Annotated in this window: 41 protein-coding genes, 1 tRNA gene and 2 pseudogenes; 27 read left to right on the top strand and 17 right to left on the bottom strand. The window is 38.1% G+C overall.

All coding sequences use genetic code 11. The features are described 5' to 3' along the window. Positions 1-361: pseudogene (locus LO761_RS10505) on the bottom strand (fimbrillin family protein); the annotation flags it as partial. Positions 362-390: 29 nt separating this feature from the next. Between LO761_RS10505 and LO761_RS10500 the strand changes: the two are divergent. After that, complete coding sequence (locus LO761_RS10500) at positions 391-654, top strand: hypothetical protein (RefSeq protein WP_272818241.1); 264 nt, start codon at positions 391-393, stop codon at positions 652-654. A gap of 1,048 nt (positions 655-1,702) precedes the next feature. Here LO761_RS10500 and LO761_RS10495 read toward each other — a convergent pair. From LO761_RS10495 to LO761_RS10475, 5 genes are all read right to left on the bottom strand, one after another. Next, entirely contained in the window at positions 1,703-3,061 is a 1,359-nt protein-coding gene (locus LO761_RS10495) for a sodium-dependent transporter (RefSeq protein WP_272818240.1), read from the bottom strand. Positions 3,062-3,280: 219 nt separating this feature from the next. Beyond that, positions 3,281-3,769, bottom strand: a complete 489-nt coding sequence (locus LO761_RS10490) for a CYTH domain-containing protein (protein WP_272818239.1) — start codon at positions 3,767-3,769, stop codon at positions 3,281-3,283. 65 nt (positions 3,770-3,834) lie between these two features. Beyond that, on the bottom strand, positions 3,835-4,041 hold the full coding sequence (locus LO761_RS10485) for a hypothetical protein (protein ID WP_272818238.1): 207 nt from the start codon (positions 4,039-4,041) through the stop codon (positions 3,835-3,837). A gap of 3 nt (positions 4,042-4,044) precedes the next feature. Next, positions 4,045-5,160 (bottom strand): peptide chain release factor 2, encoded by a 1,116-nt coding sequence (gene prfB / locus LO761_RS10480; RefSeq protein ID WP_272818237.1) that lies wholly within the window; start codon positions 5,158-5,160, stop codon positions 4,045-4,047. A 69-nt stretch (positions 5,161-5,229) separates the two neighbouring features. After that, positions 5,230-7,032, bottom strand: coding sequence for an AMP-dependent synthetase/ligase (locus tag LO761_RS10475; protein WP_272818236.1), 1,803 nt, complete (start codon positions 7,030-7,032; stop codon positions 5,230-5,232). Positions 7,033-7,152: 120 nt separating this feature from the next. Here LO761_RS10475 and LO761_RS10470 point away from each other — a divergent pair, with 120 nt between their 5' ends. Beyond that, positions 7,153-8,217, top strand: a complete 1,065-nt coding sequence (locus LO761_RS10470) for a M20 family metallo-hydrolase (protein ID WP_272818235.1) — start codon at positions 7,153-7,155, stop codon at positions 8,215-8,217. A gap of 366 nt (positions 8,218-8,583) precedes the next feature. Here the strand turns inward: LO761_RS10470 and LO761_RS10465 are convergent, their stop codons facing one another. Genes LO761_RS10465 through dut form a run of 4 tightly spaced genes read right to left on the bottom strand, consistent with a single transcriptional unit; the run spans position 8,584 to position 12,998 of the window. Further along, positions 8,584-9,924 (bottom strand): murein hydrolase activator EnvC family protein, encoded by a 1,341-nt coding sequence (locus LO761_RS10465; RefSeq protein WP_272818234.1) that lies wholly within the window; start codon positions 9,922-9,924, stop codon positions 8,584-8,586. Then, positions 9,924-10,748, bottom strand: coding sequence for a DUF4292 domain-containing protein (locus LO761_RS10460; RefSeq protein ID WP_272818233.1), 825 nt, complete (start codon positions 10,746-10,748; stop codon positions 9,924-9,926). The genes LO761_RS10465 and LO761_RS10460 overlap by 1 nt, the downstream gene beginning before the upstream one ends. After that, a complete protein-coding gene (locus tag LO761_RS10455; protein WP_456238525.1) occupies positions 10,745-12,556 on the bottom strand; it encodes a tetratricopeptide repeat protein in 1,812 nt (603 codons plus the stop codon). The genes LO761_RS10460 and LO761_RS10455 overlap by 4 nt, the downstream gene beginning before the upstream one ends. Before the next feature lie 7 nt (positions 12,557-12,563). After that, the gene (dut, locus tag LO761_RS10450) at positions 12,564-12,998 is read right to left on the bottom strand and encodes a dUTP diphosphatase (RefSeq protein WP_272818231.1); all 435 of its coding nucleotides are present in this window, start codon (positions 12,996-12,998) and stop codon (positions 12,564-12,566) included. A gap of 121 nt (positions 12,999-13,119) precedes the next feature. Between dut and LO761_RS10445 the strand changes: the two genes are divergently transcribed. The 3 genes from LO761_RS10445 to LO761_RS10435 all read left to right on the top strand — a co-directional run bounded on the left by LO761_RS10445 (position 13,120) and on the right by LO761_RS10435 (position 18,180). Continuing rightward, positions 13,120-14,451, top strand: a complete 1,332-nt coding sequence (locus tag LO761_RS10445) for a deoxyguanosinetriphosphate triphosphohydrolase (RefSeq protein WP_272818230.1) — start codon at positions 13,120-13,122, stop codon at positions 14,449-14,451. 553 nt (positions 14,452-15,004) lie between these two features. Then, a complete protein-coding gene (locus LO761_RS10440; RefSeq protein ID WP_272818229.1) occupies positions 15,005-17,620 on the top strand; it encodes an ATP-binding protein in 2,616 nt (871 codons plus the stop codon). A gap of 365 nt (positions 17,621-17,985) precedes the next feature. Next, positions 17,986-18,180 carry a hypothetical protein gene (locus LO761_RS10435; protein ID WP_272818228.1) on the top strand — a complete coding sequence of 65 codons (195 nt, stop codon included), beginning with the start codon at positions 17,986-17,988 and terminating at the stop codon, positions 18,178-18,180. A gap of 51 nt (positions 18,181-18,231) precedes the next feature. Here LO761_RS10435 and LO761_RS10430 read toward each other — a convergent pair whose 3' ends face one another. Further along, positions 18,232-19,209: a GNAT family N-acetyltransferase gene (locus LO761_RS10430; protein ID WP_272818227.1), complete on the bottom strand. Its 978-nt coding sequence runs from the start codon at positions 19,207-19,209 to the stop codon at positions 18,232-18,234. A gap of 15 nt (positions 19,210-19,224) precedes the next feature. Then, entirely contained in the window at positions 19,225-20,049 is an 825-nt protein-coding gene (locus tag LO761_RS10425) for a 1-acyl-sn-glycerol-3-phosphate acyltransferase (protein WP_272818242.1), read from the bottom strand. A gap of 1,041 nt (positions 20,050-21,090) precedes the next feature. Here LO761_RS10425 and mraZ point away from each other — a divergent pair. Genes mraZ through LO761_RS10355 form a run of 14 tightly spaced genes read left to right on the top strand, consistent with a single transcriptional unit; the run spans position 21,091 to position 37,199 of the window. Further along, positions 21,091-21,558 carry a division/cell wall cluster transcriptional repressor MraZ gene (mraZ, locus tag LO761_RS10420; protein ID WP_272818226.1) on the top strand — a complete coding sequence of 156 codons (468 nt, stop codon included), beginning with the start codon at positions 21,091-21,093 and terminating at the stop codon, positions 21,556-21,558. After that, complete coding sequence (rsmH, locus tag LO761_RS10415) at positions 21,558-22,469, top strand: 16S rRNA (cytosine(1402)-N(4))-methyltransferase RsmH (RefSeq protein ID WP_272818225.1); 912 nt, start codon at positions 21,558-21,560, stop codon at positions 22,467-22,469. Before mraZ ends, rsmH begins: the two co-directional genes overlap by 1 nt. Continuing rightward, positions 22,470-22,838, top strand: coding sequence for an FtsL-like putative cell division protein (locus tag LO761_RS10410; protein ID WP_272818224.1), 369 nt, complete (start codon positions 22,470-22,472; stop codon positions 22,836-22,838). A 5-nt stretch (positions 22,839-22,843) separates the two neighbouring features. Further along, positions 22,844-24,973 carry a penicillin-binding protein gene (locus LO761_RS10405; RefSeq protein WP_272818223.1) on the top strand — a complete coding sequence of 710 codons (2,130 nt, stop codon included), beginning with the start codon at positions 22,844-22,846 and terminating at the stop codon, positions 24,971-24,973. A 12-nt stretch (positions 24,974-24,985) separates the two neighbouring features. Next, positions 24,986-26,440, top strand: coding sequence for a UDP-N-acetylmuramoyl-L-alanyl-D-glutamate--2,6-diaminopimelate ligase (locus tag LO761_RS10400; protein WP_272818222.1), 1,455 nt, complete (start codon positions 24,986-24,988; stop codon positions 26,438-26,440). Positions 26,441-26,455: 15 nt separating this feature from the next. Next, positions 26,456-27,721, top strand: a complete 1,266-nt coding sequence (mraY, locus tag LO761_RS10395; protein WP_272818221.1) for a phospho-N-acetylmuramoyl-pentapeptide-transferase — start codon at positions 26,456-26,458, stop codon at positions 27,719-27,721. A gap of 2 nt (positions 27,722-27,723) precedes the next feature. After that, positions 27,724-29,064, top strand: coding sequence for a UDP-N-acetylmuramoyl-L-alanine--D-glutamate ligase (gene murD / locus LO761_RS10390; protein WP_272818220.1), 1,341 nt, complete (start codon positions 27,724-27,726; stop codon positions 29,062-29,064). A gap of 12 nt (positions 29,065-29,076) precedes the next feature. Further along, positions 29,077-30,444 (top strand): FtsW/RodA/SpoVE family cell cycle protein, encoded by a 1,368-nt coding sequence (locus tag LO761_RS10385; protein WP_272818219.1) that lies wholly within the window; start codon positions 29,077-29,079, stop codon positions 30,442-30,444. Between the two features lie 50 nt (positions 30,445-30,494). Beyond that, positions 30,495-31,625 (top strand): undecaprenyldiphospho-muramoylpentapeptide beta-N-acetylglucosaminyltransferase, encoded by a 1,131-nt coding sequence (murG, locus tag LO761_RS10380; RefSeq protein ID WP_272818218.1) that lies wholly within the window; start codon positions 30,495-30,497, stop codon positions 31,623-31,625. Continuing rightward, positions 31,622-32,998, top strand: a complete 1,377-nt coding sequence (murC, locus tag LO761_RS10375; RefSeq protein ID WP_272818217.1) for a UDP-N-acetylmuramate--L-alanine ligase — start codon at positions 31,622-31,624, stop codon at positions 32,996-32,998. The genes murG and murC overlap by 4 nt, the downstream gene beginning before the upstream one ends. Next, positions 32,995-33,726, top strand: coding sequence for a cell division protein FtsQ/DivIB (locus tag LO761_RS10370; RefSeq protein WP_272818216.1), 732 nt, complete (start codon positions 32,995-32,997; stop codon positions 33,724-33,726). The genes murC and LO761_RS10370 overlap by 4 nt, the downstream gene beginning before the upstream one ends. A gap of 9 nt (positions 33,727-33,735) precedes the next feature. After that, entirely contained in the window at positions 33,736-35,271 is a 1,536-nt protein-coding gene (ftsA, locus tag LO761_RS10365; RefSeq protein WP_272818215.1) for a cell division protein FtsA, read from the top strand. A 29-nt stretch (positions 35,272-35,300) separates the two neighbouring features. After that, on the top strand, positions 35,301-36,734 hold the full coding sequence (gene ftsZ, locus LO761_RS10360; protein ID WP_272818214.1) for a cell division protein FtsZ: 1,434 nt from the start codon (positions 35,301-35,303) through the stop codon (positions 36,732-36,734). 15 nt (positions 36,735-36,749) lie between these two features. Next, the gene (locus tag LO761_RS10355; protein WP_272818213.1) at positions 36,750-37,199 is read left to right on the top strand and encodes a GatB/YqeY domain-containing protein; all 450 of its coding nucleotides are present in this window, start codon (positions 36,750-36,752) and stop codon (positions 37,197-37,199) included. Between the two features lie 381 nt (positions 37,200-37,580). On the opposite strand, the gene LO761_RS10350 is transcribed toward LO761_RS10355, so the two are convergent. Then, positions 37,581-38,507, bottom strand: coding sequence for an IS982 family transposase (locus LO761_RS10350; RefSeq protein WP_272818212.1), 927 nt, complete (start codon positions 38,505-38,507; stop codon positions 37,581-37,583). Between the two features lie 136 nt (positions 38,508-38,643). Next, positions 38,644-39,369, bottom strand: coding sequence for a DNA repair protein RecO (gene recO, locus LO761_RS10345; protein ID WP_272818211.1), 726 nt, complete (start codon positions 39,367-39,369; stop codon positions 38,644-38,646). Between the two features lie 135 nt (positions 39,370-39,504). Here recO and LO761_RS10340 point away from each other — a divergent pair. The 8 genes and pseudogenes from LO761_RS10340 to LO761_RS10305 form a co-directional block, all read left to right on the top strand. After that, positions 39,505-39,576, top strand: a tRNA-Glu gene (locus LO761_RS10340). Between the two features lie 44 nt (positions 39,577-39,620). Continuing rightward, positions 39,621-39,872: a 30S ribosomal protein S20 gene (gene rpsT, locus LO761_RS10335; protein ID WP_272818210.1), complete on the top strand. Its 252-nt coding sequence runs from the start codon at positions 39,621-39,623 to the stop codon at positions 39,870-39,872. Positions 39,873-40,058: 186 nt separating this feature from the next. Further along, entirely contained in the window at positions 40,059-42,026 is a 1,968-nt protein-coding gene (gyrB, locus tag LO761_RS10330) for a DNA topoisomerase (ATP-hydrolyzing) subunit B (protein ID WP_272818209.1), read from the top strand. Between the two features lie 305 nt (positions 42,027-42,331). Continuing rightward, on the top strand, positions 42,332-45,013 hold the full coding sequence (locus tag LO761_RS10325) for a 4-alpha-glucanotransferase (RefSeq protein ID WP_272818208.1): 2,682 nt from the start codon (positions 42,332-42,334) through the stop codon (positions 45,011-45,013). Between the two features lie 5 nt (positions 45,014-45,018). Beyond that, positions 45,019-46,389, top strand: a complete 1,371-nt coding sequence (locus LO761_RS10320) for an SLC45 family MFS transporter (protein WP_272818207.1) — start codon at positions 45,019-45,021, stop codon at positions 46,387-46,389. Between the two features lie 281 nt (positions 46,390-46,670). After that, entirely contained in the window at positions 46,671-47,267 is a 597-nt protein-coding gene (locus LO761_RS10315; RefSeq protein WP_272818206.1) for an HU family DNA-binding protein, read from the top strand. 210 nt (positions 47,268-47,477) lie between these two features. Then, positions 47,478-49,328, top strand: coding sequence for a glycoside hydrolase family 13 protein (locus LO761_RS10310; RefSeq protein WP_272818205.1), 1,851 nt, complete (start codon positions 47,478-47,480; stop codon positions 49,326-49,328). 111 nt (positions 49,329-49,439) lie between these two features. Further along, positions 49,440-49,724: pseudogene (locus tag LO761_RS10305) on the top strand (transposase); the annotation flags it as partial. On the opposite strand, the gene LO761_RS10300 reads toward LO761_RS10305, so the two are convergent. The 3 genes from LO761_RS10300 to LO761_RS10290 are packed head-to-tail and all read right to left on the bottom strand — an operon-like array spanning position 49,702 to position 53,984. Further along, the gene (locus LO761_RS10300; protein ID WP_272818204.1) at positions 49,702-51,084 is read right to left on the bottom strand and encodes an alpha-L-fucosidase; all 1,383 of its coding nucleotides are present in this window, start codon (positions 51,082-51,084) and stop codon (positions 49,702-49,704) included. The pseudogene LO761_RS10305 and the gene LO761_RS10300 sit on opposite strands and share 23 nt — an antisense overlap. A gap of 1 nt (position 51,085) precedes the next feature. Continuing rightward, the gene (locus LO761_RS10295) at positions 51,086-52,714 is read right to left on the bottom strand and encodes a RagB/SusD family nutrient uptake outer membrane protein (protein ID WP_272818203.1); all 1,629 of its coding nucleotides are present in this window, start codon (positions 52,712-52,714) and stop codon (positions 51,086-51,088) included. A 13-nt stretch (positions 52,715-52,727) separates the two neighbouring features. Next, positions 52,728-53,984 (bottom strand): SusC/RagA family TonB-linked outer membrane protein, encoded by a 1,257-nt coding sequence (locus tag LO761_RS10290; RefSeq protein ID WP_272818202.1) that lies wholly within the window; start codon positions 53,982-53,984, stop codon positions 52,728-52,730. Positions 53,985-54,096 lie beyond the last annotated feature (112 nt).

Raw genomic sequence — 54,096 nt, 5'->3', positions numbered from 1 at the left:
GCACGGCGGTGAGGGCATGGCGGAACGTCAGGTTGGTAGTGGGAGCCGATCCCCACTCGGCATAGTGCACCTCGCCCGAGCAGGCAGTCATCAGGTCTTTCTGATTCTTCACGTCAGGCTCCACCTCGAAATCCACGTATGGCGTGCCCGAATGGTCGGCAGGCGAAAGCGTAATCTTACCGTAGCCGGCAGTCACTTGCGGTGCCACGGCGAAGAACTTACCGTAACGTTTTCCCCACGACCACAGCATAGGCGTAATGAGGTTGCCGTCGGGACCGGTTTCCTCATTGTAGAACCACGGTGTGGTTTCGAGGTTGCCCGAGGTTGTGCCACGGTAACCGATGGAGCTGAAATTTTCCAATGTGGCAGTGGTGGTGATGTTGGCACGGGATGGATGCCTGCCACGGTGGTTTCGATGAGGCAGGCATCGTCGGCTCCCACTACAGAGAGCTTCTGCGAGGTGAGGTCTTCGGGCGTGAGGGACTGCACGGCAAGTCTCTCGGCAAAGGCCGCACGGGTAACGGCACCGCCGAAGGAGGAGGCGACGTTTTGAGCTTCGGCCTGTGCGTCGCTCACATGGAAGGTTACGGCAGCGCCTTTGTCGCCACCGGTCTGACGACCATTAACGAGGTCGTCGTTGGTACACGAGGTTAGCATGCCCAATGAGATTAGCATGCCCGACAATAATAAAATTTTCGTTGTTTTCATTGTCTTGTTTCTTTTTAAATGGTCATAAAACTTAAAATTGATTAGCGGACTCTTTCCATCCGTTCCCGCAGGTTGAAGCGCTTGGCGCCACAGGGTTAATCGGGGTCTTCAGTAGGATCTTCCACAATGACACTGCCGCCGCCCCCTCCTCCGGGATACACGTTGGCACTGCCTGCCATCATGACTACCGTTTCCATGTCCATGGTCAGGACCTCACAAGAGGGTTTTACATAATTCATTTCTTTTTTCATTTCTTTTTCATTTAACTTGTTTGATAGAATGATTTTATATTCCTAAATGTTCTGTTTTAGCAACGTAAAAACGGTCTTATTTCGCTCTCCTGTATCAGGAAGAAAATACACCCCAAAAAACAAATCTCTCGGGATGCCTTTGTCTGTTATGGTCTCCGCACGCTGTCAAGCGCACGTATGCGAAAAGTTTGAAGTGTGGTTTAACGGCTGCACGCCGATGAAAGAGAAAAGTATCAAATTATTGGGAGGTTCCAAATAATTTTACTTTAGAAACACGCTATGTTCAAAAAGATTTCGCACTTTACACATTTTTATATAATAGGATGGAAATCACCACGTTGATGATTTCGGAGGCAAAGCTAAGTATTAAGTTTAATTTATGCAAGGGAAATGCAAAAAGTTTTCATTAAACCATGTTACGATGATGACGATGCTTATCATCAACGATATATTTTTCCAATTATATTGAATTCCGTTAATATTGAACAAAGAAGAAAGAGATAAGCATCACACAAAAAAGCGACGCGTATAAACCGAGAAAGTCATCCGCATAAAACGAAGAACTCATACGCATGAACCGGTCAACTCATCCGCATGAATTGACAAACTCATACGGATCACTTTTACAACTCATACGGATGACTTATTCATTCCATACGTAAGGCTGTCAGCATTCTTATTATTCATGTTGCCATGACGGTAATTGCTCCCGTTAACTTTCACATTAACTATACTTGAGCCTATCAGATAAAGCCCAACCCATTAGCAAAGACAAAGAGAATACCCAACGGCGCGATATATTTAATAACAAACATATACACCTTAAAGAAATGCTTCATAATGGTTCCTCCATTCGTAATCTCTTCATACGAATATTGCTTATTCCAATACCAACCGACAAAGATGGCAATGAAGAATCCGCCCAACGGAAGCATAATCTTTGCTGTAAGATAATCAAGGAACCCGAAAATTCCCATATTGAATATGGTCAAATTTTTTAATACTCCTAAAGACAAAGAAGCAATAATGCCCACCATTAAACTTCCCATTGTCATCATACTTGCAGAACGACCGCGGGTAAAATGGAATTGCTCGTGAATAAAGGCTGTTGACACTTCGTGCATTGATATAGTAGAAGTCAAAGCTGCCAACGCTAAAAGCACATAAAACATAACAGAGAACAGATACGCAATTATAGGAGCTCCGCTAAATGCTTGCTGAAACACGTTGGGCAATGTGATAAAAATAAGCGAAGGCCCCGCGTCCGGTTGGATGCCAACAGATATAGCCGCGGGGAAAATAATCACTCCCGCAAGAATAGCCACCATAGTATCAATGATGCCCACACTGAAAGCTGTCTTAACCAATTTCGTGTCTCTCGAAAAATAAGAAGCATAAGTAGATAAACATCCCATTCCCAAACTCAACGAGAAGAAAGTCTGTCCGCAAGCAGAAAGCATCGAAGCTCCGTCAATCTTGCTGAAATCGGGCATAAATAAAAACTTTAAGCCTTCTATACTGTTTGGTAATGAAATAGAACAAAAGCCCAAAACAATCAGCAATATAAACAGAATAGGCATCATAATCTTCGAGAATTTCTCTATACCTTTCTGCACTCCCTTTACAATAATAACATGAGTCATTATCATAAAAACAAACAGCCAAATAAGCGGACGGATAGGATTTTCAGAGAATGCCTGAAAGTCATGGATGAAATCCTGAGGAGTTTTGCCGATAAAGCCATTTAATCCGGCATCAAACAGATATTCCAACGTCCAACCGGCAACAACGGTATAGTAGCCGAAAATAAGAAAACCGGTAAGCACTCCCCAATAACCTAAATACTTCCAAGCTGTACCCGGAACGAGCACTTTATAAGAACTGCCGGTACTGGCTTTCGCATGACGACCGATGGAGAACTCGGCAATCATAACGGGAATGCCCAATAATAAGATACACAGTAAATAAATTAAAATAAAAGCTGCTCCGCCATGAGCACCTGTCTCATAAGGGAATCTCCATATATTTCCTAACCCTACGGCAGAACCGGCCGCTGCCAATATCGCGCCAATCTTACTCCCAAAGTTTGCTCTCTTTTCCATTCCTAACAACTGTCTGTTTCAGTTTCTAAATTTCAAAGATACAAAACTATAAAAAGAATCGTAAAAAGTCTATCTATTTATACAAATTCATCTTTTTAAACCCTAAAAAATACGATTTCATTATATTTATTACCATAATTTGTAACAAATAGAATAACTTAAATAAGAGTCTCGGTTATTCAGTTATACCGGCAAACGCAAAAAAAAGAAACATAAAGACTATAGATTGACTTCTCCACTCCAATACTTGAAAGGGAATTTAGTAAGATAAGAATTATAAAAACGATGGTCTCCGGTCACCTCCTTGCCAATGAAATTAGGTTTTTCATACCATTCATCCTCCGATTTCAGTTCCACTTCAGCCATAATAAGTCCTTCATTATCCCCATGGAACTCATCTACCTCGAAGATATGCTCCCCCGACCTCACAAGATAACGAAACTTATCTACCTGACCGGGTTCGCATAGTTTCATAAGATCCTGCGCATCTTGCAAAGAGATCTCTTTCTCCCATTCAAACCGACTCATTCCGGTCGCGTTCGACGGCCCTTTAATAGTAATATATCCTTTTTCATCACGAATCCGGATACGCACCGAACGGCCATGACCACTCGTCATGTATCCCTGTACAATATGCGTTCTGTTAAAGGCTTCTTTCTTATAATTATCGTTTATAACCAGAAACTTTCGTTCTATTTCCTGTGCCATATCATTTATATAAAAAAGTCCCGCTCGGTATTCACTTTGCAGGACTTATAATATCATTCTATTACTTAGTTTAGATATTTAACAGCGACAAACAAAAGAATAATTGCTAAAAGAATCAAAGTAAAACAAATACCTTTAATAACTTTACGTGCTTTCTGTTCCGCCTTTTTCGCTTTAAGAGCTTTCCTATTATTCTTTCCCATTGCATTAATATTTAAGATAATTTCTTTCCCAAATATAGAAAGTTTTATAAGAACTCCCAAACAATTCATCTTTTAATTTTCCTGATCGGAGAATTCCATCAGATAAGCCTTAATGAATCCTTCTATTTTGCCATCCATCACTCCGTTTACATCCGAAGTCTGATAACCGGTACGATGATCTTTCACCCGACGATCATCAAAGACGTAGCTACGGATTTGAGAACCCCATTCAATCTTTTTCTTCCCGGCTTCTACTTTTGCCTGTTCTTCCATACGATGTTGTAATTCCTTATTATATAGAATAGAGCGTAAATGACGTAAAGCATTCTCTCTGTTGTGAGGTTGATCCCGAGTTTCCGTATTCTCAATTAGGATTTCCTCTTCTTCCCCCGTATACGGATCTTTATACTGATAGCGCAAGCGAACTCCTGATTCTACCTTATTGACATTCTGACCACCGGCACCACCACTTCGGAAAGTATCCCAACTAATACGTGCATTATCAATATTGACTTCAATGCTATCGTCAACCAGTGGAGCAGCGAAAACCGACGCGAAAGAAGTCATCCGTTTCCCTTGTGCGTTATAAGGAGATACGCGTACTAAACGATGAACGCCATTTTCTCCTTTCAGATATCCGTATGCATAGGTTCCTTCTATATTCATGGTCACGCTCTTAATACCGGCCTCATCACCTTCCTGCAAATCGGTAATAGTAACTTTATATCCTTGAGTTTCGGCATAACGCATGTACATACGCATTAACATCGAAGCCCAGTCCTGACTTTCCGTTCCGCCTGCGCCTGAATTGATTTTCAGAATACAATCCATCTGATCGGAATCGGAACGAAGCATATTCTTCAGTTCAAGTTCCTCAATTGCATTCATAGCTTTCTGATAATCCGTGTCTATTTCTTCCTCAGTAACTAACTGATCTTTATAAAAATCGACAGCCAACTCCAACTCGTCTGTAAGTGTTTTGACTTCTTTGTATCCTTCAATCCATTTCTGGATATCCTTCACTTTTTTCATTTGAGCTTCAGCCTTCTTCGCGTCATCCCAGAAGCCGGGAGCCTGAGTACGAAGCTGTTCTTCCTCCAACTGGATTTGTTTGTTATCAATATCTAAATATCTTTCAAGCGCGGCTGCACGATCTTTTACATCCTTCAGTTGGTCTATAGTAATCATATATTGTTTTATTTATTAATCAATTGTTTCAATTCACACTAATCCCAAGTAATCAAAATCAGCTTTAAGTTATTCCACATACATAGCGGCAATCTCTTTCGCATAATTCTTTGCCACGACACTACGCCTAATCTTCAATGTATTAGTCAATTCTTCCCGTTCCATACTAAAGGGTTCCGGAAGTAAAGTAAATTTCTTAATTTGTTCATAATGCGCAAACTGTTGTTGAAGCGTTTCAATATGATCGGTAAACAAATCAATGATTTTCTGATTCTTCACCAGATCATTCATATCAGTATAAACAATACCATTACTCTTTGCAAAGCTTTTTATCAAATCGTAATTTGGGACGATAAGAGCAGATACAAACTTCCGCTGGTCGGCTATAATAGTAATTTGATCAATGTATCTGTCCACCACCAAACGAGACTCAATGCTCTGAGGAGCAATGTATTTTCCATTAGAGGTCTTAAACAAATCCTTCAAACGTTCGGTAAGGAACAGATGTCCATCCTTAAGGTAGCCGGCATCCCCTGTACGCAACCAGCCATCTTCCGTAAAGACAGCTTTAGTCAAGGCTTCTTTCTTATAGTATCCGGGGGTAATACCTGCTCCTTTCAATAATATCTCATTATTTTCTCCTATCTTCACTTGAACGTGAGGCATTATCGTTCCAACGCTACCAATGACATGATCATGATCCTGCTCACAAGAAACAGTCGCTAAAGACTCGGTTAAGCCATAACCGGTTATCATATTTATTCCAATACTAAGAATAAATTCCTGAACCTCCTTTGGTATAGCCGCGCCGGCCGTCGGAAAGAATCGACCATTCTCTAAACCAATTTGCTCGCGTACCTTATAAAACACCATTCTCTCATAGAACTTATACTTCACACGAAGCCAAAATGGAGCAGACTTATTTTTACTTACATAATTAATATTATAGTCTCTACCCACCTTTATGGCATCAAGAACAAGCGATTTCTTCATTCCTGTCATTTCGTTCATCACCTCTTTCACGCCATGATAAACCTTTTCAAAGAAACGAGGAACAGAACACATACAGGTAGGATGAACTTCACGAAGCGACTGCTGAATATCTTTGGGATACAAATTAACAGCCAACGTACAACCCTCGGAAATACACCAATATGTCCATCCTCGCTCGAAGACATGTGTATAAGGAAGGAAATTCATCACCACATCTTTCGGTCCTAAATCAGGGAAACGCTGATGATGAGCCGCTAAAACTGCCTCATAATTAGAGTGAAGCAACATAACACCTTTACTATCGCCTGTTGTTCCACTCGTATATAGGATATTCGCTATATCACTTGAAAGAGATTCCTTGGTCAGCTTATCAACTCTTTTCTGAAACTGACGAGCTTTACCGTACTGAAGAAACTCGTCAAAATAAATGGAATTAGTATCCTGAGGATATCTTTTAACATTCCTATCATATATAATAATCTTCTTCAAAGGGGTGCCCAAGGACATTACTCTACACGCAACTTCGTATTGCAACTGCTCCCCGACAAAAAGGAAACGAACAGAAGCATCGTTCAACATATAATGAATTTGTGCTTCAGAACTGGTTGCGTAAAAAGGAATAGTTACTGCACGAATACCATAAGCGCCATAATCGGTGTAAAGACATTCCGGCATATTCTGAGAAAAAACCGCGATATTCTCTTGAACACCAACACCAAGTTCAAGAAGAGCATTCGAAACAGTCGTAACCACCTCAGCAAACTTATTCCAAGAGATGGGAACCCATTTCCCTGTCTTTTGATTTTTGTATTTCAAAGCTGCATGATTACCAAATTTCTTTGCCTGATTCTGAATCAGGTGCGACATAAGAGTACTCATATTTGATTGTTTTTTTACTATTTTGTCACAAAGTTACCTCTTTAATTTGGAAATCACATCGTAATACAATACAAATTTGACAACAAATCCTTATCTTTGTCTGTCAAAAGGAGCGACAAAATGAGCAATATCGAAAATTTTACCTCAGAAGCAATCACACTGCTTAAATCATTAATCAACTTTCCCTCCATAAGCAAGGAAGAGGAAAAGGCTGCCGATTTTCTACAAAACTATATAGAAAGCTTAGGCATAATGACCGAACGTTCGGGCAATAACATCTGGTGCACAAGTACCAATCTTAATCCGCTGAAACCTACCATCTTACTGAATGCACACATTGATACGGTTAAACCGGTTGCCGGTTGGAAACATCAGCCCTTCACAGCAAAACTTGAAGATGATAAATTATATGGTCTGGGCAGTAATGATGACGGAGGCAGTTTGGTTTCACTCTTTGAAACATTCCGTTATCTGATTACAAAAGACCAAAACTATAATCTCATTTTTCTTGCATCGTGTGAAGAAGAAGTTTCCGGTAAGAACGGAATTGAAAGTATATTACCCCTTTTACCTCCTATTAGTGTCGCATTGGTAGGAGAACCGACAGGTATGCAACCTGCCATTGCCGAGAAAGGATTGATGGTGCTGGATTTGATTGCTCATGGTCAATCAGGGCATGCAGCTCGTAATGAAGGAGTGAATGCCATCTACAAAGTTTTGGATGATATTGAATGGTTCCGGAATTACCAATTTCCGAAGATATCCCCCTTACTTGGCACGGTAAAGATGACGGTAACCGTAATGAATGCCGGTACTCAACATAATGTTATTCCGGATACATGCACCTGTTTGGTAGATATTCGCAGCAACGAGTGCTATACAAATGAAGAATTGTTTAAAGAAATCAGCGCACATGTGAAGAACGAAGTAAAAGCACATTCATTCCGGCTGAATTCCTCAAAAATAGATCCGAATCACCCATTGGTACAAAGAGCTGTTGCATTAGGCAGAAAGCCCTTTGGCTCACCAACTCTATCCGACCAAGCTTTGATGAACTTCCCTTCTCTGAAGATGGGGCCGGGAGAATCTTCCCGATCACATACAGCCGATGAGTTTATAAAAACTTCAGAAATAGAGGAAGCTATTCGACTTTACATAGAGATGTTGGACGGACTGACCTTATAAATTAACGTGAGTTCGACGAATTTAAGATAATACAAACCATTTATCACTACTTTTTTTAAAGTGATACACGGCTCTTTTGGCAATCAGCCATAACAACTATTATCCTGATGCGTATGAACGTGAAAAGTGAACTACATAAGTTACCATATTCACCAGAAGATTTTTTCGTTTCACATAGGTGAGTCACTTGTTTCACTATTGTGAGACACTTGTTTCACAGAAGTGAAACTCTTGTTTCACCTATGTGAAACGAAAGATTCTTCCGTATGAGTTGAGCTATTCATACGGATCACTTTCCTTAATCTCCTTATGAAAAAAGAATTTGATCTAATCGTTAAATCAACAAATACTTATAGATCGTTGAACTCACCTTCCAATCCATGCTTCCGGATTAAGTTTACTCGTTTCTTTTCTTAATTGAAAATGTAAAACCGTATTGCCATTTGAATCAGTAGCAACCGTACCAAGTAGACCTCGCGTATTTACATGTTGCCCTTTCGAAACCATTACATTCTTCAAATTGCAATATACCGAAATGTATGCCCCATGACGAACCAACACATTATTGAGGCCGTTCAATTTAAAGACATAAGATACCTCACCATCAAAAATAGCACGAGCCTGAGCGCCCTGCTTACCTTTTATATCAATACCTTTATTATCAAGTTTAACATACTTCAGCCCATCCACACTATAGGTTCCAAAATGGCTGATGATAAGATACGGACCGGTAATAGGCACAGGAAGAATTCCCTTATTACGTTCAAAGTTTCCCGATAGACGGCGATCCTCCGTATTCAGATTATATTTCTCGATTGGAGCAGATTTAATTGTCGCACGAGGTGATGCTTTTCGTGCCGCATTTTCCGATGATTTTATAGCAGCGGGATCCTCTTTTGATTTTGCTGCCGCAGCCTCTTCCGCGGCTTTCTTCTTTGCCTCAGCCAACCGACGAGCTTCCTCTTCTGCACGCTTACGGGCTTTTTCAACTTCAATGGCTATCAAGCGATCAATTTCTTTATTCAATTGAGAAGCTGTTCGTCGTTTTTTAGTCAACTCCTGTTGAATACCTTTCTGCTTCTTTTTCAAATTGGCAATCAATGTCTGACGATCACGCTCCTGAATCTCCAGTTTTATTCGTTCGGTTTGACCTTGTTTTAACAAAGCTTCTTTAGCTCCTCGCGTTGCTTCCAACTCTTCTTTTTTCTGAGCCACCTGCAATTGTTTCCCTTCTATTTCTTTACCTTGAACACGTTGAAAGTCAGCATATTCGCGAACATAACGCATTCTTCTATACATCTGATTAAAGTTCTTGGCCGACAAAATAAACATCAACTTTTCTTGAACCGAACGGTTCTTATACATATATTGCACAGAAGCTGCGTATTTCTCTTTTTTATCATCCAGCTCTTTTTGAAGGTCTGCAAGTTCCAATTCAAGTTGCGTAATCTCAGAATTAAGGGAATTCACATCATTCTGAATAGCATCCACATATCTTTTACGCTCATCAATCTGTCCAGTAATGAGTGCTAAATTATCCAATTGACTCTTCACATCCTTCTTTGTTGACTTCAGCAGCGTTTCCGATTCCGCAATCTGCTGGCTGAGTTCTTTCCTACGATTCTCCAGTTCTTTTATCTTTGGCGTAGTTTGAGCCCACAAAGTAAAAGGAAAACAAATTAAAAGGAGTAAAAGAATTTGTTTCATTATTTCAGAAGTATTTTAAGGATATCGTCCAATTCTACTTCTTCATACTTATCGGACAATTGCGTATTAGAATCCCAGTCAGCATCAGTTGATAGTCTTGAAAAATCGAACATGGCGGTCAAAGACTTCTTTGAACCTTCCACAGCAACAAACATCTTTGTCGGGAACTGCTTATTCTCTAAATCCTTGAAGTTGCCATATTGCCATTTAATGCCGTATTCCGTTCCGGTCATTCCAATATAAGTTTGTTTCAATAAGCCTTGGGCAATGGTTGTAGTAAACTGATAAATAAAGCGTTTTGCATTTTTCACTGCCAATGTTGCCGCTGCCGTATCCTGACGAATAGTAAAAGCGTTCACATCTTTGACAGACACACTATTCTTTCCGGGCAAAAATATTTCATTCATGAATAACGATTGAAACGCATGAAAATCTAAATCTGCATTTGTCCGTCTTGTCAGCTCTTCAAATGGCACCTTAACGTAACGCTTATGAATCCTATCTACAACTAAAATACCCGCCGGAGTAATCTCAGCCCGGGCAACTTCGATACCCAGAACCGGAGCAATAGAAATCAGAATTACTTCATCACGCTTCATCTTTAGCGAACCGCTAACATTTATTTCCTTCACACTCTGCGTAAGAGTCAGATTCATTTTAGCTGTTATGGCTTTCCAATCAGGCGCACGACCAATTACTTCAGAGAAATATTGTTCTTCTGTCAGATTTCCGATAGTAGTTTTTGTCAACTTCTTAGTTGAAGAACATGCAGCCATAAACAGTCCTACCACGGCTACCAATATATAATAGGTATACTTCTTCATTTAGCAAAATATTTCTTATATGTTATCTTCTTTTTCAATACACGCAATTCATCTTTATCTCGTGAACTTTCACTGTTTTGAGTCTTTTCCTTTGAGAGTTCTTCTGCTTTCTTCCAATATTCCACAGCCTTCTCCTTCTCTCCGTTCATCCAATATATATCACCACAATGTTCTGTCTCAACTGAACTTTTATCCCCCCCGTTCTGCATTGCCTGATCAATATAAATCTTTGCCTCCACATATTTTCCCTTCTCAAAAAGAATCCATGCGTAGGTATCCAAATACGTTTCGTTCTGTGGTTCAGCCTGAACTGTTTTATAGCTCATCTCTTCCGCTTTATCCAGATTTTTATGTTCAAGAGAAAGATAATAAGCATAATTGTTCAGAGCGCCAATATTATCCGATTTATATACTAATGAAGAATCGTAAGCAGCATACGCTAACTCATTATCTTTTTTTTCATGATACATATCGCCCAATATAGCATACAAATCCGACGCCAACCTTTTATCCGTTGTACTGTCTACCTGAGCTACTCCCTTTTGGAACACATCAACGGCCTTATCTATATTCTTCTTCTCATGATACGCCATTCCAAGATAGTAATAGAATTCCAACGATTTAGGAGTATATTCCAACGCCGAAGTACAGATTGCGATGATAGAATCCATATTCTGTTTAGAAACTGCATATTGTAATAATTGCAAACGAGCAGGAGTATTCTCCGGATCAATATCAAGAACCTGATGTAGAACCGGCTTTGCATCACTATCCATCTTCTTTGTAACGAGATACTGAGCAGCCAGCATTGCCAAGTCCGCGTTCTCTTGTTTTTCTTTCAAAACGCGTTTAAAAAGCGAAGCTATCTTAATGCTATCCCGATCCGTCTGCTCCGAACGAATAATCAACTGACGCATCATATTCAGTTTGGTATCACTGCCCACATTATCATTCAACAACACTTTATTGATCTGTTTATTGTATAAACTGTCCTGTCCCTGATGCTGGTAGAAATTAGCTAAAGAAAGCTGTACCGGACCATAACCGGGTTCTTTCTCTAAAACTTCTTGATAAGTTTTCAAAGCCTCTTCCGGCTTGCCATTCTCTACATAAACATCCCCAAGCATCGTCAGATAACGCATATCATAAGGATATTCATCAGCCAATGATTTCATCTCACTGAAAGCCTTATCCATATTACCCATAGCCACATACATCCGGAATTTCTCCATACTGATAGCTTCCGATTTTCCATCTAAGTTCTCCAGTTTATCCAATACATTAATGACTTCTTGATATTGCTTTGTTTGGGTATACAGTTGAGTAAGCGCCATGAGAGGTTCAAGACGTGTAGGAAATTGCTGTGACATATTCTCGTAAACATAAATCGCTTTTGGATAATTACGCTTGGTCTGATAATATCCGGCTAATGTCTGATTATACCAAAAGTTCTTAGGATTTAGTTTTACGGCTTGCTTTAATGCATCCTCTCCTTTCGACTCTTGTGCCGTGTACATATAAAATTTAGATAGCTCGTACAATACGGCACCTACTTTAGGATTAATAGAAAGACAATGTTGATAAAGATCGTATGCGCTCGCGTAATCTCCTTTTTCTTTCAATCTAACAGCCTCCATAAAGAAATAGTCATACTTACGTCGTAACTCCGCAGGTAAGGTGTCTTGCTCTATATCCGTAGAAATAGAATCGTTCTTCCCTATTAGTTTCTGATTACCTGTTCCACAGGAAACAAAAGACAGCACAAAGAACAATAGAAGCGAAATTTTATATAAAATTTGTTTTAATATCATTATCTCAATCTTTACCCGTATGCCCAAAGCCACCGGCACCACGCTCAGTTTCATCTAATACCTTTACTTCCTCCCATTCTGCTTGTTCATGACGGGCAATTATCATCTGTGCTATACGCTCACCATCATTAATGGTAAACGATTCTCCAGAAAGATTAACCAAGATAACACATATTTCACCACGATAATCGGCATCAATTGTCCCCGGAGCATTCAGCACTCCGATGCCATGCTTAATAGCCAATCCACTACGAGGGCGAACCTGAGCCTCATACCCTTTTGGAAGCGCAATATACAATCCCGTCGGAATCAATATCCGTTCTAAAGGTTTTAATACTATTGGCTCATCAAGATTAGCTCGCAAATCCATACCGGCTGACTGCTCTGTAGCATATTGCGGCAATGAATGCTTTGATTTATTTATAACTCGAACTTTCATTTTTATCAATATAACGATATTCAAATGCAAAACTACACATTTCAAAGGATTTATCTAAGAGTTTACATTTTTTTAAGCAGAAGTTTTTATACTTTTGTATTAGAAAAGAGAATTTAATAATATGAATTGGAAACAATTAATCTCAAACAAAAGGCTTGGAATGGAAGCCTTGCATGAAATTAGAAAAGACGACCGTTCTGAATTTCAAAGAGACTATGATAGGCTGATCTTCTCTGCTCCGTTCCGCAGACTGCAAAATAAAACTCAGGTATTCCCGCTACCGGGCAGCATCTTTGTGCACAACAGGCTGACTCACAGTCTGGAGGTATCATGTGTAGGTCGCTCATTAGGAAATGAAGTTGCGCTTGCCATCCTTAAAAAACGTCCGGAATTAGACAATACTCTCTTTACAGAAATTGGGTCTATCGTTTCGGCAGCTTGCTTAGCACACGATTTAGGCAATCCGCCATACGGCCATTCCGGAGAAAAAGCTATATCAACGTTTTTCTCCGAAGGCAAAGGTTTGGCACTTAAGAAAAAGCTATCCGAGAAAGAATGGGATGACTTTATACATTTCGATGGTAATGCGAATGCTTTCCGACTTTTAACCCATCAATTCATTGGGAGACGACCTGGCGGATTTGTTATGACATATTCCACCTTGGCTTCTATTGTAAAATATCCCTTCGCGTCCAACTCGGCCGGGAATAAACAGAAATTTGGATTCTTCATCTCTGAAGAAGCATATTATAAGAAGATAGCTGAAACATTGGGTATCATCCATATCAGTAAAGAAGGGGAACCTCTTCAATATGCAAGACATCCATTGGTTTATCTTGTCGAAGCGGCAGATGACATCTGCTATGAAATAATGGATATAGAAGACGCACATAAACTGAAGTTGCTTACTCACGATGAAACAATGGAACTGTTCAGCAATTTCTTTGATGAAAAAGGGAAAAAACGTATCAAAGAAACTTATAAGATTGTTACTGACGAAAACGAACGAATTGCATACCTTCGATCGAAAGCTATCGGGATACTAACAGAAGAATGTGTTCGTGTCTTCGTAGAACACGAAGAAGATATTCTAAATGGGACTTTCCATGGCACATTGATTGAACACATGCGCGAACCATTAAAAGAAGCGTATCAAAAATGCTCTAATACTGCATATGCTAAGATTTATCGTTCAAGTTTTGTTGTTGATGTGGAACTGGCCGGCTATAAGGTTATTTATACTTTAATAGAATTAATGATTGAAGCAGTTCTTTCTCCTGATAAAGCTTATTCATCCTTACTAATAAAAAGAGCATCCAGTCAGTATGATGTCAATGCGCCTACTTTATATGGAAAGATACAAGCCGTATTGGATTACATTTCAGGAATGACCGATATATACGCATTAGACCTTTATAGAAAAATAAATGGAAATAGTTTACCTGCAGTTTAATTTGCCAATAATTTGCCAATAAATGATAAGATGTTTGTCAATTAAAAAGAGATCAATTATATTTGTAATCGGAAGTAGGGAGTTGTGAAACTTGTACTCTTTCCATAATGTATTGCTTTATTTATACATTTATGTTTGCGATTGTGTTATCGGGGATGGAGGAAACTCCATCCCTTTTTGCATAATCTTCAAAAAACATTGAAAAGAAGCAGTTTTTGACACTAAAAAAATAGAAATACTCTAAAAGACTTTGAAATTTAAGTGAAAGAAGTCATCTTTGTTGGAAAGATTAATAATAAAAAGTTCCATGTTCATAAGTCCTCCTGCCCGACAAATAAAAGGAAACTGTTTCCGAAGAAGAAAAACATTTGCCTTTATCCTTCTGATTTTAATATGCATTTGTACTTCCTTTTGCAGCAAGAAAAAAGTACTTCAAAAAGATATATCCTCCTATAAATCAGAAATTTTAGAATCCATCAAGAATCGGAAAGGAATAGACTCTTTAACTTGTCTTTTAAATGACTATATTAAAGAAAAGAGCAATATCGGTGAAATGCTCGCACGCAAAGAATTAGGAAAACAATATCGTGAATCCGCGCAATTTGAAGAAGCTATCAACCAGCATGATAAAGCACTTGAATTAGCTTTAATACAAAAAGACACACTTGAAATTATTCAAATACTAAATCAATTAGGAACAAATTTCCGACGTATAGGAGCCATCGATAGAGGTGCTAAATATCATTACCAAGCATTAGAATATTGTGAAAAATATAGTGATAAAACTTCCAAGGCTGCGGAAAAGAACCGAGTTGTATCATTCAACGGAATCGGTAATGCCAATTTAACACTCAAAAATGCCGATGCCGCAGAAAAAGCCTTTAGACAAGCACTCTCTGGGGAAAAGAAATTAGATAGTAACTTGGGACAAGCCATCAACTATGCAAATATCGGATCTATTCTGGAAGCTCGTGGAGATCTTGACTCTGCTTATATCTACTATCAGCACTCGTTGGACTATAACAAAAAAGCCAAATCAGATCTGGGTATCGCAATCTGTTTTTGTCATTTTGGAGAATTAGAAGAGAAAAAAGGTAACTGGGATAAAGCTGTAGAAAACTACAAGATAAGTTATAAGATCATGGAAAACAGTTCAGATCGATGGCATTGGCTCGAAGCATGTTGCGCTCTTGCCAGGGTGAATCTGACACGAAACAATCTGATTGAAGGGAAACAGTATCTGAACGACGGATTAGAAACCGCGAAGAAAATAAATTCATACGGGCATCTGGCTTCATTATATAGGATCAAATCCAAATATGAAGAGAAAAATGGAAACATACAGGCTGCTTTAGCTGACTTTCAACAAAGTATGGCTTATGAAAATAACGAAATAAATAATAAAAACCAAAGCAGTATAGCCAACATGCGTGTGAATTATGAGAAACAGCTTAGACTGATGGAGGTAAGTCATATACAGCAAGCTTACGAAAATGAACAACGTCTGAGAAAAGTATTTTTATATGCCGGAATATTTATCATCATGGCTGCCATACTTACCATAAGTATGTTATACCATACACTAAAAATGAAATCACGATCACAAAAACTAATGCGGCAGATGGAACACTCCCGACAAGATTTCTATACAAACGTGACTCATGAATTCCGAACTCCACTCACTGTTATTTTAGGATTAGGCAAGCAAATAGAAAATTCGTCGATAAAAGATGAAGAGACACTGAAACATACTGGAAAAATGATTGTACGGCAAGGGAACAACTTGCTTCAACTTATTAATCAACTACTCAATATTTCGAAAGTGAAGTCGGCCATCAGTAATCCTGATTGGCGAACCGACAATATTGTGGCCTATACGCAAATGATAATCGAAAGTTATTATGAACTTGCCAGAGAGAAACATATCGATTTAATTTTCATACCGCAAAAAACAGATATTAAAATAGATTTCGTTCCTGACTATACTCATACGATTTTAAGGAATTTATTATCGAATGCTATCAAGTTCACTCCGGAATATGGAAAAATAATAATCTCTTTAGAGGAACAACACAAAAACTTTATTCTAAAAGTAACAGATACAGGGAAAGGTATTACTAAAGAAGATATTCCTCATATTTTTGAGATATTTTATCAATCGAAAGAATATAATAGCTCCCATATTGGTACAGGTATAGGGCTCTCATTGGTAGACCATATTGTCAAAGCTATGAATGGTACCATCAACGTAGAAAGTACGATAGGAAAAGGCAGCACATTCATTGTCACTTTGCCTATAAAACAAGGCAAAGGCAACTGGAAAAGCTACGATGAAAACAAACTTCCTCTTTCTTCACTATCAGAATCAGACGAACAAACTATGCCTAAAGAAACGGAATTGGGCACTGACCTCCCATATATACTTATCATTGAGGATAATGCCGACATATCCTATTATATCGGATCGTTACTGAAAGATAAATACAATATAAGCTATGCACGCAATGGAGAAGAAGGTATCGAAAAAGCAAACGAACTGATTCCGGACTTAATCATCACCGACTTAATGATGCCAGTCAAAAACGGTTATCAACTTTGTGGTGAAATACGTGCCAATGAAGCAATCAATCATATACCTATCATAATAATAACTGCACGAAGTACTGAAAAGGATAGAATAAAAGGTATAGAGGCGGGAGCTGACGCTTTTCTTTATAAACCTTTTAATCCGGAAGAGTTAACCACACTTATTACAAAGTTATTAGAACAGAGGAGCATACTCCGTGATAAATATTCAGAAGCAATGCAGAACGGCGAAGAAAAATCCGTCCAACTTTCAAAATATGATAAAGCATTCATAAATAAATTCATTGACATGGTTTACGCTCAGATAAAACAGGGTGATACAAGTAGCGATACTTTGGCTTCAAAATTGTGTATGAGCCGTTCTCAACTAAATAGAAAGCTGCTTGCCATCAGTGGACAAAATACATCGGCCTATATTTTGCAGATTAAAATAGGAAAAGCAAAACAATTGCTTCTTTCCAATCCAAACTTGCCAATAAACGAAATAGCATCACGGTGCGGATTTGAAGACGTATCTTATTTCTCACGAATATTCAAACAGATATGCCAAGTTACACCTACCCAATTCCGTCGGAAAGTTTAAATCTCACAATAATCTCATAATTGTACTAATCTTTTTATTGATTACCAAATAATTATCTTCAATAATTGTATCAAAAGTCCTATTCCATACACCTAAAAATGTATGTAAAATCCTATTTTTTGCTTTAAAAATCCTAATATATAACCTGTATTCCTACTATCTTTGCAATAGCAAACATAAAAGAAATATCATTTCTTACCCTCTAACCGGACGAGGGAACTTGTCCGGTTATTAAGTTAAAGATATTAAACTGGAAAATATATATCACCATGAAAAATACATATATCATAATCGCAAGCATAGCAATTGGAGCATACTTATGTGCCTTGCTATTTACTATCATTCTTAACATGTGCCGATGAACAATGAAGAAAAAAACAAGACAGACTCTTCGACAAGTACAAAAGATCATATACGATCATCTCGGAGAGATTATGCAAGTCGAAGATACCATCCAAATGGGCAAAGATGAAATGTCTAAGACGAAAAAAGACACATTTCGTTTCATACGATGGTGGAATGGCAAGCAATGCAAACATAAAATTAAAGACGCGGAATAAACAAAAAAGAGCTGACATCGGCCAGCTCCTTTTTGTTTATCATAATTATAACTAATGACGCAACTTCCGTGAAGGAGGAAGCAATTTTAAAGCCTCGGGATGGTCCTTTACATACGATTCAATATGGCGAACACGCTTTTCCTCCAGTATTTCATCCACCGCAATCAGAATACCGGTTTCTTCAACATCACCAAATTCATAATTAACTGCTGTTCCAAAAACGCGCATTGTGGGCGAAAGACTCATATAAGCATTTACCAGCGGAGGAATATTATACCCTAACTTACGAACTTCCATATTCAAAATCCTATAATTCTCTTTAAAACTATTTTTAGTAAAAAGCTCTTCCAGTTCTTTCTCATCTGTATCCAACTTGATTGGCTCTATCGGAGTAACCAACTCATCTTTATCATAGAAATGTTTCTTAAGGAAATAAAGAATCATATCCCGTCCTCTACGACTGAAGCTCGGGTACATTGTCATTTTTCCATAGAAATATTTCATATTCGGTTTTACAACTGTCAAAGCGCCAAGACCGTCCCACAAATTATCCAAAGCAAACAATCCTTTTGCACCGGCACGAGTCGACTGATACTCAAGTGTCACAAACGAACGTCCTAATTCTACCGTATATGGCAGATATTCTTTCAGAAACTTTCCTGAGAAATTAAACATGTGCGATGTAGCCAAAAGAGGCTTCCCCTGCTCATCAAACTCAACCTCTACACCATCAATATAACGATAGCCGCCTAATATCTCCTCAGCCTCGTGATCCCAAACTATTAATTGCTTATACGGATTCTCCATCACATCGTATTTATCAATGTCGACACTCTTCCCCGTACCGCCTCCGGCAGCCCGAAATGCCAATTCACGAAGACGACCTATTTCCTGCATCACATTCGGAGAATCGTGAGCTGTAACAATATAAATCTCGTTATGACTTTTATTGGTAAAACGGAGCCGTTTATCCTCTGTAAGTTCCGCTTTAATCAACCTTTTACTAATAGGCGCAATTACTTCTTCCATAATAGTAATCATTTGTCATTGCAAACTATAGACAATATCTTTCACATATTGGGCCCATTCTGAAGGCGATTTACTTCCATCAAAAGTCTCCCACGGAATAGGATCACCAATAGTAAGAACAAACTCTTTATGACGGTTTTTCATCATCTCATCCGGAAGAAGTATCATCGCAGGGTTAAATTTAAGCCTCTTGAAGTTCAACCTTCTTGCCAACCGATAAAACTTATCTGAATTCTTCCCGCTGAAATGCATAGGGACTACATCACGATGGTTTTTATAACTCTCGTTCACAAAAGTTTTTTTCCATTTAATATCAATAATTTCTTTTTTATCGTTCCAACGGGAACAAACTCCGGCAGGAAACATAATAACATTGTCATCGGACGCAAAAGCCCCTTCCACCATCTTTGGAAAATCACGCGACTGAGAGCCGGTTTTATTGATAGGAATGCATAACGGAGCCATCCCCCGCAACGTCATCAATAAATCATTAACCAGATATTTAATCTTACCATTATAATGCTCGCCTATGATTGAACCAATCGCGACACCGTCTAATGCTCCCAACGGATGATTACTGACAAATGTAAACGGACCGCCCTCAGGCAGCTTCTCCATACCTTTAACAGTAACTTTATCATCCAAAAATTCTACACAAGCTTTCAAGAATGGAACTCCCGTCTTATCTTTGCTTTCAACAAGAAACTGGTTCAACTCATCCTGATGAATCAGCTTCTTCAAATAATTACGAACGAAGCCCGGGACATAAGTTGCTTTTGCCCCTAACTTTTGCCCTAATATCTTATCCACATCTATCAGTGATAACGAATTATCTTCCATCTTTTCCATTTTATTGCAAAATTAACGTACTTTTTTTGATATGAGTAATTTTTAGGGTAAAAAAGTTTCATTTACACACCTTTTTTGCCCATTTTCAAATAAAAAAGAAAACTTAAAGCCTTATATTGCACAAATATAAAGAAATCGTGCAAGACAAAAAAGTTATCAAATCATTTCTACCGAAACAATGGAACAAAATTCTTTAATCAAACTCCACAATCAATTACTCCATCAATTGGATAAACAGAAAATCATGAGCAATCATATATTCAATAAATCATTACATTATAATAACTACAAAAATAAATCAAATCAACGTACAATGTGGATATAGATAAAAGAGAAAAGTGATATAGATAAAAGAAGAAAATGACGCGGATGAATCAAGCAACTCATGCGGATGAACCGTCCAACTCATGCGGATGAATCAAGCAACTCATCCGCATCACTTTAGACACTGATACGTATCATTTCAGACAATGATAAGCATCAGTCTGCTCCATCATGAATATAACCTAATTCTTTAATAAGCAATACTCTGAAAAGGCACATTTATAATTCATATATTCATAATCAATAATACAGACATATTCACTTGACAAATAAAAGCACAGACAAGTTAAAAATCATATATTACATTATCAATCAAACTACTACTAATAAAACACCCATCAATATTATCCGAAAAACATTTATTTTCAACTTTCTATCATCTCTGCTATTTATATTAACTTAACCAATTATTTAACATAAACAAGTTTATTGCAAAATAACAAAGAATGCATTAAAAAAAAGAGCTCTCAGTCAAAAGTTCACCAAACGAATCTGTTCAAGTCACACCCCAAAAACCTATGTCAAACCTAAGCATTTCTATGGGAAAAACGGCATGCATCTCTTTCAAATTTAGTAATTAAACACAACATTTCAACGGAAGTATTGAAATTGTTGAAAACTTCTATGAAAATTTTGCGTAATTTATTGTGGGGAATTGTGGGGAATTGTGTAATTTTACGGCAAGAATTATATAATTAGGTATAAACTATGCGTTTTTTAGGAAATTCAGAAGCGAAATTGGATGCAAAAGGACGAGTTTTCCTTCCATCCTCTTTCCGCAAGCAGATGCAAACATCGACGGGTGATTGTCTCATCTTGCGAAAAGATATTTTCCAAGATTGCCTTACCCTATATCCTGAGAGCGTGTGGAATGAACAATTGAATGAACTGCGCAACCGATTGAACAGATGGAATTCACAACACCAAATGATTTTCCGTCAATTTGTTTCCGACGTTGAAATCATCACACTCGATAACAATGGCCGTTTCCTCATCCCCAAGCGTTACCTTAAGCTGGCACAAATCAATCAGGAAGTTCGTTTTATCGGTATGGATGATACAATAGAGATCTGGTCGAAAGAAATAGCCGACAAGCCATTCATCAATTCCGAAGAATTTGGAAAAGAATTAGAAAGTATTATGGACGGAAGCGCGGAAAGAAAGGGTACTAACTAATGGACACGACATCAACATATCACATACCGGTATTACTCCAAGAAAGTATCGAAGGCCTGAATATCACGCCCGGAGGAATATATGTGGATGTAACATTCGGCGGTGGAGGTCATTCAAGAGAAATTCTGAAAAGAATGGATCCTACAGCTCATCTATATAGTTTCGATCAAGATGCCGATGCCGAGAAAAATATTGTTGATGATCAACGGTTCACTTTTATCAGAAGTAATTTCCGTTTCCTGCACAACTTCCTTCGCTATTATGGGGTTGACGCAGTTGACGGTATATTGGCCGACTTAGGGGTATCCTCTCATCATTTCGATAATGAAGAGCGTGGATTCTCCTTTCATTCGGAAGCGAAGTTAGACATGCGAATGAACACACGAGCAGGAAAGACAGCTGCCGATATAGTAAATAATTACGAAGAGTCACAATTAGCCGATATATTCTATCTCTACGGAGAGCTGAAGAACAGTCGGAAAATTGCATCTCTGTTGGTAAAGGCAAGAGATTCTCACCCCATTGAAACAATTCCCGAATTTGTGGAAATTATAAAACCGTTATTCACAAAAGATAAGGAGAAAAAAGAACTGGCAAAAGTCTTTCAGGCATTACGTATCGAAGTAAATCATGAGATGGATGCACTGAAAGAAATGCTCGAGACAGCCCTAAGAGAATTGAAACAAGGCGGTCGGTTGTCTGTAATCACATATCATTCACTCGAAGACCGAATGGTAAAGAATATCATGAAAACCGGAAACATAAAAGGTAATATAGAAAAGGATTTTTACGGCAATGTAATTACCCCATTCCGACTAATTAACAACAAAGTAATTACGCCGAGTAAGGAAGAAGCAGAGAAGAATCCACGTTCACGGAGCGCAAAACTGAGAATTGCAGAAAAAAAGTAAATGGATAAAGAACAAGATAAACAAATAAAGGATAACCCAAAAATACAACCAAAGAAGCTCTCTCTGAGAAGTATTTTAGGTGGTGATATTCTGGCGAACGACTTTTTACGTCGTCAGGCAAAACTAATCATCCTGATTATGATATTAACAGTACTTTATATTGATAACCGATACAGCGCTCAACAAGATCTGATTGAAATAGATAAACTTAAAAAAGAACTTACCGATATCAAGTATGACGCACTGACTCGTTCTTCCGAATTAATGGAGAAAAGCCGTCAGTCAAAGATAGAAGAATATGTATCAAGTAAAGGAAGTGAGTTGCAAACCGCAACGAGTCGTCCATACTTATTAAAAAAGAAAGACTAAAACTAATGTTTAAAGGCAAAAATAACATAATGACCCGTTATTCTCTGATAGTGCTTTGCGCTGTTCTTTTGGGCATTGCAATCATTATCAAGGCAGCTTTCATCATGTTTGCCGAACGTCAGTACTGGAATGATGTGGCCGATCGTTTTGTTAAGGAAAATGTAACCGTCCCTGCCATGCGTGGCAACATCATATCTTCAGACGGGCAATTGGTTGCCAGTAGTCTGCCGGAATATAAAATCTACATGGACTTTCAGGCCGGTGGTTCTGAAAAGGACTCATTACTAATTCTTTATATGGATTCCATTTGCAACGGATTACATAAGATATTCCCTGACAAAAGCAAAAACTACTTCAAACAGATATTTGCCCAAGGTAAAAAGAAAAAATCACGTCATTTTGCAATATACCCGAACAGAATATCTTATATACAGTATAAAGAAGCAAAGCAGCTCCCTCTTTTTGAAAAAGGAAGCAACAAAAGCGGATTTCATGCAGAAGTGTTTAACCAGCGGAAAAAGCCATTCGGTTCTTTAGCTATGCGTACCCTCGGTGACATGTATGCAGATATGGCTCAAGGTCCTAAAAATGGATTGGAACTCTCATACGATTCCATTCTAAGAGGTGAGCCAGGATTAAGTCATCGCCAAAAAGTGATGAATAAATACCTTGATATAGTTGATAAACAACCTATTAATGGCTGCGATATTGTAACAACCATTGATGTCAGCATGCAGGACATTGCAGAAAAAGCATTAATCGACGAACTAAAATTGATTAACGGAACTGTAGGTGTGGCTATTCTGATGGAAGTAAAGACGGGTAATATAAAGGCTATCGTTAACATGACGAAATGCGATGATGGAGTATACCGCGAACTGAAAAACAACGCAGTTTCCGACTTGATGGAACCAGGCTCAACATTTAAAACAGCATCCTTAATGGTTGCGCTTGAAGACGGTAAAGTTACTCCGGACGAAATAGTGGATACGGGCAATGGCATATATAATATGCATGGTAGTTGGATGAAAGACCATAACTGGCACCGAGGAGGTTATGGAAAGATTACCGCGACAGAAGCGTTAATGTATTCCTCTAATGTCGGCATTTCCAAATTGATTGATAAAAATTATTTCGATCACCCGGAGCAGTTTGTGCAAGGGTTATATAAATTAGGTATAGGAATGCCATTAAACTTAGAAATCCCGGGGTGGGGCAAACCACGAATACGTATGCCGAAAACTGATAAAAGTAACTGGTCAAAAACGGCATTGGCATGGATGTCAATCGGATATGAAACACAACTCCCGCCAATCAACACATTAACATTCTACAACGCCATTGCTAATAATGGAACCATGGTAAAACCAAAATTTGTAGAATCAATTGTGAAGGATGGGGAAGTTATCGAAGAGATGCCCACAGTAATACTTAAAGATGCTATTTCCTCTCCCAAAACAATCGGACAGATTCAAGATATGCTTCATAAAGAAGTTGTTGCCGGTACCGGTAAAACTGCGGGATCAAAACATTTTTCTGTTTCCGGGAAAACAGGAACTGCTCAAATCTCCCAAGGAAAAGCCGGTTATCACAGTGTACGACGATATATGGTTAGTTTCTGTGGTTATTTTCCATCCGAGAACCCAAAATATACCTGCATCGTTACTATTCAGAAACCGGGACTTCCGGCATCAGGAGGTTTAATGTCGGGAAAAGTATTTCATGAAATTTCAGAACGTGTTTATGCCAAGCACATCGCCCAGAATATAGAAGAAGCAAAAGATTCCACATCTGTTCTGGTTCCGGAAGTAATGAATGGCGATGTAACCGAAGCTGATTATGTTTTAAACAATATAGAAGTAAAGAACGATGGCTCAAAACTGACAAGGAACGGACATATCGTCTGGGCAAAGGCTCAAACAGATTCCTCAAGTGTGTCTTTTCAACCGGAAACTACTCCTCAGAAACTTGTTCCAAGTGTTATAGGCATGGGTGCAAAAGACGCAGTCTATTTACTTGAGAAGCGCGGATTAAGGGTACACCTTTCAGGTGTTGGAAAAGTAAAGCAACAAAGTCTTATCGCAGGTGCAAGATTAACTCCGGGACAGACTATCCTCCTAACATTAAAACAATAAAAACAACATATTATGAAACTTCAAGAGATCATAAAAGACATTACGACACTGGAAGTTGTTGGAACAACTGACAAAGAAGTTAATGGCATAAATATTGACTCCCGTTTAGTCGAAACTAATCATATCTTCGTTGCTATGAGAGGAACACAGATTGACGGTCATACTTTCATTCCTAAAGCTATTGAGAAAGGAGCATCTGTTATTATCTGTGAAAAGATTCCTGAAGAGAAAAAAGAAGAAATAACCTATATTAAAGTAACAAATACCGAAGACGTTGTAGGAAAACTGGCTACTCATTTCTATGGAGACCCAACTAAAAAGATTGACCTGATTGGCGTAACCGGAACAAATGGCAAAACAACTATCGCTACCTTATTATATAATATGTTCCGCCAGTTTGGATATAAGTGCGGACTACTTTCTACTGTATGTAATTATATTGATGGTGAAGCTATCCCTACTGATCATACAACACCAGATCCAATTACTTTGAACCAATTACTTGGTCGTATGGCAGACGAAGGGTGTAAATACGTATTTATGGAAGTCAGTTCCCACTCTATTGCTCAAAAGCGCATTGGAGGCCTGAGATTTGTTGGAGGAATCTTCACAAATATTACTCGTGATCATTTAGACTATCATAAAACATTTGAGAATTACTTGAAAGCTAAAAAAGCATTTTTTGATGGATTACTTCCTTCTGCTTTTGCTCTTACAAATAAAGATGATAAGAACGGTATGATCATGACACAGAATACCAAAGCCAAAATATATACCTATTCTATCAAAGGTATGGCCGATTTTAAAGGAAAAGTGTTGGAAGATGGATTCGACGGTATGTTCCTCGACTTTAACAATCGAGAGGTAAACGTTCAGTTCATTGGGCGTTTTAATGCGTCAAACTTATTAGCTGTGTATGCTACTGCATGTATTTTAGGTAAAAAGCCGGAAGATGTGTTGCTTCAACTGAGTACTCTTCATCCGGTAGCCGGCCGGCTGGATCCGCTTCATTCTTCAAAAGGTTATACTGCATTGGTTGATTATGCGCATACACCCGATGCGCTAATGAATGTGCTAAGTACCATTCATGAAGTAAACCGTAAAAAAGGAAAAGTGATTACCGTTATAGGAGCAGGAGGTAATCGGGATCATGGGAAACGTCCAATAATGGCACAAGAAGCTGTAAAACAAAGCGATAAAGTAATTATCACATCTGATAATCCCCGCTTCGAGGAACCTCAAAACATCATAAATGATATGCTGGCGGGATTAACTCCTAAAGATATGAATAAAGTTATCTCTATCGTCGATAGAAAAGAAGCTATAAAAACTGCTTGTATGCTTGCTAACCCAGACGATGTTGTACTCGTTGCCGGAAAAGGACATGAGAACTATCAGGAGATAAAAGGTATAAAATATCATTTTGATGACAAAGAGATATTAAGAGACATTTTTGCAAACGAATAATTAACGGGGAAAGACATGTTATACTATCTATTTCATTACTTAGAACAATCAAACTTTCCAGGAGCCAGAATGTTCGGCTACGTTTCATTCCGCTCTTTAATGGCAATTATTTTAGCCCTGCTGATTTCTGCCATCTTCGGTGAGTATTTCATTAAACTATTGAAACGCAAACAAATATCAGAAACACAACGCGATGCTTCCATTGACCCTTTCAATACAAACAAAGTTGGGGTACCTACAATGGGAGGAGTAATTATTATCATAGCAATTCTTATACCTTGTTTACTATTAGGCAAATTTAATGTATATATGATTCTAATGCTCATTACCACTGTTTGGTTAGGTTCTTTAGGATTCATGGACGATTATATTAAAGTGTTCCGAAAGGACAAAGAAGGACTACATGGGAAGTTCAAAATTATAGGTCAGATTGGATTGGGACTAATAGTGGGATTGACTCTTTATTTGAGCCCGACCGTAGTTATTCGAGAAAATGTGGAAATAAAAAAAGGTAATGAAATCGTAAGCGTTATCCATAAGTCGGAGAATCAAAAGTCGACAAAAACGACAATCCCATTCTTTAAAAATAACAATTTGGATTACGCTGATATTGTCGGTTTTATGGGTTCACATAAACAAACAGCCGGTTGGATATTGTTCGTATTAGTCACTATATTTGTAGTAACAGCCGTCTCTAACGGAGCTAATCTGAATGATGGAATGGATGGTATGGCTGCAGGCAATTCAGCTATCATCGGAGTGACACTCGGTATTTTATCATACGTGTCCAGTCATATAGAATATGCCAGTTACCTTAACATAATGTATATCCCCGGTACAGAAGAGTTGGTAATTTACATTTGTGCTTTTGTTGGATCTCTTATCGGTTTCTTATGGTATAATGCATTTCCCGCTCAAATCTTTATGGGTGATACCGGGAGTTTAACAATAGGCGGAATTATCGCTGTTCTTGCTATTATCATTCATAAGGAATTGTTGATTCCTATTCTCTGTGGCATTTTCTTAGTTGAAAACTTATCTGTCATCCTTCAGGTTAGATATTATAAAAAAGGAAAGAAAAAAGGAATAAAGCAACGTTTATTCAAACGAACTCCGATTCACGATCATTTCCGTACAACACTAACCCAATTGGATCCGAGTTGCACTTATATATTTACCAAGCCAACAATGGTATTTCATGAATCAAAGATTACCATTCGATTCTGGATTATATCCATCTTGTTAGCTGCATTAACAATTATAACATTAAAGATTAGATAATCATGGCAAAGAGAATTGTTATTTTAGGAGCAGGAGAAAGCGGTGTGGGAGCCGCAGTGCTTGCTAAGAAAAAAGGATTTGAAACATTTGTTTCTGATTCCTCAAATATTAAAGATAAATATAAAGAGATGCTGAATGATTATCAGATTTCTTGGGAAGAAGGTCATCATTCAGAAGAAAAGATATTGAATGCCGATGAGGTTATAAAAAGCCCTGGCATACCCAATAATACTCCTCTTATTTTGAGACTAAAAGAACAAGGAACTCCAATTATTTCCGAAATAGAATTTGCCGGAAGATATACAAATGCTAAAATGATTTGTATTACAGGAAGTAATGGGAAAACTACTACAACATCTTTAATTTATCATATCTTCAAGAAAGCCGGATTAAATATTGGTCTTGCAGGTAATATCGGACGTAGTCTCGCTTTTCAAGTTGCAGAATGCAATTTCGACTATTATGTGATAGAACTAAGTAGTTTCCAATTGGACAACATGTATAAATTCCATGCTAATATCGCAGTTCTTATGAATATTACCCCAGACCATTTGGATCGTTATGACTTCAAGATGCAAAATTACGTCGATGCTAAATTTCGTATTATCCAAAATCAGACAGACGACGATGCTTTCATTTATTGGATGGATGACCCTATTATCAAAAAAGAATTATCAAAATATCCAAAACGGGGGCACGACTATCCCTTTGCTGAAAAGAAACAAACAGGAGCTGCAGCTTATATTGATGATACAAAAAAAGAAATTGACTTCACAGCCCCTATTGCTTTTAACATGGAAGAAGAAGAGATGGCACTTACCGGTACACATAATATGTATAACTCTATGGCTGCAGGCATCTCTGCCAATCTTTCTGGTATTAAAAAAAAATGCATACGCCAAGCTTTGAGTGATTTTGATGGTGTCCCACACCGTCTGGAAAAAGTTTGTCGAGTAAAAGGTGTCGATTACATCAATGACTCAAAAGCAACCAATGTTAATTCCTGCTGGTATGCGCTTCAAAGCATGAAAACCAAAACAATACTCATTATAGGAGGCAAAGACAAAGGGAATGATTATAATGAAATAGCTAACCTTGTGAAAGAAAAATGTGTCGGACTTATCTATTTAGGTTTACATAATGAAAAGCTACACGCATTCTTCGATTCGTTTGGTTTACCTATAGCAGATGTACAAAGTATGGAAGATGCAGTCGCTGCTGCCTATAAGATGTCAAAGAAAGGAGAAACCGTTCTGTTGAGCCCATGTTGTGCCAGCTTCGACTTATTTAAAAGCTATGAAGATCGAGGTGATCAATTCAAAAAATGTGTCAGAGATCTATAATATAAAGATAAAATGGGATTAGTAAAAGATTTATTTAAAGGTGACAAAGTAATTTGGATTATCTTCCTGTTTCTTTGTTTGATCTCTATCATTGAAGTTTTCAGTGCTGCCAGTACGTTGACTTACAAAAGTGGAGATCATTGGGCTCCTATCCGACAACACGCTACTTATCTAATGGTTGGATTCGTAATTGTGATATTAGTCCACAAAATCCCATCAAAATGGTTCCGCGCTGCCCCATTTTTCTTACTACCGATATCGTGCATACTTCTGTTATTCGTAATGGTTATGGGAGCAACTGTGAACGGAGCCTCACGTTGGACTAGCATATTTGGAATCCAGTTCCAACCATCTGAAATCGCTAAAATGGCAATTATTATAGTGACAGCATTTATTCTATCCCGATGTCAGGATGATTATGGAGCTAATAAAAAAGCTTTCAAATATATTATGTGCTGCGCAGGTATAGTCTTATTATTAATTGCTCCGGAAAATGCATCCACTGCTGCACTTCTTTTTGGAGTTGTATTTTTAATGATGATCATCGGACGAGTACCTTGGGGACAACTATTAAAACTCTTGGGAGTATTAGGGGTTGGACTCTCCCTTTTTATCGGAATGATTTTAATTACTCCAACTCAGAAGTATAGTCAACTACCTATGATGCACCGCGTTGAGACTTGGCAAAACAGAATTAAAGGATTCCTTGATGATAAAGGTACTGTCCCACCGGAAAAATATGATATTGATAAGGACGCACAGGTTGCACACGCCAACATTGCAATAGCATCAAGCAATATTGTTGGGAAAATGCCAGGGAACAGTATCCAACGAGATTTCCTCTCACAAGCATTTTCTGATTTTATTTTTGCCATTATTATTGAGGAATTAGGATTACTGGGAGGTGCCTTTATAGTTTTGCTTTATCTATGGTTGCTAATACGGGCTGGACGAGTTGCCAGGAAATGTGAACGATCATTCCCTGCATTCCTAATTATGGGAATTGCTCTTTTATTAGTCTGTCAAGCAATGATGAATATGATGGTTGCCGTAGGACTATTCCCTGTAACAGGCCAGCCACTACCTCTGATAAGTAAAGGTGGTACCTCAACTCTAATAAACTGCGCATATATTGGCATGATTCTTTCTATAAGTAGAGAAGTAAACGAACACCAAGCTGAAGAAGAAGCTGCATTGTTAGAAGAAGAGGAAAAACAAAAAAAGGCGAAAGACTTATTAAATATGGCAATTGATATGGCCAATCAGCCAAATGATGAGAAAACAACAAATGCTGAAATACCGAATAAGTTAGTTGCTGATAATACTCTCCGCAAGAATAATCTGATATATGAACCTGTAGAGGATAATAAAAACTATTGAAAATAAAGAAATTAAGCTGTTTTATTTCTAAATTTGCAAAAAGATAAGAAATGGAAGAAAAATTACGAATCATTATTAGTGGCGGTGGAACAGGCGGACATATTTTTCCTGCTGTATCTATAGCAAATGCAATCAAAGAACTGAGACCCGACACTGACATTTTATTCGTTGGAGCAGAAGGACGAATGGAAATGCAACGCGTGCCGGCTGCCGGATATAGAATAATTGGACTTCCTATTGCAGGATTCGATCGTCAGCACTTATTAAAAAATATATCTGTACTTTATAAATTGGGAAAGAGCCAAATGAAGGCTCGCCAAATTATTAAAGATTTTAAGCCGGATACTGCTGTCGGTGTGGGCGGTTATGCCAGTGGTCCAACACTTAAAATGGCCGGAATGATGGGAATCCCTACTCTCATACAGGAACAAAACTCTTATGCCGGAGTAACAAATAAGTTGCTTGCCAAGCAAGCAACAACGATTTGTGTAGCTTATGATGGTATGGAACGATTTTTTGAAAAAGACAAAATCATTATGACAGGAAATCCTGTCCTCCAGACCTTAATTAAAGACAAAAAAGATAGATCAGAAGCTGTTAAAGCATTCGGACTCGATCCTAATAAAAAAACAATTTTGATTATTGGTGGAAGCCTTGGAGCACGCACACTAAACAACTGTATGATGCATGGATTAGAAAAAATTAAAACATCAGGAGTTCAGTTTATCTGGCAATCCGGCAAAATTTACATTGATGAAGCTCATGCAACTGTAAACAAATTCGGAGAACTACCAATGGTCAAGTTAACTGATTTTATTAACGATATGGCTACAGCTTACAGTGCCGCTGATTTGGTTATCAGTCGTGCCGGCGCAGGCTCAATCTCAGAATTTTGTCTGCTCAGCAAACCTGTTATTCTAATTCCATCACCAAACGTCGCAGAAGATCACCAAACAAAAAATGCATTGGCACTTGTTAGTAAAGATGCCGCTTTATATATTAAGGATGCCGATGCTGAAAAGAAATTACTCGACACCGCTATTGAAACCGTTAACAAGCCTGAGCTTTTAAAAAAGCTAAGCGAAAATATAAATAAGTTGGCTTTCAAAAATTCTGCAACAATTATTGCAAAAGAAGTAATCAAATTGGCAGAAAAGCATAAAGAAGAAATAAAGAAATGAACATTAATACAATAAAAGCTGTATACTTTATAGGTGCCGGAGGCATTGGTATGAGTGCATTAGTCCGTTATTTTCTGGCAAAAGGAAAAGCTGTTGGCGGATATGATCACACGCCTTCTGCACTTACAGAAAAATTAATTGAAGAAGGCGCTGACATCCATTATGAAGAAAGCACAGCTTTAATCCCTAAAATATTTAAAGATAAAGATACTACTTTGGTTGTATATACTCCGGCGATTCCATCCGAACATAGAGAATTGGTCTTTTTCCGCGATAATAACTTTATCATTATGAAGCGTGCTCAAGTTTTAGGCATGATTTCTGAAACGGGCAAGGCTCTTTGCGTTGCAGGAACACACGGAAAAACCACTACATCGACCATGGTCGCGCATATCTTGCGTCAATCACACATAGATTGTAACGCATTTCTTGGTGGTATATCCAAGAACTATGGAACGAATTTACTTCTCTCCAAAACAAGTGATTATATTGTTATTGAAGCTGATGAATTCGACAGATCCTTTCATTGGCTGTCACCATATATATCAGTTGTTACGGCTACCGATGCTGATCATTTAGATATCTATGGAACAAAAGAAGCTTATCTGGAAAGCTTCCGACACTATACCTCTTTGATTAGAGAAGGTGGAGCATTAATCATTCATAAAGGATTGGAATTAAAGCCGGATTTAAAAGACAGCGTGAAGCTTTACACCTACGCAAAAGATGAAGGAGATTTTCATGCTGAGAATATCCGTATTGGGAATGGAGAAATTGTCTTCGATTATATATCACCATTCGGTAATATAAAGGATATTAAGCTGGGCGTACCGGTTCTTATCAATATAGATAATGGTATTGCCGCTATGGCACTTGTCCAGATGGTGGGTGCAACCTCTGAGGAAATTCGTAAGGGTATGAGCAGCTTCAAAGGTGATGAACGCCGTTTCGATTTTGCTTTGAAAAATAATCATGTAGCCTTATTAAGCGATTATGCACACCACCCGGAAGAAATAAAACAAAGCATACTTTCTTTACGAGCATTGTATCCGAATAAAAAACTAACCGCTATTTTCCAGCCTCATCTTTATACCCGGACAAGAGATTTCTATAAAGATTTTGCGGAGAGTCTCTCTTTACTCGACGAGGTCATACTCATTGATATTTACCCAGCAAGAGAAAAGCCTATCCCCGGTGTAACAAGCCAGCTTATTTATGACAATATACAACCAGACGTAGAAAAACGGCTTTGCCATAAAGAAGATTTAGCAAAAATCTTGAAAACAGAGAAAAAAGATATCGTTATTGTATTGGGAGCCGGAGACCTGAATGATATGGTTCCTGAATTTACCCAAATATTAAAACAAAAATGATAAAAAAACTATTCATATTCCTTTTATTAGTATTGTTATTGGTCTACCTCGTAGCAGCTATGACAATATTTAACAGCAAACCATCGGAAGTGGTTTGTAAGGATGTTGATGTAGTTTTAAAAGATACAATGAATTTTGGCTTTATTAATAAAAAAGAACTTATCGGACTCCTAAAGCAGAAAGGCATTAGTCCTATTGGAAAAACAATGAATGAAATAAATACCGACACTTTAGAAAGAGTTCTTGAGAAGCAGCCTTTTATAGAAGAAGCCAATTGTTACCGGACACCGGGAAATGAAATTGGCATAACCGTGAAACAACGAGTTCCTTTATTGAGAGTCATGGCCAATAGTGGAGAAAACTATTATGTCGATACGAAAGGGCATATAATGCCTGTGCCAAACAAGGCTTCCCACGTAGCCGTCGCAACCGGATTCATTGATAAAAAGTTCGCTCAAAAAGAACTATACGAATTAGGAGAATATCTCCACACCCATCCTTTGTGGGATGCACAAGTAGAGCAAATAAACATAACAGCAAATAGAGAAATAGAATTAGTCCCTCGCGTTGGAGAACAAATTATTTTCCTTGGGAAGCCCGGAGCATACGACCGCAAATTCAAACGACTGAAATTTTTCTACGAAAACGGGCTAAACAAAGTGGGCTGGAATAAATATAGTCGAATCAGTTTAGAATTCGACAATCAAATAATATGTACAAAAAGATAGAAGTTAGATATGGCAGCAACAACAGATTTTATTGCGGCAATTGAACTGGGATCAAACAAAATCACAGGAATTGCAGGAAAGAAACTTTTAGATGGCAGTATTCAAGTACTGGCTATGGCCAGCGAAAACTCTGAAGAATGTATACGGAAAGGAGTCATCTACAATCTGGACAAAACCGCGCAAAGCCTTACTTCGATAATCCATAAAATGGAATCGACATTAAAGGCTTCTATCGGTAAAGTCTATGTAGGAATAAGCGGACAATCATTAAGGACACTATTAAGCACCCAGACTCTCCACTTTGATGAGGAAACAAAGATTACTCAGGAATTAGTTGATATTCTCTTAGAAAAGAATCGTCAAGTCCCAATTGTTGATCAAGAAATCTTAGAAGTATCACCACAGGAATATAAGGTTGGAAACAATCTGCTCATTGACCCTGTCGGTGTTCCAACTGATAGCATTGAAGGCCGATTCTTGAATATTATTGCCCGGAGCAGTGTTCGCCAAAACATCGAGAAATGTTTTAATCAGGCTGGAATTGAAATTGTCGATTATATTATCTCACCTTTGGCTTTAGCCGATGCCGTACTAACAAGCACCGAGCGCAGGTCGGGATGTGTATTGATTGACTTTGGAGCTGATACAACTACCGTTTCTGTTTATAAAAATAATATCCTCCGGCACATGGTTGTCATTCCATTGGGTGGAAACAATATAACTAAGGACATCTGCAGCAAACAGATTGAAGAAGAAGATGCCGAAGCTCTTAAAGTGCGCTACGGAAACGCGTGGGCTGAATTAGTAACAGAAGAAAAAGATCCCGTTACCTATACCATAGGCGGACGTTGCAGTATCAATGCTGATGAGCTAAACGATATAGTTGAAGCACGCGTAAGTGAGATTCTCCAGAACGTATGGAATCAAGTTATGATATCCGATTATCAGGATAACCTGTTGGCCGGAGCTGTTCTTACTGGTGGTAGTTCAAACTTAACAAATATTGATATTGCTTTCTCAAAGATTACACATATTAATAAGGTACGTATTGCCAAAGAAACACAGTTCTCTGTGAAAGGAACGCCGGAAGTCCATAAAGATGGAACACAGAATACGATTATTGCTCTGTTAGCTGGAGGAAAAGAGAATTGTTGCGAGGCATCTGTGAAATCTCAAAAGAAAGAGGAACAGGCTATTCCTCCTGCTGTCGAAGGGTTGTTCAACGAGAAAGGCGAAAGTGCCGAGAAAGAACGTCAACAAAAGATTGACGAACTGAACGAGAAGATAAAGAAGGAAAACGAGTTGAAACAACTTCAGGCTGAATATCTTTCTATCATGAACGAAGTACACTTGCTAAAGGAACAACAGAACTACAAAGAAGCTCTAAACGAACTGAATAACGCGAAAAATCTGGGGCTCCCCGACAAGGAAGAAGAAATCAAAGACAAGGAGAATGAGATAAAAGAATTGAAACGAAAAAACAGCCGCTGGAATAAATGGCTGAATGTCATTCTGGAAGATGATAAAAACGATGAAAGAAAGTAATAATTGCCAAACCTATAAAGAATAAGATTATGTCAGAAAACGATAATATAAATCCAATGGGCTTTGATTTTTCAGACACTGAAGAACAAAACAAGAAAAATTCAGATGTAAAAACTACTTCTCCTACTAATAATTCGTTTGGTAGCGAAGATCGCCCAACCGACAATGAACCACTGAACTTTGTGTTTCCTGATAATAGCAAGAATCCAAGCATTATCAAGGTAATTGGCGTTGGTGGCGGTGGTGGCAACGCTGTAAACCACATGTATAAAGAAGGTATTCACGATGTTACTTTCGTAGTTTGTAACACTGATAATCAAGCACTGCAAGAATCTCCTGTTCCTATCAAGCTCCAACTTGGAAGTGAGGGACTTGGCGCGGGAAATCGTCCGGAAAGAGCTCGAAAAGCTGCCGAAGAAAGTTTAGAAGATGTAAAAAACATGTTGAACGATGGATGTAAGATGGTATTCATAACAGCCGGAATGGGTGGAGGAACCGGAACCGGAGCTGCTCCTATCATCGCAAAAACAGCCAAAGAGATGGGAGTCCTGACTGTCGGCATCGTAACTATCCCGTTTCTATTCGAGGGTAACAAAAAAATAGATCAGGCTCTCGACGGTGTAGAAGAAATGAGCAAACATGTTGATGCATTACTTGTTATCAACAATGAACGGCTCCGTGATATCTATTCCGACTTTAGTGTGATGAACGCTTTCGGAAAGGCTGATGATACACTGTCTATCGCAGCAAAGAGCATAGCAGAAATCATCACTATTCGCGGAACTATTAATTTGGATTTCAATGATGTCAAAACCGTTTTGAAAGATGGTGGTGTAGCTATCATGAGTACCGGCTATGGTGAAAGTGAAAGTCGTGTTACTCAAGCTATTAACGACGCGCTACATTCACCATTGCTAAATAATAATGATATTTTCAACTCAAAAAAGATTCTGTTCAACATCTCATTCAGCACGAAGAACGAACTGATGATGGAAGAAATGAACGAAGTACACGATTTTATGTCCCGATTTGGAACAGATGTGGAGACCAAGTGGGGACTTTATATTGATGAGTCACTCGACCAGCGTGTTAAGTTCACTGTTCTTGCCACCGGATTTGGAATTAAGAATATTCCGGGCATGGAAGAAGTCATCAACAAACGTACTATTGCTGAACAGAAAAGATTGGAAGAACAGGAAATCGAGGACGAGAAGAAAGAGAACAGACGTACCGAATACTATGGCAAAGACATAGCAAACTCTACAAAAAAGAAACGTCACCTAAATGTCTATATCTTCTCGCTGGAAGACTTGGATAATGACGATATCATCAGCGCTGTTGATACCACTCCCACCTATACCCGCACGAAGATTGTCCTTGATGGCATTAAATCGAAAGCCGATGAAGAAAAAGCTTCGACTCAACCTAAAGAAGAAAACGAAAATCTAACAATTACATTTTAATAATTAAATACAACTATGGATTTATTTGATCAAATCAGTAACGACATTAAAGAAGCCATGAAAGCCAGAGATAAAGTAAAACTGGAAACGCTGCGTAATGTCAAAAAAGTATTCCTTGAGGCAAAGACTGCCCCCGGAGCTAATGATACATTGACTGATACCGACGCATTGAAAATTCTGATGAAATTAGCCAAACAAGGCAACGAATCAGGCGAACTATACAAACAACAAAATCGTCCGGACTTGGCCGAAGAAGAATATGCGCAGGTAAAAGTCATCGAACAATATTTGCCTAAAATGATGAATGCCGAAGAACTTGAAGCAGCTATTAAAGCCATCATAGCGAAAGTGGGCGCTACATCTATGAAAGATATGGGAAAAGTAATGGGTGCCGCTACCAAAGAGCTGGCCGGTAAAGCCGAAGGCAAAGATATATCTGCCAAAGTGAGATCTTTACTTGCGTAAGCATTCCATTTTAAAGCAACTGTTAAGAATCTCGCCATCAGTATCATAACTTATGACGAGACTCTTTTTTGTACTTTATATATAACAACCGAAAAAGTGATACGCATGAATCATTCAACTCATCCGCATGAACCGATCAACTGATGCGGATGAACTTGTCAACTCATCCGCATCAGTTGAGCAACTCATACGTATCACTTTCCAAATTCATGGGCATCAAATCTGTGGCTGATCAGGGTTGATTTCCCAAAACATGATGTAACCACCTAAAAAGGAACAGAAATGTATGATATACACCCTTTTGAATTCGTCGGACTCCCATAAAATAAACCAATTCCTTCAAACAAAACAGAACAACTAATACGCCAGTTCGGGATAAGTTTAGTATGCGAACAGTTCTAACTGCCTTGATTTTTCCACATATACCGGCAGTGCCTCTGGCTTATTCTCAAAAAAGCAATATGCAGTAAGGGCAGAACATAAGTTCATAATAAAATTATGTATCGATCGGTGTCGTGAGTGTACAAGGTTCGCTTTGTTCTTTAGCAGTTCATTGATGCACTCGATGATATATCTTTTTCTCAGCATCATCTTGTCCCACATAGGCATAAGTTTATTCTTCATTCTTGCTTTAAGACCATGAACGAGTTGAATACCTTGACCGAACAGACTCTCGAAGAGTTCCTGTTTGATGTATCCTCTGTCAGCAAATACCTTTCCATATAGAACCTTTGTAAATACCGTCCATACTCTGCTGTCCCTGTCATCTACGTTTGCCCCTGTAAGACAGAATGTTATCACTTCACCTGAATCATTACAAAGCAGATGCAGCTTGAACCCATGGCACCAGCCCATGGTACCCTTTCCGTTCTTGGCAAGACCGGCAAAGACCTTGTTGAAATGCCGTCTTACATTGTGACATACAGGAATCATCGTGCTGTCAACGAACGTTATGCCTGTACACTTACCGAAGGCATGGAGTTTCATGAACAACATCATCTTAAAGAACACACGGGGCATGAGTTCAACAAAACGATTATAGGAGACGGCAGCAGGGAATTCATGCCTGAGCCACACACGGATACAGTTCTGATAATACTCCTTGAAATTACGGTATGTACCGAAATGATAGCATACAAGGATCGTCATGATTTCACTTTCAGAAAGCCTTCCCTTACGATTTCTGCAACGTTTACCATTGCTGTTGTAGGATGGTAAACACAGGTTTTTACTCAGTTCAACATTCAAATTCTTATCAAACTCATCAATAATACAGAAAATTTCTATAACTTTGTCTTTGGTAATCATCGCTTAGTTCTTTTGTAAGTTCTTGATTTTCAACTATAAAGTTACAAAAAAAACTAACGAGATTACCAACTTTTAAAAGGACTTTATTAACCCGAACTCGCGTAACTAATAAAGAAAAATAAGCTAAACGATAATATTAAGAAAAGAGTTCTTTCAACACATCAATCGACTTTAATACAGGAAAATCCGGCAAATGTAACCGATAATAACCATTTATAATCGTCAGGCAGCGATTTCTCTGCATACGATTCATCTTGAATATATGCATCGTTTCATAATTCATTCGCATAAAATTAGGAACTACAGCCGATTCCTCTTGGCTCAGATAAGCCCCGTGTGTGGGAAGAAAAGGAGTAAACTGTGCATTCATCATATCAAAATAGCACCCCGGCATATAATTTTCTGTATTCGGATAGAGCCCGATAAAACGTGACAGGCGAATGAGAAAAACTAAATGGAAATTTGAAAAATCTTTTTCGCAGGCATCAAGCCATCGAATGGAATTCTCAAGATAAGCAAAAAGCGGAACATTCTCCTCTTCCTCTCGTAAAACCCGATAGAGAAACTCCGAAAGGAATAAAGCCATAGCCGACTTATACGGATTATAGGGAATAGTCGCGAATGGAAACCATGACTTCGCGCTCCGTATCGGATAAATATGAGCGTTCGGGCGACAGTCCGCCTCAAACTCAACAAATGCCAGCGGTTGGAAAAGGACAGTCTTAACACCCGATTTTCGAGAACGGGATACTCTTACCAGATAAGAACCCCTACCCGATTGCTGAGTATAGATATCGACAATATTCATCGAATCATTGTATTTAATACTGTGAAGGACAATGCCAACCAACTTTTGAAACATAGTACAAATATAGGTGTTTTCACCTCAAAAAAATATTTTTATAAAAAAAATGCTCAAAATACTTGTGAGTAAAAAAAAGAGTTCATACCTTTGCATCCGCTTTCAGGCACAAAATAGTTGCTTAAAGTGCCGAATGGCCTCTTCGTCTAACGGTTAGGACGTCAGATTTTCATTCTGGTAATATGGGTTCGATTCCCGTAGAGGCTACAAATAACAAAGAAAAAAGAACAATTAATTAAAGATTAGTCGAGATGGCAAATCACAAATCATCCATTAAGAGAATAAGACAAACAGAAGTTAAAAGACTTCATAATCGTTATTACGCAAAGACCATGCGTAATGCGTTGAAGAAGCTTCGTAGCACTACAGATAAAGAGGAAGCATTAAAAGCATATCCTTCTATGCAGAAAATGTTGGATAAATTGGCAAACGTCCATATCATCCACAAGAATAAAGCAGCTAATCTGAAGTCCAGTTTGTGCGCTTATATCAATAAGCTCTAAAGAGTTAAGATTCTTTTTCAGATAAAGAAATACAGACCGAATGAAACCATTCGGTCTTTTGTTGTTTAAAGAGGAATTTCCAAAAGGATCCCTCTTTTTATTTCACTTATTTTAGGTATTAATTGATGGAAAACTCATTGATTTTTTGTACCTTTGAAAGCTAAAATAAAAGAGTTTAATATAGATATGACTGAAGAAGAAAAGATTCAAGGAGAGGCCAACTATTCGGCCAGTAATATTCAAGTCCTTGAAGGATTGGAAGCTGTTCGTAAGCGTCCGGCCATGTATATTGGCGATATCTCAGAAGGTGGTCTCCACCAGTTAGTATACGAAGTGGTTGATAATTCCATTGATGAAGCGTTAGCCGGATATTGCGATAAAATAAACGTTACCATCAATAAAGATAACTCTATTACTGTTGAGGATAACGGACGTGGTATCCCTGTCGATTATCACCCTAAAGAGAAAAAATCTGCGCTTGAGGTTGTAATGACTGTTCTCCATGCCGGTGGAAAGTTCGATAAAGGTTCATATAAAGTATCAGGTGGTTTACACGGTGTAGGTGTTTCTTGTGTAAACGCATTGTCTACTAAAATGATTACCAATGTTTATCGCAATGGAAAAATATACCAACAAGAATATTCCCGTGGTAAAGCTCTCTATCCTGTAAAGGGAATTGGAGAGTGTGATGGCAAGACGGGAACAAGGCAGGAATTCTGGGCTGATGACACGATATTCACTACTACAACATACAAGTTTGATATTCTGGAGAACCGTTTACGTGAGCTATCTTTCCTGAATAAAGGTATCACCATAACGCTGACTGATATGCGCGATGTGGACGAAGATGGTAATCCGCGCTTTGAAAAGTTTCATTCTAATGACGGACTAAAAGAATTTGTTCGCTGGTTAGACCGCAGCAATACCCCGTTAATGAATGATGTTATCTATTTGAACACAGAAAAGAATGGAACTCCTGTTGAATGTGCCATTATGTATAACACAGGATTCCGTGAGAGTCTTCATTCATACGTTAATGATATCCATACTCGCGACGGAGGTACTCATGAAGCAGGTTTCCGATCAGCATTAACTCGAGTACTGACAAAGTATGCTGAAGATTCTAAAGCATTGGAAAAAGCAAAAGTAAAAATTGAAGGTGAAGACTTTCGTGAAGGATTAATCGCTGTTATCTCAGTAAAAGTATCAGAGCCACAGTTCGAAGGTCAGACTAAAATGAAACTTGGCAATAGTGAAGTACGTGGTGCTGTCGATCAGGCTGTAGGCGAAGCTCTTACCAACTATCTTGAGGAACATCCAAAAGAAGCTAAGTTGATTGTTGATAAAGTTGTGTTAGCTGCTACTGCACGTATTGCTGCACGCAAAGCTCGCGAGACAGTCCAGAGAAAAAGTCCGATGGGCGGTGGTGGTCTGCCGGGTAAATTGGCCGACTGTTCGAGTAAAGACCCCGCGGTATGCGAGTTATTCCTTGTCGAGGGAGACTCTGCCGGTGGTTCCGCAAAACAAGGAAGAAGTCGTTCAACTCAAGCAATCCTCCCTTTAAGAGGTAAAATTCTGAATGTTGAAAAATCTATGTGGCACAAAGCTTTTGAGAGTGATGAGATCAACAATATTATAACAGCTTTAGGCGTACGTTTTGGTGTTGACGAAGAAGAGAACAGTAAGAAAGCTAACATTGACAAACTCCGCTACAACAAAATTATTATCATGACCGATGCCGATGTAGATGGTTCACATATTGACACCCTTATCATGACCCTCTTCTATCGTTATATGCCTGAGCTGATTGAACAAGGACACTTATACATAGCAAACCCACCATTATATAAGTGTACAAAGGGGAAAGTCAGCAAATATTGCTATACTGAAGCCGCACGTGAAGAATTTATCAAAGAATATGGTGGAGGTGAAGAAACGGGTATTCACACTCAGCGATACAAAGGTTTGGGTGAAATGAATCCGGAACAGTTATGGGAGACTACAATGGATCCGGAGAAACGGATATTAAAACAAGTCACTATTAACGAAGCGCAAGATGTAGATGAAACATTCTCTATCTTAATGGGCGATGATGTAGAACCTCGTCGTGAATTTATTGAAAGAAATGCTACTTACGCGAATATTGATGCGTAAGGCTATTATTTAACTAAATAACAAATCCATCCTCGCATCTTACAATCGAGGGAAGAGGATGTGTCCAAACGACGCATCCTCTTTTTATTTACGTTCTTTCCTTCTATAGAAGAAGCCGCGACTCATAAATCACCATAAAAAATATTCCTACGTTATTGAAGGGATAAAAGATAATTAAAATCAAACAAGAAAGAACAACATAAAGTCCAAAAAGTCTTTTCATTCATATTTTTAGTCTTTAATGAATGAAAAGTGAATAGAATAAACTAAATTTACCACCAAATAAAAATTTAATAAGTTTTATTATGAAAATCACATTTCGAATTGAGTATCGCACTGCTTGGGGAGAAGAAATTGGTGTTAACATAAATGGGAATGAAACAAAACTTATTCCACTCAGTACAAGAGATGGCATCATCTGGGAAGGAAAAACGGAATATGAAGTAGAAGAAAAAGACAAAATCCTTTCTTATAGGTATGGTGTATATCGTAATCACCGGTGTATCCGGTTGGAGAGGGGCAATATGCAGCACATCATCCCTACTATCGTTAGCAAAAAAGATATCTGTATACAAGTAGACGACAATTGGAGAGACTTACCTATCAACAGCTTTCTATATAGTTCCGCTTTCAGCAGACATTATCTTCTGCCAATAGAACATTCATTTAACTATTCCACTGCAGGAAATATTATTTTTAGAGCTCTCTGTCCTACTTTACGACATAGAAATCAAAAGTTGGGGATTAGTGGAAATGGAGAAGTCTTTGGCAATTGGAATCCGGAAAAACCTATTGAGATGTTCGAAATTAAGCAGAACGAATGGATTGCTGTTATTGATGCATCTCAATTGAATTATCCTTTAGAATACAAGTTTGTTGCCATAGACGAGAAAACGAATAAAGTGGTTGAGTGGGAAAATCACAATAACCGTATCATCAACCAATGCGACGTTCATCCTACAAGAATTTATACTACGCCCGAAGCGGAAGTCTTTTTCAACGCAAAACTTCCAAAGGTTGCCGGAACCACTATTCCTATATTCTCATTAAAAAGTGAAGGAAGTTTTGGAGTTGGGGACTTCGGCGACTTAAAAAAGATGATTGACTGGGCAGTACTCACCCATCAACATGCTATACAGATTTTACCTATCAACGATACAACCATTACAAATACATGGACAGACTCATACCCTTATAATAGTATATCTATCTACGCTTTCCATCCTATGTACATTGACCTAAGACAGGTTGAAAAATTGAAAGATGAAAAGCTGCAAAGTGAATATGATACCAAACAACAAGAACTTAATGCACTTCCTCAAGTTGATTATGAAGCAGTAAACGAAGCTAAACGCTCGTACTTGAAACTACTATTCAAACAAGAGGGGAAAAGGAAACTATCAACTAACAGCTTTAAAGAGTTTTATCAAAAAAACGCGCATTGGTTGCAGCCTTATGCGGCTTTCTCTTTCCTAAGAGACAAATATGGCACACCTAAATTCAGTGAATGGCCGGAATATACCATCTATAAAAAAGAAGATATTGATAATCTCTGTGATACGAAAAGCAAGTCATACAACGAAATCTCATTCTATTACTATGTACAGTATTTGCTTCATATCCAATTACTCAACGCCAGTGACTATGCTCGCGAGAAAGGAGTTATTCTGAAAGGCGATATTCCTATAGGCATTAGTCGCAACAGTGTTGAAGCATGGATTGAGCCTTACTACTTTAACATGAACGGTCAGGCCGGAGCTCCGCCGGATGCATTCTCCGCCAATGGGCAGAACTGGGGATTTCCAACTTATAATTGGGATGTCATGGAGAAAGACAACTATCAGTGGTGGCAAAAACGATTCCGCAAAATGGCAGAATACTTTACGGCTTACAGAATAGATCATATCCTTGGATTCTTTCGCATTTGGGAAATTCCAACTCATTCGGTTCATGGGCTTCTCGGACAGTTTGTTCCATCTCTGCCAATGAGCACTTCAGAGATAGAAAGTTACGGGTTACCGTTCCAGAAAGAATTTATGACCAAGCCTTTTATCAATGACAAAATCATCAAGGAGAAATTCGGTGAGAAATCGGAATATGTCGTCCGTCATTTCTTAAGACATGAACATCATGACATTTATTCCATGCAACCGAAATTCGATACACAAAGAAAGGTGGAAGCCTACTTTGCTAATAAATCCGATGAAGAAAGCCTTACTATAAAAGAAGGACTTTATTCTTTAATCAGTGATGTACTCTTTGTGCCCGACCGTAAAGACAAAAATCTGTATCATCCTCGTATTGCCGTACAGAATGACTATGTATATAAACAGTTAAGTTGGAAAGAGAAAGAAGCATTCAACAATCTGTATAACGACTACTATTATAAACGCCACAACCGATTCTGGTATGAACAAGCAATGAAGAAGTTACCTACCCTTACTCAGTCCACTTCCATGTTATGCTGTGGAGAAGACCTCGGCATGGTTCCTGATTGTGTACCTTGGGTAATGAACGAACTGGAGATTCTAAGCCTTGAGATTCAACGTATGCCTAAGAATCCGGCACACGAATTCGGCCATGTTTGGGAATATCCGTATAGATCGGTTTGTACCATTTCTACTCACGACATGTCAACTTTGCGAGGGTGGTGGGAAGAAAATTATAATCAGACATCACATTTTTACAAGCACATCATGGGACATTGGGACGAGACGCCAAAAATTGCTTCTGGATGGGTATGTGAAGAAATCATTAAACGGCATTTGGAATGTCCATCTATCCTCTGCATTCTCTCGTTTCAAGACTGGCTTTCCATGGATGAAGACATTAGAAATAAGAATGTAGAAGCTGAGAGAATTAATATTCCGGCCATTCCACGTTACTATTGGCGATATCGCATGCATCTCTCTATTGAAGAGTTAATAAAATGCGACAAAATAAATGAGAAGATTAGAAATATAATTGATGAAAACGAAAGAAATTGATTACCATGAAACAAATTCCTGATAAAAGTTTTTGGCAGCTATGGAATATTAGCTTCGGCTTTTTTGGTGTACAAATCGCTTACGCTTTACAGAGTGCCAACATTAGCCGTATATTCTCCACGTTAGGGGCTGACCCGCATAATTTAAGCTATTTCTGGATACTTCCTCCTTTGGCGGGTATCATCGTTCAACCTATTATCGGAGTACTTAGCGATAAAACATGGACACGTTTCGGCCGGAGAATTCCTTATTTGTTCATAGGAGCACTCATTGCCGTATTAGTAATGTGCCTGCTTCCAAATGCAGGAAGCCTGGGTATGGGAGTAAGTGCGGCAATGATCTTCGGATTATTCTCGTTAATGTTCCTTGACACCTCTATTAATATGGCGATGCAGCCATTTAAAATGATGGTTGGAGACATGGTTAATGAAAAGCAAAAAGGACTCGCCTATTCCATACAAAGTTTTTTGTGTAATGCCGGTAGTTTAGTAGGATATCTGTTCCCGCTTTTCTTTGCGTACATAGGAATTAAGAATGTGGCACCCGAAGGTGTCGTTCCCGACTCTGTAATTTATTCGTTCTACATCGGAGCTTTAATCCTCATCCTTTGTGTTATTTACACGTCTTTAAAGGTTAAAGAGTATCCCCCTGAGGAATATGCAGAATATCACGGCATTAAACACGAAGAAAAACAAGAGAAATCAAACGTGTTCAAACTTCTGGTAAAGGCACCCAAGGTTTTTTGGACCGTTGGACTGGTTCAATTCTTTTGCTGGGCTGCCTTCATGTTCATGTGGACTTACACAAATGGCAGTGTCGCCCTCAATGTTTTTGATGCTCCCACAGTAGAGAGACTTGTTAACGGAGTTCAGCGAATTGTTCTTGACACCAAGTCGAATGAATATCAAGATGCCGCAAACTGGGTCGGCATGTTATTTGCCATTCAAGCCATCGGTTCCGTATTATGGGCTATCGCTATCCCACAGTTCAAAAACCGGAAACTTATTTATGCACTCAGCCTTATTTTGGGGGGAATAGGGTTTATATCTGTTTTCTTCATCCACAACAAATACCTCCTGTTCGTTTCGTTCCTGCTCATAGGCTGTGCATGGGCGGCCATGCTCGCGCTTCCTTTTACACTTCTGACCAATGCTTTAACAGGTGGACACATGGGTACTTACCTTGGTCTGTTTAACGGTACCATTTGTATCCCTCAGATTGTGGCCGCAGCACTTGGTGGTTCCATCCTGCACATCTTTACCAAAACCGGACAGGTTTCTCCCGAAGTGAATATGTTGGTCATCGCAGGAATTTTACTCTTCATTGGAGCATGCTGTGTAAGTCTGATTAAAGAAAAAGTACACGATATCCAATGATTAATTCTCCTTGCCTTCATTTCTATAATAACATAGAAAGAAGATAAGGGGAATTGTGTATATACCAGTCTGAAATTAGGCATTTCAATAAATATTTTGTATCTTTGTTAAGTACAACTAAGCTATTCACAGATGTGATGTGCTCGAATCTCAATTGTGATGTGCTCGAATCTCAACTGTGATTTGTACGAATCTCAATTGTGATTTGTTTAGTCTGCAAAGAAAAACCGATAAGTTAACCTTATCAGAATACTAATTTAACTTCTAAATCATTTAATTTTATGAGTATTTTTTATGATTTTTATCCTTCTCCCGACTTGAGAAAAGATGGTCAGAGCACTTTTAATGCTAAGTTTGTGAAAAATGGGGAAATCAACACGAAAGAATTGGCACAACTCATTGCACGCAGAAGTACAATGAGCGAAGCTGATGTGATAGGTGTCCTGACGGCTCTTTGTATTGTGATGAAAGAACGGTTGATGGATGGAAATACGGTCAAATTAGATAACATCGGCAGTTTCCACGTTCGTGTGAAATCGAAAAAAGTCAGCAGGACGGATGAAATAAGAGCGGAAAGCATCGAAACAAACGGCATTACATTCCAAGTTGCCAAGTCGTTGAAAGACGAGATGAGGAAGTGTGACTTTATAAAAGTCCCTACCGCCCTTTCGCACCGCTCTGTCTTTACCGACAAAAAGAAAATCATCTCCAATATTAAGCTGTATTTAGAAAATCACCTATACATCACACGCCGTGAACTGGTTGGGTTATGTGGCTTAAGCAATGCCACCGCTTATCGAATTCTGAAAGAATGTGTCAAAAACGGAATGTTAAACCATCCCGGAGCTAAGAATGCTCCATATTACTTTAAGAATTAAGTACAAAGAGAAAAGGTAATAAAACTTGACTCTCAAAAGGAATCATTCTTTCTTACTTATATTTTATTCCCATTACGAATTTATTAGATTATTAATAATCAGTTCATTAACTTTTATCATCATTAATATTTTCTTTCAAATAGGAATGGACGATTCAAAGTTTTTATATATTTGTAAAAGAAAAACTTAAATCGCATTAATCTTTATATCATGAAAAAAATACTGTTACTTATGAGTATTCTATCTTTATTGGGAAATTTGTCTGCGAAATCGGCAGATATGATAAAGAAAGTTGCACCAACCTTTTGGTGGGCAGGAATGAAGAATCCCGAACTGCAGGTCATCTTATATGGGGATAACATATCTAATAACGATGTATCTGTTTCATCGTCCGATATATTTATCAAAGAAGTTGTCAAACAGGAGAATCCCAACTACCTTATTGTATATCTCGACTTATCAGAAGCTCAACCTCAAAAATTCAATTTCATTCTTAAAAACGGGAAAACGAATACGCTCGTTCCATACGAGTTAAAACAACGCGACACTCATTCTTCTGATATTCAAGGATTCGACGCAAGTGATGTTCTCTACTTAATTATGCCGGACAGATTTGCAAATGGTAACCCTGACAATGACATTGTTTCGGGAATGTTCAAGAATAAAGTTGATAGAAACGATCAATATGCTCGTCACGGAGGAGATTTGAAAGGTATAGAAGAACATTTGAACTACATATCCGACTTGGGGGTAACTGCAATATGGTTGAATCCCATTCAAGAGAACGATATGCCACATGGCTCCTATCACGGATATGCTATTACCGACTATTTTCAGGTTGACAGACGTTTAGGAACAAACGAAGAGTTCAAATCTTTAGTAGAAAAGACTCATGAAAAAGGAATGAAAGTAGTCATGGACATGATTTTCAACCATTGTGGAAGTGAGAACTACTTGTTTAAAGATATGCCTTCAAAAGATTGGTTCCACTATAAAGGCAATTATGTTCAGACTTCGTACAGAACGGGTAGTGTACAAGACATTCATGCTGCCGACTACGAGAAAGAAATTGCCGTTGATGGCTGGTTCACTAAGAATATGCCCGATTGGAATCAAAACAACCGACATGTTGCAACATACCTTATACAGAGCAGCATATTTTGGATAGAATACGCCGGTATAAATGGCATCAGACAAGATACTCATCCTTATGCCGATTTTGACATGATGGCCAACTGGTGCAAAGCAGTTCTAAATGAATATCCTAACTTTAATATTGTCGGTGAGACTTGGGTGAACAGCAACGTTCAAGTTTCTTTCTGGCAAAAAGACAGCAAATTAGCTGCTCCTCGTAATACTGAATTGCCAACAGTCATGGACTTTCCTCTGATGTCGATTATGAATCAGGCTTTCGATGAAAGCACTACAGATTATGATGGAGGTCTGTTTAAACTATACGAGTATCTTGCACAAGATTTGGTTTATGCAAATCCCATGAAGTTGCTCATCTTTGTAGATAATCATGATACATCTCGATTCACTCGTAACGCTGAAGACGCAAAAGATCTGAACCGTTTCAAACAAGCTATGACATTCTTACTGACTACAAGAGGAATTCCACAAATCTATTATGGAACAGAAATCCTGATGGAAGGAGAAAAGTCGGAAGGTGATGGCTTGCTAAGAAAAGATTTCCCCGGCGGTTGGGAAGGAGACGCCACAAATGCTTTTAATCCTTCAGGTAGAACAGACCGGCAAAACGAAGCTTTCGACTTTTTAAGTAGGATTCTGAAATGGAGAAAAGGCAATGAAGCCATTGCAAAAGGTACATTGAAACATTTCGCACCCAATAAGGGTATATATATCTATGAACGGAGATACAATAACCGGTCTATCGTTGTTATGCTAAATGGAAACAACAGAGAACAAACTATCGCTTTAGAACCATATAAGGAGATTCTGCCGGCCAATAAAGCTTATGACGTTACTTCGCAAAAAACGGTGGAAATAGGTAAAGATATTACATTGGAAAGTAGAGGGATTCGTATTTTGGAATTCTAAAGTATTGTTGTCCTGTAAAACTTTTCGCTTAATCAAGAATTAGGGCTGACACTTCTCTCGAAGTATCAGCCCTAATTCTTATATTGCTGCTCAATGTTTAGCGGACAGCAATATTATCAAAAGAAAAAGAAGCACAAGTTATTTTGCAAACGGACAGGAATAGAGCCTACCATAGGACATCTTAAAAGTGATTACAGATTATTTCGCAACTTTTATAAAGGCGTGAAAGGAGATGCCATCAATGTCATGTTAGCAGCTATGGCGTATAATTTCAAAAGAGCCATGAGAATTCTTTTGTGGCTTATAAAAATAATCACCGAAAAGTTATCCGAATACAACTTTTCGGTGAAATGGACTTTTATCAAATTATCTTTTATTCTGCTTCAAAAACCCTAAAACTTTTAATTTGAGGCGTTGCTTTCGATTCCCCAATAATTAAGCGTATTTGGTTAAGCGTAATAGGAGCAAATGTTTCTATCCGTTTATGACCGATACAAGAACCTGTACACATGTTAATCCAAGATCCGTCTTTTTCCCCTTGAATTCTGTATTTCAATACTCGTTCTCCTAGAGAGATATCCTCTTGAATAATTAAATGATCTATTGTAGTAGGAGTTGAAAGATTAAGGACAAATTCATTACCAGTTCCTGAAGTTTCTGCTATAGGATTGGTATATTTAGCTCTTATTGCATCACCAAATTCTTTTATCCGCTGTACATCTGCGTCTGGGACGAGACCTCTTTTATCTATGACTATTCCTAACAGCATATTTGTATTCCGTCCTACGCTAGTTTCATATTTTTTTATTAGTTCATCTACTGAAAATATCATGCTATCCTGTCCTACATGCCAGAACCATCCGCCTTGGAAAGATTTGTTCCAACGTAAAGTGAAGTCGGACTCGCCAGGACACCAAAAAGGAGCGAAAGGGTCACCATTCAGCCCATTAATAGCCATAATCCCATCTGAAGAAGTGGTAGAATCAGCAGTAGCCCAGCATGGATAAGGAGCAACTCCTTCTTCATTGCCTACCCAACGGACCAAATTAGGATAGCCATATGGACCCTGAAAAGCAATAGCATTCGGCTGCAATTTTTTTAGCAATGGAAGTACCTCAGCTCCTCCTCTTTCCATAGATAGTACTCCCCCGTCAAACCAAATTTCAAAAAGTTCACCATAATTGGTCCATAATTCTGTAAGTTGCTTTTTTACAATTTCATTGTATTCTTCTTGAGTGACGGGAGCACCTTCTTGAACTAATCCCGGATTATCTACATGCAAATAGCCATTGGCTGTAGTACTGGCATATATTCCAGGCTTAATCCCATTTTTTTTGCATGAGTTAACGAAATCTTTTACGATGTCACCATTACCATTTTTCCATGGGGAATGTTTAATGCTATAACCATGAGCTTCTGTTGGCCATAGGCAAAAGCCACTCCCATGTTTAGCGACTAATACTGCATATTTTGCACCTAACTTTGAAGCGGTTTCTATCCATTGGTCTGTATTTAATTCTGTTGGGTTGAAAGAGGATGCATTCGGATGATTACCCCATTTACGCCAATTATATTCTGGATAGTATACAGGCATATCAAAATGAATTAATACTCCAATTTCTGCATCCGCCCATTTTTGTTGCAATAGATTGGGCTTAATTACTACTCCAGAAAAATTATGATTCTTGCTGGAACAACCCCATCCTCCAAGTATTATAAATATGACAATCACATAAAAAATAGTATTTTTTTTCATATTAATTTTCCCAGCCTGGGTTTTGAGGTTTTAAATTTGGATTATAAGTAAGTTCATCTGTTGGAATAGGGTACAAATAGAGCCGGTCATTCCAAACACGAGTCATTCCTGAATATAAAATTCTATATTCCCCTGTTTCTGGATCTCTTGCCCCTAAATATGATTTTACATTTTCCAACAACTTTCCAGCTTTCCATCTACATAAATCATTCCAACGTAACCCTTCACAAGCTAATTCTACACGACGTTCACGACGAATTTCATTAATCAACGGGGATACGCCAACCTCCCAATCAGGCCAATTAGGATCTATAAAATCAATATTAACATTCATATGAGGCATAGCTACGCGGTCTCGCAATTTATTAATTGTTTTATCCAATACAGTTTGATCACATTCACCTAATTCTGCTTTGGCTTCTGCATAGTTTAATAGCACTTCTCCATAGCGATAAACCAGATCATCTAATGTACATTTTATGTACTCATTATCTTCTGACAAAGGAGAATACAATTTGTAAAGGCGATATCCAGTAAATGTCATATTGTTAAAGACAGGAGAATTTTCGTATTCTTTTGAACCATCTGGTAAAATCGCAATAGGCCGATCTGGAGTATAAACACACTGCTTCAGACGCGGATCTCTATTTTCAAATTCGTCCATAAATTTAGCATCTCCTTTGTATAAGCTACTTAACTCGATTGGTAGTCCATCTTTGCAAAGGAATGATTCAACAAAATCTTTAGTCATGCCTGTACCTGCTTCTCTTGCACTTCTAGGGCGGTTATTCATCCTTTTATCTGTGATATAAGAAACAAAGAAAATAGCTTCTTTATTGTCCGTATAATCTTGTTGGTTGAACAAAGCATGATAATCTTCTTTTACATCCCCAGTTTGATATAATTCAAATTTCCCACTATTTATTATTGCTTCAGAAGCTTCTATACTTCTTTTTAAGAACTTTTCAGATTGATCTAAATTACGATATTTTCTCCAAGTCCCTTCAAATAAGCATGCTCTTGATTTTAATGCTAAGGCTGCATATTTGCTTAATCTGCTTTCTCGCATATCTTCTGGTAACCATTTTATGGCATTATCTAAACATGCACATATAGAATCCATAACAATACTTCGATCATCACGTTTTTCTTGTAATTCTTTAGAAGACGTAGTCAAATCTTCAGTTAACCAAGGTACGTCGCCATATCTAAGGACTTTTTCATAATAAAACTTAGCTTTAAAGAAATAAACTTCTCCAACATATTGGTTTATAATACTTTGCTGTCCATTGACGGTATGGTAACGGCTTAAAAAGTAATTGCAATTGCGTATGTTACTCCAATCGCTTTTTCCCCATCCATCCCCAGAAGAAGGGATGGTGTATTCATTCCATGAAAATGAGTTTTTAGAACGATTTGCTTGATTATCTGAGTTATCATCTACTGAATACACATCCATATTATCTAATGTTGTATAAAATTGATTGGCAAAATTTTTTAAGTCGCTTTCTGTATGCCAATATGTTTCATCATTGATCTTATCTTTAGGATACCTTTCCATAAAATCATCATTACAGGAAATAAGCCCTAAGAAAGAAATGACAACTGTTATTATTATATACTTATTCATAGTTTTATAATTATCAAAATGTTAAATTAGCTCCTAAAGAATATGCCCTCATAAAAGGATAAGCATTTGCCGTACTCTGTTCAGGATCAAAGGAATCTGGCATCTTAGAGAATTCGAAAAGATTTTCAGCGTTAAAATAAACTCTAAGTTTTGATATCTTCATTTTATCTGTTATGCTTTTAGGTATAGTATAACCGAGAGATAGTTGTTTACACCGAATATAAGCCCCATTAGCCAAAAAACGACTCTGAGTTTCAGTTACGGCAGACCCATTCAATCTTGCTCGTGGATAAAAAGCATCCTTATTATCTATCCTCCAATAATTATAATTCATTTTTTGAGGCACAGACCATTCAGACGTATAATGGGATAGATAAAAGCTATTTGATAAAACAAGATCACGTTTCATCGTCCCTTGAAAGAATATAGAAAGATCAAATCCTTTATAATCTACATTTTCACGTAGACCAAAATTATAACGAGGTGTTGAATTACCTATAATCTTTCTATCACCAGGATCGTCAACAGTATTTTTTCCTCTTGTTATTTTTCCATCACCATCTAAATCTGCGAATTTAATATCACCTGCATATTGAGTATAACCTACTATTTTTGACTGGTCCCAAGAAGCAGCCTCTTCATCTGTCTGAAATAAACCTTCTGTTACAAAACCCCAATATTCTCCAAGTTTTTTCCCAACATAGTAGCTGTCAGAAAGGTTTTTTGTAGGATTGTCATATTTTGTTATTTCAGATTGATAATCTGATAAAGAAAATACTGTGCTATGATTAAGTCCACAATCTAAAGAAGAGTTCCAAGTTAAAGATAACTCCCAACCTCTAGTTTTTAAATCCGCCGCATTCATTTGAGGTTCAGAAGTTCCCAATATGGATGGCAATGTTTTTGATTTGGTTAACATGTCATATGTAGAGCGAACGTAGTAATCAAAATCACCAGTTAAATGGTTATTTAACATAGTGAAACTAACTCCTAAGTCCCATTGCTTTACTGTTTCCCATGTCAATTTATCACTGACCAATCCAGGTGCATAAACTGACATTTGCTTATTTCCATCAAACAAATAACTTAATTCTCCAATGTTATAAGTCAGAATGTATGGATAATAGCTATTTACAATTTGATTACCCAATGATCCGTATGAGCCTCTAAGTTTAAAGTCGCTTATAAAATTAGATAAAGGTTCCCAGAATTTCTCTTGCGAAACTCTCCATCCTAACGAAAATGTTGGAAAAAACGGCGTAATGGACATTTGGTAGGCTGAAAACCTCTCGTGTTTTAGTAATGGACATTTGGTAGGCTGGTAATTCCAGCCTACTTTTTTATATTCAGGAACCCATCTATGAACTTCTTTTTATTAACCT

Source organism: Phocaeicola oris (assembly GCF_021295095.1).
Taxonomy (GTDB): domain Bacteria; phylum Bacteroidota; class Bacteroidia; order Bacteroidales; family Bacteroidaceae; genus Phocaeicola; species Phocaeicola oris.
The sequence above is the reverse complement of the archived record's forward strand: the minus strand, read 5'-3'. Positions and strand labels throughout refer to the sequence as shown.

Bases quoted from the DNA above. Each gene is read 5' to 3' on its own strand.
- LO761_RS10425 (WP_272818242.1), bottom strand. From the start codon at position 20,049: ATGGAAGATAATTCGTTATCACTGATAGATGTGGATAAGATATTAGGG.
- prfB (WP_272818237.1), bottom strand. From the start codon at position 5,160: ATGATTACTATAGACCAACTGAAGGATGTAAAAGATCGTGCAGCCGCG.
- ftsA (WP_272818215.1), top strand. From the start codon at position 33,736: ATGGCAGCAACAACAGATTTTATTGCGGCAATTGAACTGGGATCAAAC.
- LO761_RS10315 (WP_272818206.1), top strand. From the start codon at position 46,671: ATGAGTATTTTTTATGATTTTTATCCTTCTCCCGACTTGAGAAAAGAT.
- LO761_RS10400 (WP_272818222.1), top strand. From the start codon at position 24,986: ATGAAACTTCAAGAGATCATAAAAGACATTACGACACTGGAAGTTGTT.
- LO761_RS10460 (WP_272818233.1), bottom strand. From the start codon at position 10,748: ATGAAGAAGTATACCTATTATATATTGGTAGCCGTGGTAGGACTGTTT.
- LO761_RS10300 (WP_272818204.1), bottom strand. From the start codon at position 51,084: ATGAAAAAAAATACTATTTTTTATGTGATTGTCATATTTATAATACTT.
- mraZ (WP_272818226.1), top strand. From the start codon at position 21,091: ATGCGTTTTTTAGGAAATTCAGAAGCGAAATTGGATGCAAAAGGACGA.
- LO761_RS10320 (WP_272818207.1), top strand. From the start codon at position 45,019: ATGAAACAAATTCCTGATAAAAGTTTTTGGCAGCTATGGAATATTAGC.
- murG (WP_272818218.1), top strand. From the start codon at position 30,495: ATGGAAGAAAAATTACGAATCATTATTAGTGGCGGTGGAACAGGCGGA.
- LO761_RS10500 (WP_272818241.1), top strand. From the start codon at position 391: ATGGATGCCTGCCACGGTGGTTTCGATGAGGCAGGCATCGTCGGCTCC.
- LO761_RS10405 (WP_272818223.1), top strand. From the start codon at position 22,844: ATGTTTAAAGGCAAAAATAACATAATGACCCGTTATTCTCTGATAGTG.
- LO761_RS10385 (WP_272818219.1), top strand. From the start codon at position 29,077: ATGGGATTAGTAAAAGATTTATTTAAAGGTGACAAAGTAATTTGGATT.
- mraY (WP_272818221.1), top strand. From the start codon at position 26,456: ATGTTATACTATCTATTTCATTACTTAGAACAATCAAACTTTCCAGGA.
- LO761_RS10435 (WP_272818228.1), top strand. From the start codon at position 17,986: ATGAAGAAAAAAACAAGACAGACTCTTCGACAAGTACAAAAGATCATA.
- dut (WP_272818231.1), bottom strand. From the start codon at position 12,998: ATGAAAGTTCGAGTTATAAATAAATCAAAGCATTCATTGCCGCAATAT.
- recO (WP_272818211.1), bottom strand. From the start codon at position 39,369: ATGTTTCAAAAGTTGGTTGGCATTGTCCTTCACAGTATTAAATACAAT.
- LO761_RS10445 (WP_272818230.1), top strand. From the start codon at position 13,120: ATGAATTGGAAACAATTAATCTCAAACAAAAGGCTTGGAATGGAAGCC.
- LO761_RS10470 (WP_272818235.1), top strand. From the start codon at position 7,153: ATGAGCAATATCGAAAATTTTACCTCAGAAGCAATCACACTGCTTAAA.
- LO761_RS10475 (WP_272818236.1), bottom strand. From the start codon at position 7,032: ATGAGTACTCTTATGTCGCACCTGATTCAGAATCAGGCAAAGAAATTT.
- ftsZ (WP_272818214.1), top strand. From the start codon at position 35,301: ATGTCAGAAAACGATAATATAAATCCAATGGGCTTTGATTTTTCAGAC.
- LO761_RS10355 (WP_272818213.1), top strand. From the start codon at position 36,750: ATGGATTTATTTGATCAAATCAGTAACGACATTAAAGAAGCCATGAAA.
- rpsT (WP_272818210.1), top strand. From the start codon at position 39,621: ATGGCAAATCACAAATCATCCATTAAGAGAATAAGACAAACAGAAGTT.
- LO761_RS10310 (WP_272818205.1), top strand. From the start codon at position 47,478: ATGAAAAAAATACTGTTACTTATGAGTATTCTATCTTTATTGGGAAAT.
- LO761_RS10430 (WP_272818227.1), bottom strand. From the start codon at position 19,209: ATGGAAGAAGTAATTGCGCCTATTAGTAAAAGGTTGATTAAAGCGGAA.
- LO761_RS10495 (WP_272818240.1), bottom strand. From the start codon at position 3,061: ATGGAAAAGAGAGCAAACTTTGGGAGTAAGATTGGCGCGATATTGGCA.
- LO761_RS10440 (WP_272818229.1), top strand. From the start codon at position 15,005: ATGCTCGCACGCAAAGAATTAGGAAAACAATATCGTGAATCCGCGCAA.
- LO761_RS10325 (WP_272818208.1), top strand. From the start codon at position 42,332: ATGAAAATCACATTTCGAATTGAGTATCGCACTGCTTGGGGAGAAGAA.
- LO761_RS10410 (WP_272818224.1), top strand. From the start codon at position 22,470: ATGGATAAAGAACAAGATAAACAAATAAAGGATAACCCAAAAATACAA.
- rsmH (WP_272818225.1), top strand. From the start codon at position 21,558: ATGGACACGACATCAACATATCACATACCGGTATTACTCCAAGAAAGT.
- LO761_RS10295 (WP_272818203.1), bottom strand. From the start codon at position 52,714: ATGAATAAGTATATAATAATAACAGTTGTCATTTCTTTCTTAGGGCTT.
- LO761_RS10350 (WP_272818212.1), bottom strand. From the start codon at position 38,507: ATGATTACCAAAGACAAAGTTATAGAAATTTTCTGTATTATTGATGAG.
- murD (WP_272818220.1), top strand. From the start codon at position 27,724: ATGGCAAAGAGAATTGTTATTTTAGGAGCAGGAGAAAGCGGTGTGGGA.
- LO761_RS10490 (WP_272818239.1), bottom strand. From the start codon at position 3,769: ATGGCACAGGAAATAGAACGAAAGTTTCTGGTTATAAACGATAATTAT.
- LO761_RS10465 (WP_272818234.1), bottom strand. From the start codon at position 9,924: ATGAAACAAATTCTTTTACTCCTTTTAATTTGTTTTCCTTTTACTTTG.
- LO761_RS10290 (WP_272818202.1), bottom strand. From the start codon at position 53,984: ATGTCCATTACGCCGTTTTTTCCAACATTTTCGTTAGGATGGAGAGTT.
- LO761_RS10485 (WP_272818238.1), bottom strand. From the start codon at position 4,041: ATGAATTGTTTGGGAGTTCTTATAAAACTTTCTATATTTGGGAAAGAA.
- murC (WP_272818217.1), top strand. From the start codon at position 31,622: ATGAACATTAATACAATAAAAGCTGTATACTTTATAGGTGCCGGAGGC.
- LO761_RS10370 (WP_272818216.1), top strand. From the start codon at position 32,995: ATGATAAAAAAACTATTCATATTCCTTTTATTAGTATTGTTATTGGTC.
- gyrB (WP_272818209.1), top strand. From the start codon at position 40,059: ATGACTGAAGAAGAAAAGATTCAAGGAGAGGCCAACTATTCGGCCAGT.